Annotated in this window: 54 protein-coding genes (1 of these 54 only partly in view); 30 read left to right on the top strand and 24 right to left on the bottom strand. The window is 37.0% G+C overall.

Annotation, left to right across the window (positions count from 1 at the left end; genetic code table 11):
- Nucleotides 1–666: 666 nt before the first annotated feature.
- The 6 genes from rlmN to lptC form a co-directional block, all read right to left on the bottom strand.
- Nucleotides 667–1,902: a dual-specificity RNA methyltransferase RlmN gene (rlmN, locus tag V5N67_RS01095; protein WP_332059929.1), complete on the bottom strand. Its 1,236-nt coding sequence runs from the start codon at nt 1,900–1,902 to the stop codon at nt 667–669.
- A gap of 34 nt (nt 1,903–1,936) precedes the next feature.
- Complete coding sequence (locus V5N67_RS01100; RefSeq protein WP_332059930.1) at nt 1,937–2,446, bottom strand: invasion associated locus B family protein; 510 nt, start codon at nt 2,444–2,446, stop codon at nt 1,937–1,939.
- 962 nt (nt 2,447–3,408) lie between these two features.
- The gene (ptsN, locus tag V5N67_RS01105; RefSeq protein WP_332059932.1) at nt 3,409–3,873 is read right to left on the bottom strand and encodes a PTS IIA-like nitrogen regulatory protein PtsN; all 465 of its coding nucleotides are present in this window, start codon (nt 3,871–3,873) and stop codon (nt 3,409–3,411) included.
- Between the two features lie 1,131 nt (nt 3,874–5,004).
- Nucleotides 5,005–5,799 carry an LPS export ABC transporter ATP-binding protein gene (gene lptB / locus V5N67_RS01110; protein WP_332059934.1) on the bottom strand — a complete coding sequence of 265 codons (795 nt, stop codon included), beginning with the start codon at nt 5,797–5,799 and terminating at the stop codon, nt 5,005–5,007.
- A 7-nt stretch (nt 5,800–5,806) separates the two neighbouring features.
- Nucleotides 5,807–6,430 (bottom strand): LptA/OstA family protein, encoded by a 624-nt coding sequence (locus V5N67_RS01115; protein WP_332059935.1) that lies wholly within the window; start codon nt 6,428–6,430, stop codon nt 5,807–5,809.
- A gap of 83 nt (nt 6,431–6,513) precedes the next feature.
- Nucleotides 6,514–7,158: an LPS export ABC transporter periplasmic protein LptC gene (lptC, locus tag V5N67_RS01120; RefSeq protein ID WP_332059937.1), complete on the bottom strand. Its 645-nt coding sequence runs from the start codon at nt 7,156–7,158 to the stop codon at nt 6,514–6,516.
- A 191-nt stretch (nt 7,159–7,349) separates the two neighbouring features.
- Between lptC and ihfB the strand changes: the two genes are divergently transcribed.
- The 7 genes from ihfB (at nt 7,350) to V5N67_RS01155 (ending at nt 12,694) form a co-directional block, all read left to right on the top strand.
- The gene (ihfB, locus tag V5N67_RS01125; RefSeq protein WP_220716602.1) at nt 7,350–7,628 is read left to right on the top strand and encodes an integration host factor subunit beta; all 279 of its coding nucleotides are present in this window, start codon (nt 7,350–7,352) and stop codon (nt 7,626–7,628) included.
- An 8-nt stretch (nt 7,629–7,636) separates the two neighbouring features.
- Nucleotides 7,637–7,933: a LapA family protein gene (locus V5N67_RS01130; RefSeq protein WP_332059940.1), complete on the top strand. Its 297-nt coding sequence runs from the start codon at nt 7,637–7,639 to the stop codon at nt 7,931–7,933.
- Between the two features lie 167 nt (nt 7,934–8,100).
- A complete protein-coding gene (locus tag V5N67_RS01135; RefSeq protein ID WP_332059941.1) occupies nt 8,101–9,033 on the top strand; it encodes a class I SAM-dependent methyltransferase in 933 nt (310 codons plus the stop codon).
- Nucleotides 9,034–9,035: 2 nt separating this feature from the next.
- Nucleotides 9,036–9,884 (top strand): TrmH family RNA methyltransferase, encoded by an 849-nt coding sequence (locus tag V5N67_RS01140; protein WP_332059943.1) that lies wholly within the window; start codon nt 9,036–9,038, stop codon nt 9,882–9,884.
- A complete protein-coding gene (gene lspA, locus V5N67_RS01145) occupies nt 9,881–10,384 on the top strand; it encodes a signal peptidase II (RefSeq protein ID WP_332059944.1) in 504 nt (167 codons plus the stop codon). The genes V5N67_RS01140 and lspA overlap by 4 nt, the downstream gene beginning before the upstream one ends.
- 556 nt (nt 10,385–10,940) lie before the next feature.
- Complete coding sequence (locus V5N67_RS01150; protein ID WP_332059945.1) at nt 10,941–11,714, top strand: Bax inhibitor-1/YccA family protein; 774 nt, start codon at nt 10,941–10,943, stop codon at nt 11,712–11,714.
- A gap of 113 nt (nt 11,715–11,827) precedes the next feature.
- A complete protein-coding gene (locus tag V5N67_RS01155; protein ID WP_332059946.1) occupies nt 11,828–12,694 on the top strand; it encodes an endonuclease/exonuclease/phosphatase family protein in 867 nt (288 codons plus the stop codon).
- A gap of 6 nt (nt 12,695–12,700) precedes the next feature.
- On the opposite strand, the gene polA is transcribed toward V5N67_RS01155, so the two are convergent.
- From polA to V5N67_RS01185, 6 genes are all read right to left on the bottom strand, one after another.
- On the bottom strand, nt 12,701–15,607 hold the full coding sequence (polA, locus tag V5N67_RS01160) for a DNA polymerase I (RefSeq protein WP_332059947.1): 2,907 nt from the start codon (nt 15,605–15,607) through the stop codon (nt 12,701–12,703).
- 324 nt (nt 15,608–15,931) lie between these two features.
- Nucleotides 15,932–16,642, bottom strand: coding sequence for a DNA polymerase III subunit epsilon (gene dnaQ, locus V5N67_RS01165; RefSeq protein WP_332060294.1), 711 nt, complete (start codon nt 16,640–16,642; stop codon nt 15,932–15,934).
- Nucleotides 16,643–16,646: 4 nt separating this feature from the next.
- Nucleotides 16,647–17,234, bottom strand: a complete 588-nt coding sequence (gene coaE / locus V5N67_RS01170; RefSeq protein ID WP_332059949.1) for a dephospho-CoA kinase — start codon at nt 17,232–17,234, stop codon at nt 16,647–16,649.
- Entirely contained in the window at nt 17,231–18,112 is an 882-nt protein-coding gene (locus V5N67_RS01175; RefSeq protein ID WP_332059950.1) for a shikimate dehydrogenase, read from the bottom strand. The genes coaE and V5N67_RS01175 overlap by 4 nt, the downstream gene beginning before the upstream one ends.
- Complete coding sequence (locus V5N67_RS01180) at nt 18,105–18,701, bottom strand: Maf family nucleotide pyrophosphatase (RefSeq protein ID WP_332059951.1); 597 nt, start codon at nt 18,699–18,701, stop codon at nt 18,105–18,107. The genes V5N67_RS01175 and V5N67_RS01180 overlap by 8 nt, the downstream gene beginning before the upstream one ends.
- A gap of 12 nt (nt 18,702–18,713) precedes the next feature.
- Nucleotides 18,714–19,538 carry a pyruvate, water dikinase regulatory protein gene (locus V5N67_RS01185; RefSeq protein ID WP_332059953.1) on the bottom strand — a complete coding sequence of 275 codons (825 nt, stop codon included), beginning with the start codon at nt 19,536–19,538 and terminating at the stop codon, nt 18,714–18,716.
- 562 nt (nt 19,539–20,100) lie between these two features.
- On the opposite strand from V5N67_RS01185, the gene rho reads away from it, so the two are divergent.
- The 6 genes from rho to V5N67_RS01215 are packed head-to-tail and all read left to right on the top strand — an operon-like array spanning nt 20,101 to nt 27,032.
- Nucleotides 20,101–21,366: a transcription termination factor Rho gene (gene rho, locus V5N67_RS01190; RefSeq protein WP_332059954.1), complete on the top strand. Its 1,266-nt coding sequence runs from the start codon at nt 20,101–20,103 to the stop codon at nt 21,364–21,366.
- Nucleotides 21,367–21,400: 34 nt separating this feature from the next.
- On the top strand, nt 21,401–22,708 hold the full coding sequence (mnmE, locus tag V5N67_RS01195; protein WP_332059956.1) for a tRNA uridine-5-carboxymethylaminomethyl(34) synthesis GTPase MnmE: 1,308 nt from the start codon (nt 21,401–21,403) through the stop codon (nt 22,706–22,708).
- Nucleotides 22,709–22,753: 45 nt separating this feature from the next.
- Nucleotides 22,754–24,622 (top strand): tRNA uridine-5-carboxymethylaminomethyl(34) synthesis enzyme MnmG, encoded by a 1,869-nt coding sequence (mnmG, locus tag V5N67_RS01200; protein ID WP_332059957.1) that lies wholly within the window; start codon nt 22,754–22,756, stop codon nt 24,620–24,622.
- The gene (gene rsmG, locus V5N67_RS01205; RefSeq protein ID WP_332059958.1) at nt 24,622–25,278 is read left to right on the top strand and encodes a 16S rRNA (guanine(527)-N(7))-methyltransferase RsmG; all 657 of its coding nucleotides are present in this window, start codon (nt 24,622–24,624) and stop codon (nt 25,276–25,278) included. Before mnmG ends, rsmG begins: the two co-directional genes overlap by 1 nt.
- Nucleotides 25,275–26,072, top strand: a complete 798-nt coding sequence (locus tag V5N67_RS01210; RefSeq protein ID WP_332059960.1) for a ParA family protein — start codon at nt 25,275–25,277, stop codon at nt 26,070–26,072. The genes rsmG and V5N67_RS01210 overlap by 4 nt, the downstream gene beginning before the upstream one ends.
- 54 nt (nt 26,073–26,126) lie before the next feature.
- Nucleotides 26,127–27,032, top strand: coding sequence for a ParB/RepB/Spo0J family partition protein (locus tag V5N67_RS01215; protein ID WP_332059961.1), 906 nt, complete (start codon nt 26,127–26,129; stop codon nt 27,030–27,032).
- On the opposite strand, the gene V5N67_RS01220 is transcribed toward V5N67_RS01215, so the two are convergent.
- The 6 genes from V5N67_RS01220 to dapF form a co-directional block, all read right to left on the bottom strand.
- Nucleotides 27,033–27,506: a hypothetical protein gene (locus V5N67_RS01220; protein ID WP_332059963.1), complete on the bottom strand. Its 474-nt coding sequence runs from the start codon at nt 27,504–27,506 to the stop codon at nt 27,033–27,035.
- Between the two features lie 2 nt (nt 27,507–27,508).
- Entirely contained in the window at nt 27,509–28,270 is a 762-nt protein-coding gene (gloB, locus tag V5N67_RS01225; RefSeq protein WP_332059964.1) for a hydroxyacylglutathione hydrolase, read from the bottom strand.
- A 70-nt stretch (nt 28,271–28,340) separates the two neighbouring features.
- On the bottom strand, nt 28,341–29,030 hold the full coding sequence (locus V5N67_RS01230; RefSeq protein WP_332059966.1) for a septation protein A: 690 nt from the start codon (nt 29,028–29,030) through the stop codon (nt 28,341–28,343).
- Nucleotides 29,027–30,262, bottom strand: a complete 1,236-nt coding sequence (gene ftsY, locus V5N67_RS01235; RefSeq protein ID WP_332059968.1) for a signal recognition particle-docking protein FtsY — start codon at nt 30,260–30,262, stop codon at nt 29,027–29,029. The genes V5N67_RS01230 and ftsY overlap by 4 nt, the downstream gene beginning before the upstream one ends.
- Nucleotides 30,263–30,276: 14 nt before the next feature.
- Nucleotides 30,277–31,560 (bottom strand): tRNA (N(6)-L-threonylcarbamoyladenosine(37)-C(2))-methylthiotransferase MtaB, encoded by a 1,284-nt coding sequence (gene mtaB / locus V5N67_RS01240; RefSeq protein WP_332059969.1) that lies wholly within the window; start codon nt 31,558–31,560, stop codon nt 30,277–30,279.
- Entirely contained in the window at nt 31,560–32,411 is an 852-nt protein-coding gene (gene dapF, locus V5N67_RS01245) for a diaminopimelate epimerase (protein ID WP_332059971.1), read from the bottom strand. Before dapF ends, mtaB begins: the two co-directional genes overlap by 1 nt.
- Before the next feature lie 239 nt (nt 32,412–32,650).
- Here dapF and V5N67_RS01250 point away from each other — a divergent pair, with 239 nt between their 5' ends.
- From V5N67_RS01250 to lpdA, 8 genes are all read left to right on the top strand, one after another.
- Nucleotides 32,651–33,199 (top strand): AprI/Inh family metalloprotease inhibitor, encoded by a 549-nt coding sequence (locus V5N67_RS01250; protein WP_332059972.1) that lies wholly within the window; start codon nt 32,651–32,653, stop codon nt 33,197–33,199.
- A 95-nt stretch (nt 33,200–33,294) separates the two neighbouring features.
- Nucleotides 33,295–34,473 (top strand): cell division protein ZapE, encoded by a 1,179-nt coding sequence (gene zapE / locus V5N67_RS01255; RefSeq protein ID WP_332059974.1) that lies wholly within the window; start codon nt 33,295–33,297, stop codon nt 34,471–34,473.
- A 298-nt stretch (nt 34,474–34,771) separates the two neighbouring features.
- Nucleotides 34,772–35,734, top strand: a complete 963-nt coding sequence (mdh, locus tag V5N67_RS01260; RefSeq protein WP_332060295.1) for a malate dehydrogenase — start codon at nt 34,772–34,774, stop codon at nt 35,732–35,734.
- A gap of 95 nt (nt 35,735–35,829) precedes the next feature.
- Nucleotides 35,830–37,026, top strand: a complete 1,197-nt coding sequence (sucC, locus tag V5N67_RS01265; RefSeq protein ID WP_332059975.1) for an ADP-forming succinate--CoA ligase subunit beta — start codon at nt 35,830–35,832, stop codon at nt 37,024–37,026.
- Nucleotides 37,027–37,029: 3 nt separating this feature from the next.
- Nucleotides 37,030–37,932: a succinate--CoA ligase subunit alpha gene (gene sucD, locus V5N67_RS01270; RefSeq protein WP_332059976.1), complete on the top strand. Its 903-nt coding sequence runs from the start codon at nt 37,030–37,032 to the stop codon at nt 37,930–37,932.
- A gap of 164 nt (nt 37,933–38,096) precedes the next feature.
- On the top strand, nt 38,097–41,102 hold the full coding sequence (locus V5N67_RS01275) for a 2-oxoglutarate dehydrogenase E1 component (RefSeq protein ID WP_332059977.1): 3,006 nt from the start codon (nt 38,097–38,099) through the stop codon (nt 41,100–41,102).
- Nucleotides 41,103–41,134: 32 nt separating this feature from the next.
- Nucleotides 41,135–42,343, top strand: coding sequence for a 2-oxoglutarate dehydrogenase complex dihydrolipoyllysine-residue succinyltransferase (gene odhB, locus V5N67_RS01280; protein ID WP_332059978.1), 1,209 nt, complete (start codon nt 41,135–41,137; stop codon nt 42,341–42,343).
- A gap of 32 nt (nt 42,344–42,375) precedes the next feature.
- Entirely contained in the window at nt 42,376–43,782 is a 1,407-nt protein-coding gene (gene lpdA, locus V5N67_RS01285) for a dihydrolipoyl dehydrogenase (RefSeq protein WP_332059980.1), read from the top strand.
- Between the two features lie 177 nt (nt 43,783–43,959).
- Here the strand turns inward: lpdA and V5N67_RS01290 are convergent, their stop codons facing one another.
- Together V5N67_RS01290 and V5N67_RS01295 are read right to left on the bottom strand one after the other, a co-directional pair.
- Nucleotides 43,960–45,198 carry a saccharopine dehydrogenase family protein gene (locus tag V5N67_RS01290; RefSeq protein ID WP_332059981.1) on the bottom strand — a complete coding sequence of 413 codons (1,239 nt, stop codon included), beginning with the start codon at nt 45,196–45,198 and terminating at the stop codon, nt 43,960–43,962.
- 59 nt (nt 45,199–45,257) lie between these two features.
- On the bottom strand, nt 45,258–46,355 hold the full coding sequence (locus V5N67_RS01295) for a carboxynorspermidine decarboxylase (protein WP_332059982.1): 1,098 nt from the start codon (nt 46,353–46,355) through the stop codon (nt 45,258–45,260).
- A gap of 169 nt (nt 46,356–46,524) precedes the next feature.
- On the opposite strand from V5N67_RS01295, the gene V5N67_RS01300 reads away from it, so the two are divergent.
- From V5N67_RS01300 to mnhG, 7 genes are all read left to right on the top strand, one after another.
- Nucleotides 46,525–47,001 (top strand): BA14K family protein, encoded by a 477-nt coding sequence (locus tag V5N67_RS01300; RefSeq protein ID WP_332059983.1) that lies wholly within the window; start codon nt 46,525–46,527, stop codon nt 46,999–47,001.
- Nucleotides 47,002–47,208: 207 nt separating this feature from the next.
- The gene (locus tag V5N67_RS01305; RefSeq protein ID WP_332059985.1) at nt 47,209–50,130 is read left to right on the top strand and encodes a monovalent cation/H+ antiporter subunit A; all 2,922 of its coding nucleotides are present in this window, start codon (nt 47,209–47,211) and stop codon (nt 50,128–50,130) included.
- Nucleotides 50,130–50,471: a Na+/H+ antiporter subunit C gene (locus V5N67_RS01310; RefSeq protein WP_332059986.1), complete on the top strand. Its 342-nt coding sequence runs from the start codon at nt 50,130–50,132 to the stop codon at nt 50,469–50,471. Before V5N67_RS01305 ends, V5N67_RS01310 begins: the two co-directional genes overlap by 1 nt.
- On the top strand, nt 50,471–52,093 hold the full coding sequence (locus V5N67_RS01315) for a monovalent cation/H+ antiporter subunit D (protein ID WP_332059988.1): 1,623 nt from the start codon (nt 50,471–50,473) through the stop codon (nt 52,091–52,093). Before V5N67_RS01310 ends, V5N67_RS01315 begins: the two co-directional genes overlap by 1 nt.
- Nucleotides 52,090–52,572 carry a Na+/H+ antiporter subunit E gene (locus V5N67_RS01320; RefSeq protein WP_332059989.1) on the top strand — a complete coding sequence of 161 codons (483 nt, stop codon included), beginning with the start codon at nt 52,090–52,092 and terminating at the stop codon, nt 52,570–52,572. Before V5N67_RS01315 ends, V5N67_RS01320 begins: the two co-directional genes overlap by 4 nt.
- On the top strand, nt 52,572–52,853 hold the full coding sequence (locus V5N67_RS01325) for a K+/H+ antiporter subunit F (RefSeq protein WP_332059991.1): 282 nt from the start codon (nt 52,572–52,574) through the stop codon (nt 52,851–52,853). Before V5N67_RS01320 ends, V5N67_RS01325 begins: the two co-directional genes overlap by 1 nt.
- On the top strand, nt 52,850–53,260 hold the full coding sequence (gene mnhG, locus V5N67_RS01330; RefSeq protein ID WP_332059993.1) for a monovalent cation/H(+) antiporter subunit G: 411 nt from the start codon (nt 52,850–52,852) through the stop codon (nt 53,258–53,260). The genes V5N67_RS01325 and mnhG overlap by 4 nt, the downstream gene beginning before the upstream one ends.
- A gap of 16 nt (nt 53,261–53,276) precedes the next feature.
- Here the strand turns inward: mnhG and V5N67_RS01335 are convergent, their stop codons facing one another.
- The 4 genes from V5N67_RS01335 to V5N67_RS01350 all read right to left on the bottom strand — a co-directional run bounded on the left by V5N67_RS01335 (nt 53,277) and on the right by V5N67_RS01350 (nt 56,236).
- Nucleotides 53,277–53,669: an MliC family protein gene (locus tag V5N67_RS01335; RefSeq protein ID WP_332059994.1), complete on the bottom strand. Its 393-nt coding sequence runs from the start codon at nt 53,667–53,669 to the stop codon at nt 53,277–53,279.
- A gap of 18 nt (nt 53,670–53,687) precedes the next feature.
- Nucleotides 53,688–54,083 (bottom strand): MliC family protein, encoded by a 396-nt coding sequence (locus V5N67_RS01340; protein ID WP_332059995.1) that lies wholly within the window; start codon nt 54,081–54,083, stop codon nt 53,688–53,690.
- A gap of 427 nt (nt 54,084–54,510) precedes the next feature.
- On the bottom strand, nt 54,511–55,629 hold the full coding sequence (gene aroB / locus V5N67_RS01345; protein WP_332059997.1) for a 3-dehydroquinate synthase: 1,119 nt from the start codon (nt 55,627–55,629) through the stop codon (nt 54,511–54,513).
- Nucleotides 55,604–56,236, bottom strand: coding sequence for a shikimate kinase (locus V5N67_RS01350; RefSeq protein ID WP_332060296.1), 633 nt, complete (start codon nt 56,234–56,236; stop codon nt 55,604–55,606). The genes aroB and V5N67_RS01350 overlap by 26 nt, the downstream gene beginning before the upstream one ends.
- Nucleotides 56,237–56,490: 254 nt before the next feature.
- On the opposite strand from V5N67_RS01350, the gene V5N67_RS01355 reads away from it, so the two are divergent.
- Both V5N67_RS01355 and V5N67_RS01360 read left to right on the top strand, forming a co-directional pair.
- Entirely contained in the window at nt 56,491–57,429 is a 939-nt protein-coding gene (locus V5N67_RS01355) for a site-specific tyrosine recombinase XerD (protein WP_332059998.1), read from the top strand.
- Between the two features lie 81 nt (nt 57,430–57,510).
- Nucleotides 57,511–57,671, top strand: the start of a protein-coding gene (locus tag V5N67_RS01360) for an acetyl-CoA carboxylase carboxyltransferase subunit alpha (protein WP_332059999.1). 796 nt of this gene lie beyond the right edge of the window; the window shows 161 of its 957 coding nt (coding positions 1–161); it begins with the start codon at nt 57,511–57,513; its stop codon lies off the right edge, out of view.

Genomic DNA, 57,671 nt, shown 5'->3' on the forward strand with positions numbered 1-57,671 from the left:
CATTTCTGATTTTAGCGCTTATTCTAGAACCTTATATCACACATGATCGTGGAGTAGTGACTTTGCACAAAGCAAAAAAATTGAAATCGTTATATACCTTTGAAAAGGCAATCAGTTTTTTTATTCGGATTATCACTATAACACTTAGCTTATTGGCACTTATTTTTACTTAGCGACACGCTTTTTTTCTAAGATTACATGTGTCTTTTATCTTCTATAGCGTGCCCTGCAAGCATTGCAAAAATCCCTTATATTTTTCTTCCAAACAAATATCTTTAAAAACACCAAATTCTTAAACGCACCATTATTTTGCTGGCATTGGAATTAATTTGTTAAACTCTAAAATTATTTTTTAACGTAACTTTTTTCCACACCTTATTAATTTTTCATGATCTCATGATCACGTGAAAATTGCTCATTTTAAGGCTTTTTTGTGCTCTCATTTTTATGCAAATTACAATTTCTGTCATTCTTATAAAGAATCAGCTTGCTCAAAAATTTTAAAAAATCCCTTTTACACTCGCTTTCTTGATGGATTCATAACCAACATGTTTTATGAATCTTGCTTGACATCTTGTAGACAAACAGGAGAAAATTTTTCGTGATAACAAGAGAAAATTTATAAATAATATTAAATGGTCATTTGTAGTTTCTTATCAGCCAAGATTAACGTTGCTCGTTATCAACTCCATATTCAAACTGCAAACGTTCAGATTTTCGTAAACGTTCTGAAGCAGATTTGAGCTGACCACACGCAGCTAAAATATCACGCCCGCGCGGTACTCGAATAGGTGAAGCATAACCCGCTTGATTCACCACGTCAGCAAAACGCTCAATTTGTTCCCAATCAGAACACTGATAATTACTCTTCGGCCACGGATTAAAAGGAATTAAGTTGATCTTAGCAGGAATACCTTTAAGTAACTGAACCAATCGTTTTGCATCATCTAAACTATCATTTACATCTTTCAGCATAACATACTCAAATGTAATCCGCCTAGCATTAGAAAGACTAGGATAATTACGGCAAGCATCCATTAACATAGCAAGCGGATATTTTTTATTAATCGGAACAAGCATATCTCGTAGCGCATCATGCACTGCATGAAGTGAAATTGCTAACATAACCCCAATTTCCTCTCCTGTTCGTACAATCCCAGGAACGATTCCACTCGTCGAAAGAGTAATGCGACGTTTTGACAAAGAAAGCCCATCTCCATCAGAAGCAATTAATAAAGCTTTTTTGACTGCTTCAAAATTATAAAGTGGCTCCCCCATCCCCATCATAACAATATTGGTAATTTTGCGTCCTTCAATTGGAACAATTGCACCGTCAGGGGTATCTTTATCAGGAAAATCACCTAAACAATCACGTGCAACCAATAATTGTGCTAAAATTTCTTCCGCTGTTAAATTGCGAACAAGTACTTGTGTTCCCGTATGGCAAAAAGAACAAGTTAATGTACACCCTACCTGAGATGAAAGACATAAAGTGCCACGCCCTTCTTCAGGAATATAGACCGTTTCAACTTCAACAGGCCTTCCAGCCCCACGTGCTGGAAAACGTAAGAGCCATTTACGCGTACCATCTTTTGATATTTGTTCTTCAACAATTTCTGGACGCGCAATGGAAAAATGGCTTTTAAGCATTTCTTGCATTGGCTTAGAAATATTCCGCATCTCATCAAAATTTGAAACACCCCGCACATAAAGCCAATGCCAAAGTTGACGCATACGCATACGCGCTTGGTGTTTTGGCACACCAATTTCTTTTAAAGCCTCCACCATTTCATTATGCGATAAACCAATTAAAGGTAGCTTAGATATCTCCTTCACTACAACATTGCTTGGTTTTAGTGTTGAACATGCACCAATTGATTTGAGGTCATATGAAATGGCCATTGATTTTATCACTATTTTAAAATTACAGGTGTTCTTAATGGCATTTTTGTGCTCGATTTAATGCAGCAGTTATCCCTTTCAAAGAATAAGTATAAGTAGTATGAGTTCCCCGTTTTGAGGTAGCTTTCACTGTCATGTTATTCCCAGAACGCATAGCAGAAACAAGCTGCTTTTCTAACGTTGGAGACTCCAACCAAGCTGATGAATCCTTCGTGAAAAAGTCAAAATCCTTATTTCCAATAGTTACAGTGACTCTTGATCCCTCCTTAAGCATATAACCAGCCATGAATTGTGGTTCAAAAGAAACAGGTGAATGAGAACGTTTAGTAACCAAAAAGAAATTATCACCATGATTAACCGTTGTTGGAAGCGACTCCAAAGGTACCGACAACACATAGCAAATTGTATTTTCCGGTGATTTATAAGAATAGGTTCCCCAAGCATAAAATTGATCCAAACGGCTCGGCGTTTGTGCCCATGCCATCTCAAGAGTAACCAAAACCATTACAAATGCAACAACAAACGTCTTTTCAAATATCTTCATTTAGCTCACTTCTTTATTCTCTAACAAAATTTTCACTGGCAAAGCTCCAACAAAAGCCTGCTTACCGCTTATGTAGCTATCCCAATCTTATCAAGAAATAAAATATTGTCACCCTCATCAGAACAAGTCTTTATGTTTAATTTTGACCCTTTAATTGTTACTAAAACATGAATTTTCTTACTCAATAGTTGGATTTTTTAAAAAACAATATTTTGATCTCACTTTATTAATTCCGCTTTTTGTATAAAAAATTATCCCTTTAAGCAATTGGATTTCAAAATAAATAAAGTATAATACATTACCAATCTGTTAAAAAGCAAACTACCTTGCCGTACCATAAACAATTTGATATAAAAATTTAGAGAAATATCTATCAAAGAACGCGTAAAATTTCATTCCCATTTAAAGATTATCAATCAATTGAATAGACACAACCTGTTTGTAGCAGTAAAAATCGTAAAACACCTTACTTTTCATTCAATGCTATTTGCCAGTATTTAAATACCTTTCTATATTACCGCACAATATTCTCAAACTATTTCAAAGTTATTTTGCAAAAAAGTACCAAACATTACTGGCATATTGGCTCTGAAATATTTTAAAAAACGTCTGCACCAACCAGTACATATAATTTTTAAATTTTCCTACTTTGGTAGATATGAATGCTCACCATTCTTATACGGAGAAAATTATTATATATTTTGATGCTTAAACATTCATTACAAAGAAATGCATCAAACACCCGATTGAGAAACAGAAATTTATGAATGAATAATCCAAGCAAAGATCTAAAATCGCGACAACGAGTGATTCTAGTATGAAAAATAAAAATAACTTAAAGGAAATCAGTAACTTGCTCTATCTTCAATTCTTTAAAGCAAGTACTCTTTTCAAGCGTAGATTATACCATTTTCTATTCCACTGTGAATTTAATGACCGCAATGCACACATATCATAATTTTTTAAGCTGCATTTGACGCTGAATTTTGAATCAGTAACGTATAAAGTACATTAGCATCATGTGTATTACGCAATTTCTGAACAACATCAGAATGACGCAAAACACGCGCAATCTGTGACAAAGCTTTTAAGTGATCTGCACCAGCATTTTCAGGTGCCAAAAGTAAAAAAACGAGATCAATCGGTTCATCATCGAGAGCTTCAAAATCAACTGGAATTTCAAGGCGAGCGAATATACCAATAATTTTATTAATATCAGGTAATTTTCCATGAGGAATAGCAATACCACCACCTAAACCCGTTGATCCTAATTTTTCACGTTGTAAAACAACATCAAAAATTACACGCTCATTAAGACCTGTTAGATCGGCTGCTTTTTCAGCTAAAATTTGCAAAACTTGTTTTTTCGAATTCGCTCTAAGAGCCGGAATAATTGCTTCCGGTGCAATTAACTCACTCAAATTCATACCTTCATTTTCCTTTTGCATACTCAAATGCTCATCCACAAACCAGTAAGTGGTATTGATTACCTTAACTTCACTGTATGTATATCCATTTTTCAATTCACAATAGATGACGATTCAATTCACCTTATATTACTACCAACTCAGCGATAAATAGTATTCAGCTTTTAATTAACAGAATGAAAAAAGGAAATGGAATTATTCACAAAATCTAAGTCCACTATAATATCAGTAATAGCCACTATTCATAAATTCATCGACCTTTCAGTCATAACAATTGGTATACAACTCTTCGTTAGATATTCCCTTTCAAGAATTGGTCTGCGTAATACGAAAAGCATACCTATATAAAAAAACAGTACTTTATTTTGATAATTACTGTGCAACTTAGAACACCAAACTACCATGACTCAAACAGTCTCTAATACATTTAATGGATATCTTAAAAATAGTCCGTAAATCTGGCTTAATATTTACGATAATGCAATAGTTTTTAAATTCATAATGTAATAAAAAGTAGTATGAACACATTTAACAGCTGTAATAAACCACGGAATATCAACAACAGTGTCATCTATATATTGTTTGATTTAATAGAGAGAACTATTTTCACTCTTCATATACCTTCCAGAAATACAGTTTTATTCACAATCTTATTTATTATTTATCATAAAGTGAATCTAGCGATACCTTTTCCATGATACAATTTAAAGAAAATCAAACTGCAAAAGCAATAAAACTACCTTATCTTGTGATGAAGCTTTTTTCTCATCATTCAGCAAAAGCTTAATTTAAAATTGTAGTCATAAAAGAAGTTTTGGCACAAATAAGGAATTTGTTAAAAATAACGCAATGAATGTAATGATCATAAAAAATCTGATTATATATCTGAGCTTACAAATATCCTTACTTTCCCTATTTTTCCAAAATAATCACAAACTTTACCCTGCACCAATAGAATTCCTTATCACACAATGGCAACGCATATCGACAACACCTATTTTGAGGATCAAAATAAAGTTCAATGAGAATTTGCAAAATGAGATTGGTTATTTACTATACAGAAGAATAATGTTTGTACTTACAAATATCAATCTGCTTAAATTTGAATGAAAATTCATAAAAGCTGTAAAATCAGAGAGAAAACTGATTTCCTAAATAAATTTTTCGCACATCAGCATTATTGATGATATCGTTAGGACAGCCATGAATTAACACTTGCCCTGCATGAATAATATAAGCACGGTCGACAAGGCCTAACGTCTCACGCACATTATGATCAGTTATCAAAACACCAATACCACGTTGAGTTAAATGACGAATAAGTTGTTGAATATCACAAATGGCAATAGGGTCAATTCCTGCAAACGGTTCATCAAGCAAAAGAAAATTGGGACGAGAAGCTAAAGCGCGCGCGATTTCAAGGCGCCGACGTTCCCCCCCTGACAAAGAAATAGCAGGTATTTTGCGTAAATGATCAATTTTAAATTCATGTAAAAGCGCATCTAATTCTTCACGTCGTTTATGTCGGTCTTTTTCGATTACCTCCAAAACAGCTTTAATATTATTTTCTACTGAAAGTCCGCGAAAAATAGAGGCTTCCTGCGGAAGATACCCAATACCTAAACGAGCACGCCGATACATCGGTAAATGGGTGATATCAAATCCATCAATTTTTATTGATCCCCCATCAGATTTAACAAGACCTGTAACCATATAAAAACAGGTCGTTTTACCAGCACCATTGGGACCTAAAATACCAACAGCTTCTCCCGTACGAATACCGAAAGAAACACCATTAACAACTTGTCTTTTTCGGTAAACTTTAATCAAATGATGCGCAATCAAAGTTCTTTTTAAAGGCTCTTTTAAAGCTTCATCTGCAAAATCACACCCAGCCGTCTGTTTTTTTCTCTTGATTCCAAACATAAAAATCTTAATGGTCGTTCTTTTGATTTTGTTTTAAAATGATTGAAACGCGACCTTTTTTTTCAGGCGTTTCACAGCCTTCAAGCAAAATTTTTCCAGTTTTCATATCTGCTATCAATTTGCACCCTGTTGCTACATTATCACCATCGATTAATACAACGTTATTACCTATCAAAGTCATCATATTTGATTTTACATCAAAAATACCTTTATCACCCGTAGCGATTTGCGTAGCTATTTTTATATAAACCTTTCCTAAAGCTTCCATCTTTTGAACACCCGTTGAACCGAACCTTATAGGTGATAATATTTTTGTATTGGCTTGATCCTTATCCGTTACTTTATGCGCCTTATCATAGTAAACAACTAATTTCGATGTTCGCAGGAGACGGTTTCCCTGAACCACTGATACATTACCATCAAAGAGAGCCATTCCCTCCTTATCGCGTATTTCTAAAGAATCTGCATAAAGTTCTACTGGCTCTTTTTTGTTTGAGAGATTAATTCCCAAATGCGCTTCTTCAGCATATCCATAAACTGCTCCAAGCCCTAATATTCCCATACTAAAAGCCAAATAACTAAAAGCCAAATATATGACTCTCCATTTTCCGTATGATGTTTTTGGCTTCATTTCACTCAACTCTTAATTCTTTTGTTCACACGTACATATAATTCTCTTTCATAAAGATCATCTAAGTTCGTATTAGTACTCTTTTATTGCTTATCAATGACTAAATGCACACCACCTTGAAAATACATGATTTGTTTTTTTTCCCGAATTTGCAAAGCATTTGCTACAAGATGCAAGCCCGCACTCTGAATATTGACACGTTTATTTGTACTTAATTGCCCATCAGATAAACTAATATCTGCTTCCATAAATTGTGCAACCATTCCATCATTTGTTGTAATCGTGAATGGTTTATCTAATTGTAAACGACCATTAATATTATCATAAATCCCCCCTTGCGCATCAAGGAAAACCCGTCCCTTTTTGCCCACAAACGCCTCAGCTGTAATATTTTGAAGTCCTACAATCCCAGAACGTGTATAATCTTGAAATGCCTTTTCCGCTTTGATCCAATAAGGTTCATGAGAACTTGTATAGCCTTCTAATTTTGGATTAAGCATTGTCAATTTCATTATCCCATCTTCTTCATTATTCAAGATCACAGGATCAGAAATATCTGGAGCAAAAAAAAACGTAAACCAGCAAAAAACCAATGCCGTAGCAAATGCTAAGAGAGGTAAAAAAACCTTTAATATGCTAATGCGGCGTGAATGACGATACGTTTTTTTTAAAATATCACCAAAAGATGATTTTGTTGAAAAGACTTCACAATGATTGTGTGTGACCATAACTACCCTAATATTTTAAATATTTCATGCTTCTCAATCTGTATAGCCTCTATAAAGGGTATTTTCAAATTTTGTTTGTTGCAATTTGTTTTTTCTTGGTTTTATTTTTCTTGCACTCGTTTATATATGTAATGTGTGGACATAAAGTGCACAATTGCAAAAAATCTTTTTTGTATGAAAGAGAGGTCATTTTGGTTAAATCAGAACTTGTACAAATCATTGCTCGGCATAACCCACACCTTTTTCAACGTGATGTGGAAAATATCGTCAATGCTATTTTTGAAGAAATTTCAGCAGCACTCGCTAACGGAAATCGCGTTGAACTTCGTGGTTTTGGAGCTTTTTCTGTCAAAAGCCGCTCAGCACGTAACGGTCGTAATCCACGAACAGGTGAAGCTGTTGCCGTCGAAGAAAAATGGATTCCTTTTTTCAAAACTGGCAAAGACTTGCGTGATAGACTTAATCAATGAGTAAACTTATGACTGCCAAACGTATCCTTTTAGCAATCATTTTGGTGCCCCCCACAGTTCTTTTGATTGCCTTTATCATAGCTAACCGTCAAATAGTTACTTTAACGCTTGATCCTTTTCGAACAAACTCTGAAAGTTTTACTTATCAAGCTCCTTTGTTTATATGGCTTTTTATTTTTTTCGGTCTAGGTATTCTCTTAGGAAGCGTAATCAATTGGTTTGCATGCCATAAATGCAGAAAAGCTCTTAAAGAAAGCAAAGCCGAGCTCGAAAAATTAAAAATATCTATCGCTGATATGATATAATAATGGCGTTTGAGTGGCATCTTGCCTTTAATTGTGTTTTAATCAATATTAAAAGTAATTTTTCTCTCATTTATACATATTTTAATCGATTTCAAATTTTTGTATTATTACGAAAATTTAATCGCCTTTTAATGTAAATTTTTAATGACTGTATAATGAAACTGAATATGCCTGCACAATGCTTTCAACCACGCCACAGCGATATGTATCCGCAGGAAAAATTGCCTCTTATTTTAGAAACAGGTGTGAGTGCAGATTATGCTCTCATAGACTCTGGTAATGGGAAAAAGTTGGAACGTTATGGAGCTTACCGTATTATTCGACCAGAAGGTCAAGCACTATGGAAACCAGCTTTATCACAAAAACATTGGGCTAACGTTGATGCCGTTTTCACAGGCAACCGAGATGAAGAAGGTGTTGGTCGTTGGTATTTTCCTAAAAAGCAACTTAGTGAAACGTGGCCTCTTTCTTGGAACGGACTATCCTTTCTAGGTCGTTTCACTTCTTTTCGTCATGTAGGTGTTTTTCCTGAACAAGATGCGCATTGGCGCTCAATGGAAGAGCAAATTGTTAAAACCACACGTCCAGTCAAATTATTAAATCTTTTTGGTTACACAGGTATTGCCTCTTTGATTGGAGCACGCGCAGGTGCAAATGTTACTCACGTTGATGCTTCTAAAAAAGCTATTGCTTGGGCAAAAATCAATCAAGAAATAGCTGGATTATCAAATCGCTCTATTCGCTGGATTTGCGATGATGCAGTAAAATTTGTCGAACGCGAATTGCGCCGTCAAAAAAGCTATGATATAATTCTTCTTGATCCTCCTGCATATGGGCGGGGACCTCATGGTGAAGTTTGGCAACTTTTTGATCATTTACCAGCAATGATCACGAATTGTCGCAAGCTTTTATCCGACAAGCCTCTCGCTATTATACTCACAGCTTATTCTATTCGTGCCTCCTTTTACACACTTCATACTCTGATGCGTGATGAATTTATAAATTTTGGTGGCACAGTTGAATCAGGAGAACTAATCTTGCGCGAAGAAACTGCTGGACGCGCCCTTTCTACTTCTCTTTTTAGCCGTTGGACTGCCTGAATATGTGTATACCAAAAATCGGTAAGGTCAAAGAAATCACCTCCCTTAGTAACCCCATTATTAAAGATCTTAAAGCACTCAGCCAAAAGAAAAATCGAAATAGAGAAGGTCTTTTTATGGCAGAAGGACTTAAATTGGTGATTGATGCCTTAAATCTGGGTTGGACGATACAAACACTTATTTTTTCCAAAAGCAAAATTGGTAATGCTGCTATCGAAAACACCGCTGCACGCACTGTAGCCAATGGTGGTTTCGTCATTAAAGCCTCACAAAAAGTCATGGAATCTATCACTCGTCGCGATAACCCACAAACAGTTATTGGTATTTTCAAGCAACAATGGCACTCATTTGAAATGATAAAAGAACGGATAGAAGATGTTTATATCGCGCTTGATCGGGTGCGTGATCCAGGAAATCTTGGTACTATTATCCGTACTGCTGATGCCGTTGGAGCTAAAGGTGTTATTTTAATCGGTGAAACAACAGATCCTTTCTCACCTGAAGCAGTACGTGCAACAATGGGATCAATTTTTTCCATACCACTTTATCGTTTTGATGAAAGCGCCTTTTTAGACTGGTCTGCACACTTTAAAGGTACGATCATTGGGACGCATCTCAAAGGAGCTGTCGATTATCGTAAAATCGATTTCAAAAATGGTCCTATTATACTATTAATGGGCAATGAAAAACAAGGTTTACCAGACATTCTTGCAAATCGCTGTGATAAACTCGCACGCATCCCTCAAAGTGGGCGTGCTGATTCGCTTAATCTGGCAGTAGCAACAGCGATTATGCTTTATGAAATTCGCCGCTCTTATCTAACACTAGAAGCATGTGATGACGGAATATGACACACAAATCATTCTCTTTTTTTCTTCTTGGTTTAATTTTTATAGTAGGGATTGATCAAACAGCTAAATATTGGGTGATGCATAATATATTTCTAGAAACAGAGATCCCGCTTCTCCCCTTCCTTTCCCTCTATCACGTGCATAATTCTGGTATTGCATTTTCGTTTTTTTCTTCCTTTTCTCACTGGGGACTCATTGCCCTCACACTTATCATTATTTTTTTTCTTTTATGTCTGTGGAACAACACTAAAGATAGCAGATATTTATCGCGCTTTGGTCTCACCCTTATCATTGGCGGAGCAATCGGCAATCTTATCGATCGTATCCGTTTTCACTATGTTATTGATTTTATACTATTTTATATTGATGATATCTTTTATTTTGCTATTTTCAATCTTGCAGATACTTTTATCACCTTCGGTGTTATTGCTCTTCTTATTGAAGAGATACTTATCTGGATTAAAGAAAAACGTCATTCAAATCGTACATCTTCTAAATAAGTACCTGTTGATTCGCCTTAGATATTCGCACTTCATATAAACATATTTCATACCCATTTTTTTAGAGATTCTTTCTTTACATTTTTCGTAATAATTTTTGTTTAGAAAACAGCATTTCTTCAATTCTCTTAATTCTCAGCATCACTTTTAAAGGTGCTACAGTTATTATGGTGGAATGTTTCTCTACTCATTTTTTTCTCAATTTCATTCTTACCCTTGCCTCAACTTCATTTTTATCCTTCTTTGTGTGTTTTTTTACTTACACGTTAAAAGGAGAGCAAATTTTGCATTTTAATTCTTTATTTCGCACAAATTTTTTCTAAAATAGCTTAACATTTTTGATAAAAATGAATTCTTTCGTTACCAATTTGTAAGCTTTTCTCTTAACAAAAGTCTCTTGTAATTTTTTAATAAATCCCCATAATAAAGAAAAGTATCTGTCAGTCATCGGTACTTTAAGCTGATTTGTATTTGCCAAATAAAAGCTTTCTGTATAAAGATGCAGATCCCTTTTAATCCAATAGCTGACAGAACATATACTAAAGGATTTTATATTATGGCTGATTTTAAAAATTTACGTTCGGCATCTGTTTCTCATGCTGATGCATCAGTTGACCAAGGACTGCGCAGCTATATGCTGGGCGTCTATAATACAATGGCCATTGGTTTGCTTATTACAGCTGCTGCCGCTTATGTAGTTGCGTCATTAGCAACAACAACAGATATGAGCCAAGCAGTCGCTCAAATCAGCAACAGTGTTTACTTAACTTCATTCGGAGTAACATTTTACACATCGCCATTCTCCTATGTCGTTATGTTTGCACCGCTTGTAGCGGTATTATTCCTCAGTTTCAAAATTAATACACTGAGTACAAGTGCAGCTCGCAGTCTCTTTTTTGGTTATGCAACCCTCGTCGGACTTTCGCTGTCCTCGATCATTTTGCGTTATACAACAGAAAGTATTGTGCAAACATTTGTCATTACCTCTGCAGCTTTTGGTGCTCTATCACTTTATGGTTATACGACAAAGCGCGATCTCACAGCTATGGGATCATTCCTTTTCATCGGTTTGATTGGTTTGATGTTTTCTATGATTGTTAATATCTTTCTTGGGTCAAGCGCTTTACAATTTGCTATCTCAATAATCGGTGTTCTTGTTTTTGCTGGTCTGACAGCTTACAACACACAGAATATAAAATTGATGTATTATGAAGGAGACGCAAATGACACTCGGGGTCGTAAGATTATTATGGGTGCATTGAATCTTTATCTTGATTTTATCAATATGTTTGTCTTTTTGTTACAATTTCTTGGCTCAAACCGTGATTGATTGCAACAATCATCGTTTAATTTTAAAACCTTGTTTCCCTCAAGAAACAAGGTTTTTTTATTTTTTAACGCAAGCGTCTCTCTTTTACCCTTTTGGCACACTATATATACTAGATGATCAAGAAACCCTATAAGCAAAAATTTCCTTGGTTAACTGCATTTATCCAGAAAAAAATCCAAAGCCCTCTTTTAAATGCCATACACAAACGTTCCAATCATCAAACAAACATAATCAACCAAAACAATAATTATGATCTTACTGTCGCTTCCTATAATGTCCACAAATGCATAGGTGTTGATAAAATTTTTAATCCTACGCGTATTGTACGTGTTATTACTGAGCTGCAAGTTGATATTCTTGCCATTCAAGAAGCAGACAAGCGTTTTGGTGAACGTGTTGGTTTAATTGATCTTCAATTATTAAAAGCAGAAACGGGTTTAATTCCAATTCCTCTGAATACTATGTCTCCTCATGGTCATGGTTGGCATGGTAACGCTCTTTTTTTGCGGCAAGGACATGTACATGATATATTACAAATTACTCTTCCTGGTATCGAGCCACGTGGCGCAGTGATTGTAGAGTTGAAAATGAAAACTGGCCTTATTCGTGTTGTTGCCACCCATTTTGGTTTATTACGCCATTCTCGTAATCAGCAAATAAAAATGCTTCTTGCGCTTTTACAAAAACGTCCCCTTATGCCCACACTACTTATTGGGGATTTTAATGAATGGCGGAGAGGAAAAGGCTCATCTTTAAATCATTTGTCTCCCTATTTTGATAAAACTCTTGGAACTGTACCAAGCTTCCCCTCTCGCTTCCCCTTTCTTGCTCTTGATAGAATTTTTGCTTTTCCCCATCAGTTGGTAACAAATATCGAAAATCATCATTCACCACTTGCACGCATTGCATCAGACCATTTACCTATTAAAGCTTATCTTGACCTTGCCAATGCAATGACTATTCTTAAAAAAAATAATTGAAACAAACTAATGTGCCTCATCCCAATTTTGAGCAGCCATTACTTTTACTTCAAGTGGTACTGACAAAGAGAGTACCGGCATTGTTGCATTCTCCATAACCTTTTTAACAAGAGCCATAGTTTTCTCACTCTCGTCTTCTGGTACCTCAAAAATCAGTTCATCATGCACCTGTAACAACATTTTTGCTGAAAGTTTTTCTTTTTCCAAAGCATCTTCCATTTGAATCATAGCACGACGAATAATATCCGCTGCTGACCCTTGAATCGGTGCATTGATAGCAGCCCGCTCATTAAAAGCACGAACTTGTAAATTAGCCGCTTTTATCTCTGGATAATGGATACGACGTCCAAAAATAGTCTCTACATAACCATTTTGTCGTGCAAATATTTTTGTTGTTTCCATATAGTCTTTAATTCCTGGAAACCTCTCAAAATAAAGTTGAATATAGCGGCTCGCTTCTTGCCGTGAAAGACCTAATTGATTAGCTAATCCAAAAGCTGAAATACCGTAAATAATGCCAAAATTAATTGCCTTTGCACGTCGTCGTATATCTGAACGCATTTCCTCTATCGCAACTCCAAACATTTGCGATGCAGTTATAGCGTGAATATCCTGACCTTGTGCAAAAGCTTCTTTTAACGCTGTAATATCAGCAATATGCGCAAGAATACGCAATTCAATCTGACTATAATCAGCCGATAGCAGTACATGCCCTTTTGGAGCAATAAAAGCTGTTCGGATTTTACGTCCTTCGGCAGTTCGTACTGGAATATTTTGTAAATTAGGCTCAGATGACGATAACCGCCCTGTTGATGTCGTTGCTAAAGAATAATTCGTGTGAACACGCCCTGTTTTTGACAAAATATAAGAAGGCAAAGCATCTGCATATGTGGATTTTAATTTTGCAAGTTGACGCCAATCAATAATTTTACGCGGCAAAATATGATCTTCAGCAGCCAACTCCTCTAAAGTCTGCACAGAAGTTGACCACTGCCCACTCTTTGTCTTAGTACCTCCCAGCAGTCCCATTTTACCAAAAAGGATATCACCCAATTGCTTTGGTGAAGCAATATTAAATTTCTCACCAGCTAGCTGATAAATTTCTTCTTCTAAAATAGAAGCAGCCTGTGCCAACTCTCCTGAAAGACGCAATAAAATCTGCCTATCAACGAGAACCCCACGTTCTTCCATTCTTGCAAGAACTTCTATCAACGGGCGATCAAGACGTTCATAAACTTTTGTAACCCCTTGAGCTACAAGCTGTGGTTTCAAAACTTGCCACAAGCGTAGCGTTATATCAGCATCCTCCGCAGCATAAAGGGTTGCCTGTTTCAAATCCACTTGTGCAAAAGAAGTAATCTTTTTTCCGTTATATGTTAAATCTTTGTAAGCAATCGGCTTATGTCCAAGCCAACGCTCAGATAAAGCATCCATATTATGTGTTAAAGTTCCAGCATCTAAGCTATACGATAAAAGCATTGTATCATCAAAGGAGCGTATCACAATATCGTATTGCTTCATCACCAACCAATCATATTTTATATTTTGACCAATCTTTAACACTGCTTGATTTTCTAATATCGGCTTTAAAAGTGCCAAAGCCTTTTGTGTCTCAATTTGCCCGACAATGCGTCCCCCTCCTAAAAGATCATCTCCTCCCTCAAGATGTTCTAGTGGTATATAGGCTGCTTTTTCTGGCTGTAATGCCAATGAAAAGCCAACAAGCTTTGCTTGCATAGGATCAAGTGACGTTGTCTCAGTGTCAAAAGCAAAAAAGCCCTGCTCTTCTGCTTCCAACAACCACTTTTTTAAAATTTCTTCATCAAGAATAGTCGTATAAGCATCTCTTGTAATTTTTTGGGTCAGAACTTGATCTCTACGTTTTTGTGCCAATAATTGTGGGGAATTTTCAGAAAAATCATGAGAAGATATTATATCAGCTTTCTTGATATGAGAATCACGCTCATCTATAGATTTTTCCCACTCAACATTTATATCAAGCACATCAATAGCTGCTGCATCACACGCTGTTGCCTCTGCTACACGACGCGTTAGTGTCGTAAATTCCATAGCTTTGAGAAAAGTGATTAAACGTGGACCATCTTGCGGTTTCAAAATAAAATCATCTAAATCATTGTCTACAGGCACATCTTTTTTAAGCCGAACTAATTCACGAGAAATTTTCGCCTGCTCACTATAAGCTTGAATATTTTCGCGTCGTTTTGTTTGCTTGACTTCTGCAACGCGTTGCAACAAAAGATCAAGAGAACCAAATTGCTCCAGCAATTGAGCTGCGATTTTAGGACCAATACCTGGAATACCTGGCACATTATCTGTTGTATCTCCTGTCAGAGCTTGTAAATCAACCATTTTTTCAGGTGTTACACCCCATTTTTCGATAACTTCGGAAATACCGATATATTTGTCTTTCATTCCATCATACAAAGACACATGTGTGTCCACTAACTGCATAAGATCCTTATCAGAAGAAATAATGGTTGTTTTTGCTCCAGCCTTAGTTGCCAATTGTGCATAGGTAGCAATTAAATCATCCGCCTCGAATCCTTTTTTTTCGATACAAGGCAAATTAAAAGCCTTTGTTGCTTGTCTTATTAGGGAAAATTGAGGAATAAGATCTTCAGGAGGATCTGCGCGATTCGCTTTATATTGAGGATAAATTTGCTTACGAAATGTATCAGATGAATAATCAAAAATAACAGCAAAATGTGTTGGAACAGCGCCAGAATCTATATCGCGAGCATCACAGAGCAGTTTCCATAGCATATTGCAAAAACCTGCAACAGCTCCTACAGGAAGCCCATCCTTTTTACGCTTTAAAGGCGGCAAAGCATAATAAGCACGAAAAATATAGCCCGATCCATCAACCAAAAAAAGATGATCTTTTGTTTTCATGAAAATTTCATTTCTCCATTTTAGCCAAAAACAATTTACTCTTATATATTTTTTTTATCTTATTTTTTAAATTTATTTAAACGCCTCTAAAAAGCCATTTTTTTGGTTTTATAAAACAAAATGTCGTTACGCTTTATATTCAGTACCTAGAGCTTTTCTTTGCTGTTACGGGATATAATAGCTTTCATTTTGCTCCTCCTATGATAGCTGAGGTACAATGTAGCGACATGGTCGTTGTGGTGTTCCCCTCCCCACAACGACCATATTTTTTATAAAATCTTTTAAAATTTCTTGAGAATTTTTTTAAGAAAGTAAAAGAATTTTTTATTGTTGATAGATTTTAAAAGAATTCCAGAGGGCTTTTTTACCCATTCTTTTGATGAAATCGGCATGCATAATCTTATCTTGTACACTTATCCTTGAAGATAGAGTTTGTGGGCGAGATTTAGCTGCACAGAGAGCGTTATTATTATTTTGAATATCCACATCAGTGCTATGATCGTTATCAAAACCAAATACGCCCTGCTTTCCACCAATTAACTCAATATAAACATCAGCGAGAATTTCCGCATCAAGCAAGGCTCCATGAAGAACACGATGGCTATTATCAATTCCAAAACGTTTGCATAAAACATCAAGAGAATTAGGACCCATAGGAAACTTTCGCCGTGCCATAGCCAATGTATCAAGAATATTATCAACACTAATAAGTGGCTTATTTGCCCGCTCTAATTCTGCATTAAGAAAACCAATATCAAAACTTGCATTATGTGCAATCATTGTTGCACCATTGATAAATTCTAAAAACGCATCGGCAATATCACTAAAGCTTTTTTCATTCTTTAAACGTTCATTGGTCAATCCATGGATTTTCACAACTTCATCAGGAATAATAACGCCTTGCGGATTCAAATAAACATGGAATCTGCGCCCTGTAAGATAACGATCAACCATTTCTACACAACCGATTTCGATTATACGATCTTTTTCTTTATCCAAACCCGTTGTTTCTGTATCAAAAATAATTTCGCGCATCATTTTAATTCTTTAGCAAATTTTTTATCACGAAAAAAACTTGTTTACGTGTATCTTCTAAGTCTTTTCCCGTATCAATGATAAAATCGGCACGTTTTCGTTTTTCTTTATCGGGCATTTGTTTAGCATTGATAAATAAAAATTTTTTTTCACTCATATTCGGACGAATCATTGCACGCTTTTTTTGTATTGCTGGTGGAGCAGACACAACAACCACGCTATCCACACGACTTTCACCATTTGTTTCAAAAAGGAGTGGAATTTCAAGAACGACTAATTTTTTCCCTTGTTGGCGCGCTGTGTCAATAAATTCTTTTTCTTTTTTCTGAACCAAAGGATGAATCATCTTTTCTAGCGTTTGTAATTTTTCATTATCATTAATCAAAATTTTAGAAAGTTTTAGACGATTAACTTTACCATTTTCAATAACACTAGGAAAAACACATTTTATAAGAGATAAAGCTGGGTCACAATTATAAAGTTTATGTACCGCTTCATCAGCGCTAAAAACAGAAATACCCGCTTGTTTAAAAAAATCAGCAACTGTTGATTTTCCCATAGCGATAGATCCAGTTAGCCCTATGATTTTCATTCCTTATTTTCGCCTATATCCTTTAAAATTTCTTCTCGTAAAGCCTTTGTTACCTGTGGTCTTATTCCAAACCATCGTTCAAAACCAGGAACAGCTTGATGTAAAAGCATACCAAGCCCATCGACCGTCCTTAAGCCGTAAGCTTTTGCTTTTTTTAAAAAAGGAGTTATCAATGGAGTGTAAACAATATCTGTCACTAAAGCTGTCGTCTTTATTTGATGAAAATCTAAAAAGAAAAAATCATTCTTCTTCTCATGTGAATTTATCATACCTACAGAAGTTGTATTGACAATTAAATCAGCCTGACAAACTATTTTACAAGCATTATACCAATCATGTACTTCAATGGGTTTTCCAAAATACTCGGCTAAATTATCCGCCCGCTGTTTTGTACGATTAAGTAAACAAATACGTTCAAAACCACGTTTTTTTAAGGCATAGAGAATAGCACGTGCAGCACCACCTGCACCAAAAACAAGAGCTGTTTCTCCAACCCAATCAGGAGCAGAATCGTCAAGATTAGCACTGAAGCCATAAGCATCACTATTTGTGGCACAAAGTTTGTCCCCTTCATACCATAGTGTATTAGCAGCTCCAATCATTGTTGCCACATCATCTTTATGATCTGCTAAATGAAAAGCTTCTTGTTTATAGGGTAAAGTAACATTCCCTCCACAAAAACCTCTTTTTTGTATAGACGCAAGAAAATTACTAAATTCTTCAGATGTTATTTCCTGTGCCAAATATTCGCCCTGTAAATCGTATTGTTTAAGCCAAAAATTATGAATTTTTGGCGATTTTGAATGATGAATAGGATAGCCTACAACAAAAGCACATGGATAAGTTGCCTTTTTATACTTTATCATCAAATCAATCATTAATGTATCCAAAATGACGTAACTGAATTAATAAAGGTAATAAAGGTAAACCAACAATAGTAAAAAAATCTCCGTCAATTTTTTCAAAAAGACGGATTCCTTCTCCTTCAATTTGATATACCCCTACACTATTGAGAAGATCTGTTCCGGCACGTGCTAAATAACGTTCAATAAACTCTTCTGAGAGAGGACGTACCAACATATGAGCACTGAAAACTTCAACCCAAATTTTTTGACCATTTTGAAATAAAGCTACTGCAGTATGAAGAAAATGGGGTTTTCCCGATAAAACACTTAAACGTTGATGTGCCTCTCTCTTATTTGTGACTTTGTGAAGAATCTCACCTTCTAAATCAAGTACTTGATCACAACCAATGACTAAGGCATCAGAAAAACGATCGGAAACATTTTTTGCTTTTGCACTTGCAAGAAAACAGCTTATTTCTTTAGGATTCTTTGTCTTTACTGTTTTTTCTACTTCTCTTTCATCAAAAGAAGCTCCTTCAATTAAAAAACTTAAGCCTGCTTTTTTCAACAATTGTGCGCGATAAGAACTAAGAGATGCTAATATTAACATATTGGCTGTCATGGGATTCTTCTTTCATTTTCCTTCACGAAATCGTGACAAAAGTTCAAATATTGCTGCAGCAGTTTCTTCAATAGAACGTCTTGTGACATCAATTATAGGCCAGTTAAAACGTTCACAAATACGTTTTGCATAAGTTAACTCTTCAGCTATACTGATACGATCAGTGTAACTTTCAATAGCAAAATCATTTCCCAAATCTCGATTTTGACGAATGTGTGAAATTCTTTCAGCTGAAGCAATCAAACCGATAATCAAAGTATTTTTTGCCTCTAGCAGAGCTTCTGGTAAATCAATCTCTGGGATAAGAGGTACATTAGCAGTTTTGATTCCACGATTTGCTAAATAGATGCTTGTTGGTGTTTTAGAAGTTCTTGAGATGCCCACAAGTATGACATCTGCATCCAATAAACTACTAGGAGATTGCCCATCATCGTGCTCTATTGTAAAATCCAACGCCTCAATACGACGAAAATAATCTGCATTAAGTTCATGTTGTGCACTAGCGCGTAAATTTGTTGGTGTCCCAAGGTAAGACTGAAAAGCATCCAAAACAAGATGTAATATATCAATACAGGGAATTCCTATTTTTTCACATTCTCTCTTAAGAAGAAGTCTGTTTTTTTTATCAATGATTGTATAAAGGACGATACCGGGATCTTGTTGTATCTCATCAAGAGCTCTCTGCAACTGTACTTTATTGCGAATCATTGGATAGATATGTTCCGTCGCCTGATACATCGTGTATTGTGATGTTACAGCTCTTCCAACAGAGATTAATGTTTCCCCCGTTGCATCAGAAAGCATATGCAAGTGAAAGGATTTTTTTTCTCTTGTCACAGAAATTTTAACTCCTTGTTAATAAATGTGTATATACACTGTTCTTTTTTTATAAGGATAAAATTAAAGAGTTTTTTCCCTTTATTTGTGCACAAATTCAATAATTGTATAAAAAACTTTCTCTTATAAGAAAAAATGGGGATAATAACTCTAAGATACAGCTATACTTCATTTTTTTCTTCATCTTTTTGTGGATAAAGTTGAGGATAAATAAAGTATAAATAATAATTCACATTAAACACAGACTTAAATAAGAAAAATCTTAACTTTTCTAAATTTATTAATACAAAAAACTTTGGAAAAACTAAAAAATTAAATGCAATAATTTTTTATTAAATTAGAAGATAATTTTTGTTTTAATGTTTTTTAAAATTGATATATTACGTAAGATTTTTTTATATGATTGTTGAATTATTAGACGAAGATAATTCGTGTGAATGACACTTGCGATTTAAGAAGGTTAAGTGTACAATGTTGCTGTATAGGAATATTCTGCTCTTTTCTTTGTTTTTCCATAGTTTAATCTCAAAAATATTTCCCCATTTAATGAAGAATATATTTCATGCAAGAAATGAAACTACAAGAACTTAAAAGTAAAAATCCCGTTGAACTTGTCTCTTTTGCTGAAACATTGGAAGTCGAAAATGCTTCCCTAATGCGCAAACAAGAATTAATGTTTGCTATCTTAAAGAAGCTTGCTTCGCAAGATGTAGAAATTATCGGAGAGGGAGTTGTTGAAGTTTTACAAGATGGATTCGGTTTTTTACGATCTGCTGATGCTAATTATCTTCCAGGACCTGATGATATTTATCTTTCTCCTGCACAAATTCAATCGTTTTCTTTAAAAACAGGAGATACTATTGAAGGTCCCATACGTAGTCCAAAAGAAGGAGAACGTTATTTTGCTCTTCTGAAAATTAATACAATCAATTTTGAAGATCCTGAAAAAATTCGTTATAAAATTCATTTTGATAATCTTACTCCCCTTTATTCAAATGAACGCTTTCAAATGGAAATACAAAATCCTATGGAAAGAGATATGTCGTCACGGGTGATTGATTTAATATCTCCATTGGGAAAAGGTCAAAGAGGATTAATTGTAGCACCTCCTCGAACGGGGAAAACAGTTTTATTACAGAATATTGCTCATTCTATTACTACTAACCATCCTGAATGTTACCTTATTGTACTTTTAATCGATGAAAGACCAGAAGAGGTAACTGATATGCAGCGTTCTGTAAAAGGAGAGGTGGTTTCTTCTACTTTTGATGAACCAGCAATACGTCATGTGCAAGTTGCTGAAATGGTTATTGAAAAAGCCAAACGCTTGGTTGAATATGGACGTGATGTTGTTATTCTTCTCGATTCTATTACACGTCTTGGACGTGCATATAATACAGTTGTTCCTTCATCAGGTAAAGTTTTGACGGGTGGTGTAGATGCGAATGCTTTACAGCGTCCAAAACGTTTTTTTGGTGCAGCACGTAATATTGAAGAAGGTGGTTCTTTAACTATTATTGCAACAGCCTTAATTGATACGGGTAGCCGTATGGATGAAGTTATTTTTGAAGAATTTAAAGGAACAGGTAATTCAGAAATTGTTCTTGATCGTAAAGTTGCTGATAAGCGTATTTTCCCAGCTATGGACATTTTGAAATCGGGAACGCGTAAAGAGGAGCTTTTAGTAGCACGACAAGATTTGCACAAAATTTTTGTACTTCGTCGTATTTTGGCACCTATGAATGTAACAGATGCAATTGAATTTCTAATTGATAAATTAAAACAAACAAAAAATAATAGTGAATTTTTTGATTCAATGAATACTTAGAGAAACATTAAGGTTTTCAATTAGGGGTAATCCTGTGGATACAATCTTTGCTGTTTCGAGTGGATTGTTGCCTTCAGGGGTTGCAGTTATTCGACTTTCTGGTCCTCATGTTGTGAATATTGTTAAAACGCTTTGTGGTTGTTTACCTAAGGCGCGGTTTATGCACTACGGAAACCTTACTGCTCGTGATGGTAGTTTTTTGGATTCTGCTTTAACTGTTTTTTTTCCTGCTCCTCATAGTTTTACGGGAGAAGATTGTGCAGAATTTCATTTACATGGGGGTAAAGCAGTTGTTAATCGTTTCCTCGATGAATTATCTACATTTACTGGATGTCGTATTGCAGAGGCAGGTGAGTTTTCGCGTCGTGCGTTTAGAGAAGGAAAATTAGATCTTGTCCAAGCAGAAGGTCTTGCTGATTTAATAGAGGCTGAAACGGAGAGTCAGCGACGTTTAGCAGTTATGGGGACAAGTGGGCGTTTAACAACACTTTATCGTGATTGGCGCCGTAAACTTATAAAAGCACGTGCTTTTATCGAAGCAGAGCTTGATTTTTCTGATGAAGCTGATGTTGAAAATTCAGTATCTGATAAAATTTGGAAAGATGTAGAGAAACTTTGGAATTCTCTTCGAGAACATATTGCTGAAGGAGAACGTGCAAATATATTACGTGATGGGTTAAAAGTTGTTATTGTGGGTGCTCCAAATTCTGGAAAATCAAGCATTATGAATCGTTTGGCTGGAAGACCTGTTGCTATTGTGATGGAAGAAGAAGGAACAACACGTGATGCTTTGGAAATTAGGCTTGTTCTCAATGGTTTACCAGTTTTTTTAACAGATACTGCTGGTTTTAGAGAAACAGAAAACAAAGTTGAAAAATTGGGAATAGAAGTCGCAAAACAGCATGTTATGGATGCTGATTTGGTTATTTTAGTTTATGATATGAATAACCCTAAAGAAATTGATTTGCCAAAAACATCAGCTGAAATATGGCATGTAGGTAATAAACTTGATCTTTATGAAGAGAATAAAACACATTGGTTTATACAATTTTCTGCATTAACTGGCTTAAATTTTGATTCTTTTATCAAAGAACTTGAATCTTTTTGTCTTCGTCGTGTTTCTGACATTGGAAATCTTGTCCCAGCACGTAAAAGACAACTTCAGTTATTAAAAGAGGCTGTTAAAGAGATTGAAAATTCTATAAATTATAATTTTCTTGATTTAAGCTTACGGGCGGAACATCTTCGTCGTGCGAGTGATTTTCTTGGGAGAATTACGGGAGATATAGATGTTGAAGATTTACTTGATGTTATTTTTTCAGAATTTTGCATTGGCAAATAATGATTCACGTGAAACATTAGAACGATTTTATATGGAATGAATTAAATGCAATTATATGATGTTGTCGTTATTGGGGGTGGTCATGCTGGTTGCGAAGCTGCTTCAGCTTCAGCGCGTGCTGGGGCACGGACAGCACTTGTTACACATAAAATATCAGCATTAGGGACAATGTCATGCAATCCTGCTATTGGTGGTCTTGGAAAAGGACATCTTGTTCGTGAAATAGATGCCTTAGATGGTCTTATGGGGAGAGCAGCAGATGCTGCCGGAATTCAATTTCGGCTTCTTAATCGACGTAAAGGACCAGCAGTAAGAGGTCCGCGTACGCAAGCAGATCGACAATTATATAAAAAAGCAATTCAAAAATTTTTACAAGAACAAGATAATCTCATTATCATTGAAGATGAAGCTGTCGATCTAATTGTTCAAGATAATTGTGTTTCAGGTGTTCTTTTAAAAAGACAAGGAACTCTTTTTTCTGGTGCTGTTGTTTTAACAACAGGTACATTTTTGAATGGTTTTATTCATATTGGTGATAAAACATGGCCTGCTGGGCGTATGGGGGAACAATCAAGTGTACAACTTGCTAAGCGTCTAAAAAAATATGGTATAGATCTTGGCCGATTAAAAACAGGAACTCCTGCTCGCCTTAGCAAAAAAACGATTCATTGGAGTGCACTTCCAAAACAGCAAGCTGATGAAGATCCTGTTCCTTTTTCTCTCTTGACAGAAAAAATTGAACAGCCTCAAATTGAATGTGCTATTACACGTACAAATGCACAAACACATAAAATTATCCGTGAAAATATTCATCGATCTGCTTTATATTCTGGAAATATTGAAGGATTAGGACCACGATATTGTCCTTCAATCGAGGATAAAATTATTAAATTTGGAGAACGTGATGGACATCAGATTTTTTTAGAACCAGAAGGATTAAATGATGATACGGTTTATCCAAACGGTCTTTCTACTTCCCTTCCTGAAGATGTACAGGTTTCTTTATTAAAAACTATTGAAGGGTTGGAAAATGTTACAATTTTACAACCAGGTTATGCTATTGAATATGATTTTGTTAACCCACAACAACTTACTAAAACTTTAGAGTTACGTTCTTTATCAGGGTTGTTTTTAGCGGGTCAGATTAATGGTACAACAGGATATGAAGAAGCAGCAGCACAGGGACTTTTGGCTGGGTTGAATGCTGCACGTAAAGTGGGTAAATTAGATGAAGTTATTATAAGTCGTTCTACAGCTTATATTGGTGTTATGGTAGATGATTTAATTTCACGTGGAGTTTATGAACCTTATCGAATGTTTACATCACGTGCTGAATTTCGTTTGTCTTTGCGATCTGATAATGCTGATACTCGTTTAACACCTTTGGCACAGCAATGGGGTATTATTAGTAAAGCACGTTGGGATTGTTATCAGAAAAAGCAGCAACGTCTTGATCAAGCACGATCAATGTGCCAAAAACTTTTTTTAACTCCTAATGAAGCATCTGCTCATGGATTGCAAGTGAATCACGATGGGATTCGGCGTTCTGCTTATGATTTTCTTGCTTATCCTAATATAACTATAGAGCGTCTTTCGTATTTTTGGTCAGAATTAAAATCAATAGATTCTAAAACAGTTGAATCTTTAGAAATCGAAGCGCAATACGCAGTCTATTTAGAAAAACAAGCGCAGGACATTGCTGCTCTTCAGCGAGATGAACGTTTAGAAATTCCTTCTTCTCTTGATATTCAGGCAATTTCAGGTCTTTCAAATGAGTTAAAAACAAAAATTCAAAAAATATCGCCACGTTCAATTGCTGATGCACAAAAAATTGATGGTATGACGCCAGCAGCGTTGTCGCTTATTATCACTTATATTCAACGTCAACGTCGTGAAAAGGCTAAAATAGCTTAATGGATATTTCTACAGAAAAAAAATATCAAATGCTTTTAGATATTGTTCCTTCTGTTTCACGTGAAACGGTAGAAAATTTAATACAGTTTGAATCTTTGATAACACAATGGAATAGGCATATTAATTTAATATCTTCCACAACAATATCAGTTTTATGGACACGTCACATTTTAGATTCAGCACAAATTTACCCTTTGCACAGTAATTTTTTACACTGGTGTGATTTTGGGTCAGGAGGAGGATTTCCTGCAATTGTTATTGCTATTCTTATGAAAGAAAAAAAAACAGGGCATATTGATTTGGTTGAAAGTAATGGAAAAAAAATAGCTTTTTTACGAACGGTTATTGCTCAACTTAATCTTCCAGCAACAGTTCATCATTGTAGAATTGAAAATGTATATAAAAAAATAGCTAAGCCAGATGTTATAACAGCGCGAGGATTAGCTTCGCTCGATAAACTTTTGCAGCTTATTTTTCCTTTATTAACAGAAAAAACAATAGCTCTTTTGCAAAAAGGTAGGGATTATTCTACTGAAATAAAAAATGCCTCTGCCAATTGGCGCTTTGATCTGTTAAAACATAAGAGTAAAATTGATGAGAATTCTGTTATTTTGGAAATTTCTCATGTTCATCATGTAAAGGGTAAAGCAAAATGAGCGAAACACGGATTATCGCTATTGCAAACCAAAAAGGTGGAGTTGGAAAAACAACCACGGCAATTAATCTTGCAACAGCTTTAGCAGCCATTGGTGAAAATGTTCTTATTATGGATGTTGATCCACAAGGTAATGCGAGTACAGGATTGGGAATTGATCGTAATAGTCGCCCATTATCATCTTATGACGTTATAGTTTCAGGAACTTCAATTACAAAGGCAGCTTTGACAACAGCTGTGCCTAATTTATATATTGTACCTTCTACGCTTGATCTTTTAGGCGTGGAAATGGAAATCGCTTCATCGGAAGATAGAATCCAACGATTACGTAAAGCTTTCTGTGATGATCCAAAAATGAATAAAAAATTCAATTATATTCTCATTGATTGTCCTCCGTCACTTAATCTTTTAACACTTAATGCTATGGGTGCTGCAGATTCTGTTTTGGTACCTATGCAATGTGAATTTTTAGCACTTGAAGGTTTAAGCCAATTGCTTGAAACAGTAAAACAGGTACAGTCCGTTCTTAATCCATCTTTAGAAATTCAAGGTATTGTCTTAACAATGTATGATGGACGTAATAATCTTTCAAATCAAGTTGTTGAGGATGTACGTTCTTTTATGGGAGATAAAGTTTATCGTACAGTTATTCCACGGAATGTACGCGTGTCTGAAGCTCCATCTTTCGGTAAACCAGTATTGCTTTATGATCTTAAATGTGCTGGTAGCCAAGCCTATTTGCGTTTGGCATCAGAAGTAATCCAACGTGAAAAGCAAGCACGAGCTGCTGCTTAAAAAATGCAAAAAAAACAATTTTTATAAAATAAATTCAAAAAGAAAAGTAAAGTTATGAATGACGATCAATCAAAAAAAAGATTAGGACGTGGATTAGCGGCGTTGATTGGGGATATCAGTTTAAATAACGATCTTGTGCATTCATCAAATGCTGAAAAATCGGTAAAGTCTAGCACAATTTCTCCTTCTTTTGAGCAATTTGTATCTATTGAATCTATTTCGCGTAATCCACGTAATCCACGACGCCATTTTACCGATACAGAATTGGATAATTTAGTTCAATCAATTCGTCAACATGGTATCGTTCAGCCTGTAGTTGTAAGACCTTTACGTGATCATCTTAATAAGTTTGAGTTAATTGCTGGTGAACGACGGTGGCGTGCTGCACAACGAGCTAATTTAAGTCAATTACCAGTTATTATTCGCGATGTAGATGATAAAACAGCTTTGGAATTGGCAATTATTGAAAATGTTCAGCGTGCCGATCTTAATCCCATTGAAGAAGGGATGGGATATGAAATTTTACTTAATGAACATGAATATACTCAAGCAGATTTGGCGCAAGTAATTGGAAAAAGCAGGAGTCATGTTGCAAATACACTTCGTTTGTTAAAACTTCCACCAAAAGTACAACAATTTTTGATTGATGGAAAGCTTTCAGCTGGTCATGCACGCTGTCTTATAACTGTCGAGAATCCACAAGATTTGGCTGAAAGAGTTATTCGTGAAGGACTTTCTGTACGTCAAACAGAAATACTTGCGCATGAGCAGACAAACCCAAAAGTTAAAAAACGAATTTCTGTGGAAAAGGATGCAGAAACAAAATCTTTAGAAAAGTTACTTACAAATGTTATTGGAATGAAGGTAATTATTCAACATGGAAAAAAAGGTGGTGATTTAAAAATACATTATTCTTCACTAGAACAGTTAGATGATATTTGTCGGCGTTTGCAAAACTAATCAATTATCTAAAATAGCACGGATTCTATTGATATTTTTTTGACCAAATTTCAAATTATTTGGAGATACAATGTTTTTCTCATCAAAAAAAAATTTTTTATCTTCAAGAGCTATTATTGCAGCTAATGTTGCCTGAAGTGTCATAAGACCAATAACATAATCTTTAGGTGTGAGATTATTCTCTTTTAAAATATTGCTTAATTTCGATTGATTAGAGACAAAAGCTATAAGCCCTTCAATACTATTATCGTTTCCAGTATCAGGTGCTTCTAGTGCTGAAGGTAAGTTCTCTATTTCTTTTTGAATTTTTTCTATTTTTGAAAGTAAATTTTCTGTTAAGGGATAATTTGCGATAATATTTTGATTGCTGGTAGGTGATAAAACAAAATTATTATTCGTTTCCTTTGCTGTTGTTAATTGAACATATATTACAAAAAGAAAAAGGAAAAAAAAACGCAATGCCAATTTAAACATACTTAAAAATTATCCTTTCTTTTCCGAATTTCAGCAAATACTTTTTCATCTGTTTCTTTTTCCATCGCAAGGTTTTTTTGCAAAGTAGGATCATCCCAGCGAAAAAAAGGATTAGTTGCTTTTTCTTGCTCCAAAGTTACAGGTAAAGTCATGGCGTTTTTTGCGTGTAATAAAAAAACATCTTCTACCCTTTTATGCAGTCTTTTATTATGCGGATCAATAGTTAATGCAAAAAGAGCATTAGTTTTTGTATATTCATGGCCACAATAAAGAAGTGTTTCATCAGGAAGTTGACGGAGTTTTTTTAAAGAGTTTAGCATTTGTGCTGGGGTTCCTTCAAAAAGACGTCCACAACCGAGTGAAAAAAGTGTATCTCCTGCAAAGAGTAAATTTTCTTGAGGAAAGTAATAGGATAATGCGCCTAGTGTATGGCCGGGTGTTGAAAGAGCTAAAATCATGTGTGTACCAAAGAAAAAACTTTCATCAGGTTGAAGTGTTTGGTCAAGATGATGAATTTTCTCTTTCTCTGCCTCTGGTCCAATAACTATAGCATTATAAATTTTTTTTAATTCTTCCAGCGCTTCCACGTGGTCATGATGATAATGAGTCACAAAAATAGTCTGGAGCGTCCAGTTACGACGTTTCAAAGCATTCTGTATAGCTTTGCTTTCAGGTGCATCAATTGCAGCTGTATAGCCACTTTTTTCATCATGAATGAGTATACCAAAATTATCTTCTCGGCAAATAAACTGTTCAATCAACATATATCTTCTCCATGAACAGCATGTATAGTGGTAAATCTACAAAATAATTTAATAATAATATACTTTATATTTAAAAATCAGATTTATCCTCTTTTGTCAAAAGACCCTTTGAATGCTTAATAATAATAGGCATTTGTGTGAACATGAATAGAACTGTGATAGGCATAACGCCAAATACTTTAAAACTGGTCCAGAAATTATCGCTAAAATTTCGCCAAATTATTTCATTCAAAAGTGCAAGGAAAACGAAAAAAAATGCCCAGCGGTAAGTAAGTTTTTGCCATCCTAAATCATCAAGTTTTAAAGTAGAATCAAAAGCGTAACGCAAGAGTGGTTTTTTAAAAAACATGCCGCAAAAGAGAATAAGAGAAAATAAGCTATTAATGATTGTTGGTTTCATTTTTATAAAAGTGTCATTATGAAGCCAAAGAGTTAAAAATCCAAAAAACAAAACAAATATCCCTGAGATAAGGGGCATTATGGGTATTTTTCGTGCAAGAATCCAAGATATGCTTAAAGCAGCAATGATTGCTATCATAAAAAGAGCCGTTGCAGGAAAAATAGGTTTATGAAAATTTTTAAAAATTTCAATATTATTTATCAGCCATTCGCCTTTATAATTGGCAAGAAAAAAGATGACGAGAGGTCCCATTTCTAGAAAAAATTTAAGCGTTGGTGAGAGAGGAGGTCTCTGATTATTATTAATATTCTTTAAATTGGGATTATTGTATGAATTATGTTCAGAAAAAGGTTGCATCATGAGTGTTTTCCTATGATAGTTTCGGAAAAATCAGAAGCAGAAAAAGGTTGAAGATCTTCAATATTTTCTCCTATACCGATAAAATGAACTGGTAATTTATATTTTGCTGCGATGGCAACAAGGATCCCTCCTCGTGCAGTACCATCGAGTTTTGTCATGACTAAGCCATTAACGCCAGCAATATTGCGGAAAATTTCTACTTGGTTGAGAGCATTTTGTCCAGTAGTTGCGTCAAGCGTTTGAAGTATTGTATGTGGTGCGTGGGGTGTATGTTTTCCTAAAACACGAATAATTTTTGCTAATTCGTCCATCAATTCAGTTTTATTTTGTAAGCGTCCAGCTGTATCAATAATCAATACATCACTGCTTTCCTTTTTGGCTTTTTCATAAGCATCAAACGCTAAACTAGCAGCATCTGCACCTAATTTGGTTGAAATAACAGGAGCTCCTGTACGCTCTCCCCAAATATGCAATTGTTCAATAGCTGCAGCACGAAACGTATCACCTGCAGCAAGCATAACTTTTAGTCCTCCTGCGGTTAGTTTAGCCGCGAGTTTTCCGATAGTTGTCGTTTTTCCACTACCATTTACACCTAACAGCAAAATAACATGAGGTTTATGATTAAGATCAAGCTCTAATGGAATTGCAACAGGTTCCAGAACTTTTTTTATTTCATCTGCCACGATGGTATGAATGTCATCTAGAGATAAATTTTTTCCGTAACGGTTAGAAGCTAAGATGTCGATAATACGTGTCGCTGTTTCCACACCAAGATCAGCTTGAATAAGAATATCTTCCAATTCTTGCAATACATCTTCATCAAGTTTTCCTTTAACAAAGATATCATTAATCGATTCGTTTAAGCGCTGTGAAGAAAGGGATAATCCTTTTTTTAATCGCCAAAACCATGCTGTCTTTTTCTGTTCAACAGAGGATATAGGCAAAAATTCTTCAAATTTTTTTTCACTGATTGTGTTCGTGACAATTACTTTTCCAGAATGTAGTTCAAAAGGTCGAATTTTTTCACCAGAGTTTACAGATGCTGTATTTTCTGTACTTTGTATTTCTGTTTTTTCATCTCTTTCAACACATATAGAAGATTGATCATTGTTTGTTGTTTCATGTTTATTTTCTCCTTCCACATCAGCTTCATAAGAGGCAGGAGTTTGTTGTATTTTCTGCTCTTTAGGCTTATTAAAAGAGAATATTTTTTTGATAAAAGATTTCGTCATATGGACTTTCCTGCTCAGGCTGCATTCAATTTTTGAAGGACAGCAATCAATTTATCATCATCGTGATTAATGATGAGAGCTTGAACAATTTCTCCAGCTTTTGCACCTTTTATTTGTGCAAGAGTATAATCTTCTGTTCGTCCGATCTCGTCTCTTTCAACGAGAATTGTTTGCTGAGTGTTTTGTAAACGAGCAAGATGTTTTTGATAAGCTTCGTTACCTGCTTTGCGCAACCTTTCCGCACGCATCTTAACCACCCTACGATTAATTTGTGGCATACGTGCGGCAGGTGTCCCTTCTCTTGGACTAAAAGGAAAAACATGGAGATATGTTAAATGACAGTCATTAATCAAAGCAAGGCTATTTTGGAACATTTCTTCTGTTTCAGTGGGAAAACCAGTAATTAAATCAGCACCATAAACCATTGTAGGACGTTTAGCACGCAAATCTTGGCAAAATTGGATTGCATGTTCACGCAGATGCCGTCGTTTCATTCGCTTTAGAATCATGTTGTCGCCTGCTTGTAAAGATAAATGCAAATGTGGCATTATTCTTTTTTCATAAGCCAAAAGATCGATGAGTTCTTCATCTGCTTCAATAGAATCGATAGATGAAAGACGTAATCGAGGCAAATCAGGAATGTGATGCAAAATTTTTGAAGTTAATTTTCCTAAAGTTGTTTTTCCAGGCAGGTCATGACCATAGCTTGTGAGATCAACACCTGTCAGAACTATTTCTTGAATACCATTGCCTGTTAGCTGTTTAATTTGTTCAATGACGGTACCCATAGGGACTGAGCGTGATGGTCCGCGTCCATAAGGAATGATGCAAAATGTGCAGCGATGATCGCATCCATTTTGCACCTGTACAAAGGCACGCGTACGCTCTTCCATTGCACTGACCATATGTGGGGCAATTTTTTGCACTTCCATGATATTATTTACACGTATTTTTTCATCATGGTTGATACCAAAATCAGGGAGCTGGCGATAGGAATGGGCATGGAGCTTTTCTTCATTTCCTAAAACAAGATCTACCTCTGTCATATCGGCAAAATTTTGTGCTTCTGTTTGTGCAGCACATCCTGTTACAATAATGCGGGCATGAGGATTTTCACGTCTCGCTTTTCGGATAGCTTGTTTTGCTTGTCGCACGGCTTCAGCAGTGACAGCACAAGTATTAAAGACAATAGCACCATCTTTAAGCTGATTTAGTCCAGAAGAAGCACTTTCTTTGCGTATGATTTCCGATTCATAACTATTGAGTCGACAACCAAATGTTACAATTTTTACTGCCATCAAAAGTGATCCTTTTTATAGATCCCTGTTAAAGGGTTTAAAAAACCACTAAATTCATATGTGATTGGACCTGTCATGACAATATGATCGTCTTTTTGATAAAAAATATTAAGTGTTCCCCCTGGTAAATTTACATCAATATGACGTTCTGTTAATCCACGTCGATGGGCAGCTACTGCACTAGCACATGCAGCACTGCCACATGCTTTTGTTAATCCAGCTCCTCGCTCCCATGTTCGTAAATTTAGGCTTTTTTTTGATGTTACATAGGCAATAGAAATATTGCACCGTTCTGGAAAAAGGGGATCATGTTCAAGTTTTGGTCCATATTTTTCTAATGGAATGTGTTGAATGTTGTTCTCAACGAAAAAAATAGCGTGGAAATTGCCAATAGATACAAGGCAAGCATCCTTCAAGGGACCAGCAGTAATTTCTACATGATTCGTATCGGCTATTTCACGTGAAACAGGCATATTTTTTGCATTAAAATGTGGGCGCCCCATATCAACAGAGATGAGATTATTGGTTTGGCGTTTACCTTTAATGATTCCAGCGGGTGTTTCCAACAGAAAGCTTTTACCGAGATTGTGGTCTGTAAGCCATGCAATTACACAGCGGGTACCATTTCCACAAGCTTTAGCCATTGAACCGTCAGCATTCCATATTTCAATGCGGAAGTCAGTTTCGTTTTTAACTGGTGGATGGATAGTCATAAGTTGATCAAAATGTGTTTCAGGGTCTGTCATTAAGGCAGAGATTGCTTGCGTTGTGAAAGTATGTGTACTTTCACGCATATCAGCAACAATGATTTGATTTCCAAGACCGTTCATTTTACTGAATGGTATTTTCATGCAACTTCTCTATTTCTAGTAAATGATTATCCGTAAAAAATATATGACTGAAAATCTTACAAATTTCTAGTGTTTTATGAATATAAAACTTGTGGCAAAAATTATTATCATTTGAATGAGAGAATTTTTATTCTGTTTTTCTTAATTTGTTAATTTATCTTTGTAATATGCCATATATAAATATTTACCTATTTCTTCTTTGAGTGAGCTTATTTATTGTCGTGGGAAAGAGTATAGATATGACATTTTCAAAAACTTCATTTTTCGTTGCAATACTGGCTGTAATTATCTTAAATGGTTGTTCAACATCATGGTTTGAGAATAATAATCAAGACAACTCGTTAAAAGCTTTTTATCCTATTCAGCAAATGTCAACATTTGAAATGATGTCTGATCCAGAAACATTTTATTCGTCAGAATCTGAAACAGCAGATGCTTCGGTATATGAGAAAGAAGATTCTCGTAGGGGTGAACAAATGGCGAATCTTGAATTACCTAATAATGCCATTGATTTGTTTCCCGCGAGTATTGCTGGGGTGTGGAATCTTTCTATTGGTGGTAAGTTTTGCCGAATTGCAACGCCACAGACAAAATTTGGTCAAGGATATCGTGCTGCTCCTTTACACTGCCCAAGGATCATTTCTCGGATAAACTCTTGGGCTATTAAAGGAAAAAAATTATATTTTTATGATAATTCAGGTCGTGTTGCTGTTGCTCTTTATTCTTCCAATATTAATCGTTTTGAGGGGCGTACATTTGATAATCAGCTAGTTGTTCTAAGCCGTTAGATCATTTTTATTTTTTTACGAAAAAAAGATAATATGTACAGATTTGCAAGAAAGTTTAATTTTCACTAAGGAAGGTTTGAAAAAAGGTTGTTTGGATGATTTTAGTTTCAACACGCTATAAAGAGCTGGTATCCAAAGGAGAAATCAGTTTGGATCCAGCTCAATTAGCTTTAATAGAGCAGCATTTTGATCGTTTATTACAAAATATTTCAAAAAAAAATGTTTCTCGATCTTGGGCATTTTGGCCTTTCTTTAAGAGGAAAAAACAAACCCATGCTTGTCTTTCAAAACAGGGTTGTGCTGATAACTTGTTTCAGGGCTTGTATATTTATGGTGAAGTAGGACGAGGCAAAACCATGCTGATGGATTTGTTCTTTTCTTGTTTGCCGCAAGGTCGTAAAAAACGTGCACATTTTAATGATTTTATGGCTGATGTGCACGAGCGCATTAATATTTATCGTCAAAAATCAAAAAATGCTGAACAAGATAATCCTATTTTGGCAGTTGCAAAAGATCTTGCACGAGAAGCACAAGTGCTTTGTTTTGATGAATTTAGTGTAACAGATATTGCTGATGCTATGGTGTTAGGGCGTCTTGTATCTGCTTTATTTGATGAAGGAGTTCTTTTAATTGCGACATCAAATGTTGCTCCCGATGATCTTTATTATAATGGTTTGAATCGAGAGCTTTTTTTACCTTTTATTCAAATTTTAAAAACACATGTTCATGTTGTCAATCTTGATGCAAAAACGGATTATCGCCTTGAAAAATCAAATCCGCAACATGTATACATAACACCGTTGGGGTTGGAGGCAAATGAACGTATGGATCAGGTGTGGGCACTTGTGTTACAAGATCAACAGGAGAAGCCTGATGAACTTTCCATAAGAGGGCGTCTTTTTCATATTCCACGCTCTGGAGCAGGTTGTGCACGCTTTGATTATAAAGATTTATGTGCAAACCCTTTGGCTGCAGCTGAATATTTAACGTTAGGGGAGCATTATCATACAATTTTTGTTGATAATGTACCTGTGATGGATGATACGTGTCGCAATGAAGTGAAGCGGTTTATTTTATTCATCGATGTTCTCTATGAACGTCACATAAGATTATTTATGTCGGCAGCAGCAAAACTTGAGGATTTATATAAGGGGCATGCACAAACAACAGAAACATTTGAATTTCAAAGAACACAATCGCGTCTTTTTGAAATGCAAAGTCAGGATTATTTAAATATTTGGGCGGAGCGATTTCCTTTAGAAAGAAAAGGATGATTATTACTTTACCTTTTTTATGTAAACAGTAAAGAAGGTAACTCTTTGGAATTTAAATATAGTGTAATAATTCTGTTGTAATTTTTTCAAATTCATTTTATCGATACACTGCATGGCAAGTTTCTAATGGTCGTTTCCTTGGGGGATTTTTTCTTCTGTAAGGAGAAGAATTTGATGGGTTTTATGCCATCTTCCTTTTGGTGACATTGTTGAAAATATGGCTAAGGTTAAGGAAAATATTCAGTATGCTGATGTGAGTGGTTGTGTGCTGAATTATCTAACGTTAGGAAAAAATGAAATGGCACGAAAAAAAATAGCTCTTATTGGTTCGGGTATGATTGGTGGCACTTTAGCACATATCATTGGATTAAAAGAGCTCGGTGACGTTGTTTTATTTGATATTGCGGAAGGAATGCCACAGGGTAAAGCCCTTGATATTGCTGAATCTTCACCTGTTGATGGTTTTGATGTTGGTTTGATAGGTGCTAACGCCTACGAGGCAATTGAAGGTGCTGATGTTGTTATTGTAACAGCAGGAGTTGCGCGCAAACCTGGTATGAGCCGTGATGACCTTTTGGGTATTAATTTGAAGGTGATGGAACAGGTTGGTGCTGGGATTAAAAAATACGCGTCTTCAGCGTTCGTTATTTGTATTACGAATCCTCTTGATGCGATGGTATGGGCACTGCAAAAATTTTCAGGTCTTCCAACACAAAAAGTTGTCGGTATGGCAGGTGTTCTTGATTCGGCACGATTTCGTTATTTTTTGTCTGAAGAGCTTAAAGTTTCTGTTAAAGATGTAACAGCATTTGTTTTAGGAGGGCACGGTGATTCAATGGTGCCTTTAGTACGTTATTCAACGGTTGGTGGTATTTCTTTGCCTGATCTTGTAAAAATGGGTTGGACGACACAGGAAAAGATTGATCAAATCATTCAGCGTACCCGTGATGGCGGTGCAGAAATCGTTAGTTTATTAAAAACAGGTTCAGCTTTCTATGCACCAGCAGCTTCTGCTATTGCTATGGCTGAAGCTTATTTGAGGGATACTAAACGTGTTGTTCCTGTTGCAGCTTATCTTTCAGGTGAATATGGGGTTCAAGATATGTATGTTGGCGTTCCCGTTGTTATTGGTGCGGGTGGCGTTGAGAAGATTATTGAAATCGATCTTGATAAAGAGGAAAGAGCTGCTTTTGAACAATCTGTGAATGCGGTACAAAAACTTTGTGAAACTTGTGTTACTATTGCACCTAGTCTCAGATGAATTGAGTAAGATTCTGTTTATTAAAACAGAGTATTTTAATTATTGTGAAGATTCTAGGGTCAATAATATGATCCGTAAAAGAAAAGGACAAATGAATGAATATCCATGAATATCAGGCTAAACGTCTGCTTCATGAGTATGGAGCGCCGATTGCAAATGGTGTTGCTGTTTATTCTGTAGAGCAAGCTGAACAATGGGCAAAAAAGTTACTTGGACCACTCTATGTGGTTAAAAGTCAGATTCACGCTGGTGGTCGTGGTAAAGGAAAATTTAAAGAACTTGGCTCTGATTCAAAGGGTGGTGTTCGTCTCGCAAAATCCGTTGAAGAAGTTGTTGCAAATGTGAAAGAAATGCTTGGTAAAACTTTGGTAACCAAACAAACTGGTCCAGAGGGTAAGCAGGTTAATCGCCTTTATATTGAAGATGGTGCCGATATTGAGCGAGAGCTTTATCTTTCACTTTTGGTTGATCGCACGGTTGGTCAGGTTGCTTTCGTTGTTTCAACGGAAGGGGGAATGGATATTGAAGCGGTTGCTGAAGAAACTCCAGAGAAAATATTAACCCTTCCCATTAATCCTGCACAGGGTGTTACCTCTGCTGATTGTACAAAGCTTTGTGATGTATTGGAATTGCGCGATGGCGCACGAGAAGATGGTGAAAAACTTTTTCCAATTCTCTATAAAGCATTTTGTGAAAAAGATATGAGCCTTCTTGAAATCAATCCGCTTATTGTGATGAAAAATGGTCATTTGCGCGTTCTTGATGCAAAAGTTTCTTTTGATAATAATGCTTTGTTTCGTCATCCAGACATCGTAGAATTGCGTGATGTTTCAGAAGAAGATTCAAAAGAGATCGAAGCGTCAAAGCATGATCTTGCTTATGTTGCTCTTGAGGGCACGATTGGTTGCATGGTAAATGGTGCAGGTCTTGCTATGGCAACAATGGATATTATAAAACTCTATGGCGCTGAGCCTGCAAATTTTCTTGATGTTGGTGGTGGTGCTTCAAAAGAAAAAGTGGCTGCTGCTTTTAAGATTATCACTGCTGATCCGAGTGTTAAAGGCATTTTGGTCAATATCTTTGGTGGCATTATGCGTTGCGATATCATTGCTGAAGGTGTCGTTTCTGCTGTAAGGGAGGTTGGTTTAAAGGTTCCTTTAGTTGTTCGACTTGAAGGCACGAATGTTGAACAGGGTAAAGCGATTATCAGTGAAAGTGGTTTGAATGTTATTTCTGCTGATGATTTAGATGATGCTGCGCAGAAAATTATTGCAGCAGTGAAAGGAGCTTAAACCATGTCGATTCTTATTCATCAGGATACAAAAGTGCTGGTTCAAGGGCTTACGGGGAAGACAGGAACTTTTCACACGGAGCAAGCGCTGGCTTATCATGGTACGAAAATGGTTGGCGGCATTAACCCTAAAAAAGGCGGTGAAATATGGAAGGGATCAAAGGGTGAAACTCTTCCTATTTTTGCAAGTGTTGCTGAAGGTAAAGAAAAAACAGGGGCTGATGCTTCTGTTATTTATGTTCCTCCTGCAGGAGCTGCGGAAGCCATTATAGAAGCTATTGAAGCGGAGATCGGTTTAATTGTCTGTATTACAGAGGGTATACCGGTTATGGATATGGTTAAGGTTAAGGCTAAATTAGGTCAGTCAAAGTCGCGTTTAATTGGTCCTAACTGTCCAGGAATTCTCACACCGCATGAATGTAAGATAGGTATTATGCCTGGCTCTATTTTTAAAAAGGGATCTGTTGGGGTTGTTTCGCGGTCAGGTACCTTAACTTATGAAGCTGTATTTCAAACGAGTCAGGAAGGGTTGGGACAGACAACTGCTATTGGTATTGGTGGTGATCCTGTTAAGGGTACTGAATTTGTTGATGTGTTGGAGATGTTTTTGGCTGATGATGAAACCGAATCTATTGTTATGATTGGTGAAATTGGTGGCTCCGCTGAAGAAGAAGCAGCACAGTTTATCAAAGATGAAGCAAAAAAAGGTCGTAAAAAGCCGATGGCTGGTTTTATTGCTGGTCGTACAGCTCCTGCGGGACGTACAATGGGTCATGCTGGTGCAGTTATTTCTGGTGGTAAAGGTGGGGCAGAAGATAAAATTGCTGCAATGGAATCTGCAGGGATTCGCGTTTCTCCTTCACCATCGCAGATAGGCAAAACCTTGATATCGGTTTTAAAAGGGTAAGAAAAAACTTTGTCTGGATAAGAGTGTATCCTTATTCAGATGAAGCATTGGGTTATAAAAAGTAAAAGCTTTTTTGCAGTTTTTCGACCCTCATTTGCCTTGCAAGCATTTAAAGGTCGAAAAAGTATATTAAGGAGACGGAAGAGATATTCCGGAGAAGATGTATGGCAAGGCAAGATGATATGAATGGTCTTTTTGCACAAACGTCATTTCTGTATGGTGGAAATGCAGATTACATAGACCAGCTTTATGCCGAATATGAAAAAAATCCCACTAATGTTGATTCACAATGGCGTGCTTTTTTTGAAACTCTTCAAGATAATAAAGAAGATGTTTTCAAAAATGCTGAAGGGGCTACATGGCAACGTGATAACTGGCCGTTAAAAGAAAACGGAGAGTTAGTGTCTGCTCTCGATGGCGACTGGTCTGTTCTTGAGAAACATATTGGTGATAAATTAAAAGACAAAGCAAAAGCAGCTGTTGGTGTTGCGCAAAAGAGAGAAGATTCTCATGAACAAGACATCGTTCAAGCAACACGTGATTCTATGCATGCTTTTAGGATGATTCGTGCTTTCCGAGCACGTGGACATCTTCATGCGCAGCTTGATCCTCTTCGGTTGGCAGAAAAGAGAGAAGATTATAAGGAATTATCTCCAGAAGCTTACGGTTTTACTTCTGCTGATTATGAACGTCCAATTTTTCTTGATAATGTTTTAGGACTAGAATATGCGACTATTTCGCAAATTCTTGAAATTCTTAATCGTGCTTATTGTTCAACAATCGGTGTAGAATATATGCATATTTCTGATCCTGCTCAAAAAGCATGGCTTCAAGAACGGATTGAAAAACAAAATAAGCAAACTGTCCTTACGCAGAAAGATAAGAAGGCTATTCTCGATAAACTTATTGAAGCGGAAGGGTTTGAACAGTTTTTAGATACAAAATATAAAGGAACAAAGCGTTTTGGCCTTGATGGTGGTGAAGCGCTGATCCCTGCTCTTGAACAGATTATTAAGTGCGGTAGTGCTCTGGGCGTGCAAGAAGTTGTTTTGGGAATGGCGCATCGTGGTCGCTTAAATGTTCTTTCACAAGTTTTGGCTAAACCGCATCGCGCTATTTTTCATGAGTTCAAAGGAGGATCTTATAAGCCTGATGATGTAGAGGGATCTGGTGATGTGAAATACCACTTGGGAACTTCAGCTGATCTTGAATTTGATGGCAAACAGGTTCACTTATCGCTTGTGCCCAACCCATCTCACCTTGAGATTGTCGATCCAGTTGTTATTGGCAAGGCACGTGCTAAACAGGATCAACTTGTAGGCCCTACACGCACTGACGTTATTCCATTAAGTGAGCGTTCAAAAGTTTTACCATTGCTTATTCATGGTGATGCTGCTTTTGCAGGACAAGGTGTAATTCAAGAAACTTTTGGTCTTTCAGGTCTAAAAGGTTACCGTGTTGCGGGTTCTATTCACGTGATTATCAACAATCAGATTGGATTTACAACTGATCCGCGCTTTTCGCGTTCTTCACCCTATCCATCAGATGTCGCAAAAATGATCGATGCACCAATTTTTCATGTGAATGGTGATGATCCTGAGGCTGTTTTCTTTATTGCAAAAATAGCGGCAGAGTTTCGTCAAATTTTCTATAAGCCAGTGGTCATTGATATGTTTTGTTATCGCCGTTTTGGACATAATGAAGGTGATGAACCTTCTTTTACACAGCCTCTTATGTATAAGGCGATCCGTAACCATAAAACGACTCTTCAACTGTACAGCGAAAAGTTGGTGACAGAGGGCGTAGTTTCTTCAGAAGAAATTGAGCAGAAAAAAAGTCTGTGGCGCAATAAGCTTGAAACGGAGTTTGAAGCGAGTGCTTCTTATAAACCTAATAAAGCAGATTGGCTTGATGGATGTTGGACGGGGCTTAAATCTTCTAGTGATGTTGACGATCAACAGTGTGTAACGACGGGTGTTGAGTTAAAAATTTTAAAGGAAATTGGTCAGAAACTCATCAAGATTCCATCAGATTTTCATGTTCATAAAACAATTCAGCGTTTTTTGAATAATCGCGCTAAAATTTTTGAAACTGGTGAAGGTGTTGATTGGGCAACGGCTGAAGCTTTAGCTTTTGGTTCACTTTGCTTAGAGGGGTCACCGGTTCGTCTTTCTGGTGAGGATGTTGAACGCGGAACTTTTTCGCAACGTCATTCAGTTCTTTATGATCAGGAAAATGGAGCGCGTTATATCCCTTTAAACAATTTGAAAAAAGGACAGGCAATTTATGAAGTTGTAAATTCCATGCTTTCAGAGGAAGCGGTCCTTGGTTTTGAATATGGATATTCATTTACTGAACCGCATGGTTTGACACTTTGGGAAGCGCAATTTGGTGACTTTGCCAATGGTGCACAGGTTATTTTTGATCAGTTTATTTCATCTGCAGAGCGTAAGTGGCTGCGTATGTCGGGTCTTGTATGCTTATTGCCCCATGGTTTTGAAGGTCAGGGTCCAGAACATTCTTCAGCGCGGTTAGAGCGTTATCTGCAACTTTGTGCGGAAGATAATATGCAGGTTGCTAACTGTACAACTCCTGCAAATTATTTTCACATTTTGCGTCGGCAAATTAAACGCGACTTCCGTAAACCGTTAATTTTGATGACACCAAAGTCACTTTTGCGTCATAAACGTGCTGTTTCTTCTTTAAGTGAGATGGAACGAGAAACTCGTTTTCATCGCTTGTTGCTTGATGATGCAGAGTGTTTAAAAAATTCTGTTATTAAATTGCAGAAAGATAATAAGATTCGCCGTGTCGTTCTTTGTACAGGAAAAGTTTATTATGATCTTTATGAAGAGCGTGAGAAAAGAGGAATTGATGATATTTATTTGCTGCGTATTGAGCAGCTTTATCCTTTTCCTGCAAACAATTTGGTGAATGTATTATCACGCTTTTTGCAGGCAGAAATTGTTTGGTGCCAAGAAGAACCAAAAAACATGGGGGCGTGGTCGTTTATTGAACCTTATTTGGAATGGGTTTTGACTCGCATTAATGCGCAGTCTTCACGTGCACGCTATGTTGGGCGGCCTGCAAGTGCATCACCAGCTACTGGGTTGATGGTACAACATCTTGAACAACTTGCCGCGTTTCTTGAAGACGCGTTAAGTTCTTAATTTATTACTACTCTGACGTATGGAAAAATATTATGGCTACTGAAATTCGTGTTCCTACTTTGGGCGAATCGGTTACTGAGGCAACAGTTGGCAAATGGTTTAAAAAAATTGGTGAAGCTGTAGTTGTGGATGAACCTTTGGTTGAATTAGAAACTGATAAGGTAACAGTTGAGGTTCCTTCACCTGTTGCAGGAAAATTATCTGAGATCATCGCAAAGGAAGGTGATACAGTTGAAGTAAATGCTCTCTTAGGGTCTTTGGAAGCTGGAGCTGTTGGTGTTTCTCAATCACTTTCTACTTCTGCTACGCCTGTTCCAACTGCGGGATCTGGATTAGAGCACTCTTCGTCGAGCAGTACAATGCCTCCTGCACCTTCAGCAGCAAAATTGATGGCTGAGAATAATATCGAAAAAAGTGATGTTTCAGGTTCTGGAAAGCGTGGGCAAATTCTCAAGGAAGATGTCCTTGGTATATTGGCACAAGGAACAAAAGCTTCTGTTGATTCTGCTTCTTCTGTCTCTTCGGCAGCGTCTGTTCGTGAAATGCGTGAAGAGCGGGTTCGTATGACGAAATTGCGTCAAACAATTGCTCGCCGTCTTAAAGATGCACAAAATACAGCGGCAATGTTAACTACATTTAATGAAGTTGATATGTCTGCAGTGATGGATTTACGCAAGCGCTATAAGGATCTTTTTGAAAAAAAACACGGTGTTAAGCTTGGTTTTATGGGATTTTTTACTAAGGCTGTTTGCCATGCATTAAAAGAGCTTCCTGCTGTTAATGCAGAAATTGACGGAACAGATATTATTTACAAAAATTATGTCAATGCTGGAATTGCTGTTGGAACCGATAAGGGTCTTGTTGTTCCTGTGGTTCGTAGTGCAGATCAGATGTCACTTGCGGAAATTGAAAAGGAAATTGGTCGTTTAGGGCGTCTTGCTCGTGATGGGAAATTAGCAGTTTCTGATATGCAAGGTGGAACTTTCACTATTACCAATGGGGGTGTTTATGGGTCACTGATGTCGACACCAATTTTAAATGCACCACAATCTGGTATCTTGGGAATGCATGCGATTAAAGAACGAGCAATGGTTGTTGGAGGACAAATTGTAATCCGCCCCATGATGTATTTGGCACTTTCTTATGATCACCGTATTGTAGATGGACAGGAAGCTGTGACTTTCCTTGTGCGTGTTAAGGAAAGTTTAGAAGATCCAGAACGTCTTGTTCTTGACTTGTAAAAGCGCAGTTTTCAGGATGAAAGGAAAAGTGGATGTCTTATGATGTGGTTGTGATTGGGGCAGGTCCAGGTGGATATGTAGCAGCAATTAAAGCAGCACAATTGGGGCTTAAAACAGCGATCATTGAAAAGCGTATGACATTGGGTGGTACATGCCTTAATGTCGGCTGCATTCCCTCTAAAGCATTATTACATGCTTCAGAGGTATTTGCTGAAACACAGCACGGTTTTGAAACACTTGGAATTTCTATTTCAAAGCCTAAACTTAACCTTGAGCAAATGATGATGCATAAAAAAACTGTTGTAACAGCGAATACAAGTGGCATCTCTTTTTTGATGAAAAAGAATAAAGTTGACACTTTTTTTGGTACAGCAAAAATTTTAAGTGCAGGTCAAATTGAAATTACCCTCAAAGATGGTAGTCAGCAAACGGTTGCAACCAAAAATATTGTTATTGCTACGGGTTCAGAGAGTTCGGGTATTCCAGGTGTCAATGTTGCAATTGATGAAAAGGTTATTGTGTCGTCTACAGGAGCACTGGCACTTGAAAAAGTACCAACGCGCATGATTGTTGTGGGTGCTGGTGTTATTGGTTCAGAGCTTGGTTCAGTTTGGAGTCGTTTAGGTGCTAAAGTAACTGTTATTGAATATCTCGATAAAGTTTTAGGATCAATGGATGGTGAAATTTCACGGCAATTTCAAAAATTAATGGAAAAACAGGGCATCGAATATAAAATGGGTGCAAAGGTGACAGCTGTAACGCAATCTGGTTCAACTGCGCAGGTGACTTTTGAAACTGTCAAGGGTGGTGTGTCTGAAACTTTAGAGGCTGATATTGTATTAATTGCTACTGGACGCGCTCCGTATACGGAGGGGCTCGGCTTGATAGAAGCTGGTGTCCAATTGGATGAGCGTGGCTTTATTGCAATCAATACGCATTGGCAGACAAATATTTCAGGAATTTATGCGATCGGTGATGTCGTTAAAGGACCAATGTTAGCACATAAGGCTGAGGAAGAAGGTGTTGCTGTGGCTGAGATTTTGGCAGGCCAAAAAGGACATGTTAACTTTGATGTTATTCCTAGTGTCGTTTATACACAGCCAGAAATTGCCAGTGTTGGCAAGACAGAAGAAGAGCTTAAAGCCGCTGGAATTGATTATAATGTTGGAAAATTTCCTTTTATGGCCAATGGTCGTGCACGTGCAATGCAAAAAAGTGATGGGCTTGTTAAAATTCTTGCTGATAAAAAGACAGATCGAGTTTTGGGCGGGCATATTCTTGGGTTTGGTGCCGGTGAAATGATTCATGAAATTGCAGTTTTAATGGAATTTGGTGGCTCATCAGAAGATTTGGGGCGCTGTTGTCATGCACATCCTACTTTATCAGAAGCAGTGCGAGAGGCTGCTTTAGCAACATTTGCTAAACCGCTTCATATCTAGAAAAGCTTTTAAAAGGCATCTGACACTTTTGAAAAAGCATCAAATGCCTTTTATTTTTGCAGTTTAATGTTAATGGATTACGTATCTTTGAAAAAAACCGCCCTTTTGATAGGCGGTTTTTTTATATCCCTTATTGAGGTGATCTTTCTATATTTTTCATCTTATATAAAGAAAAATTTAAAATTGTAATTTTTTATCTTCTTGCTGTTCTCTGATACAGGTAGAAAGACCCATATGATCAAGATATTGAAGGAAGGGGCGCGGTGGTAATTCTTCTACATTAACCATGGTTTTAATATCCCATTTTCCAGTAGCAATAAGGATGGCTGCTGCTGCTGCTGGGATACCAGCTGTATAAGAAATGCCTTGTGCGCCAGTCTCATTAAAGGCTTGTTTGTGGTCAGCTATATTGTAAATAAATATTTCTCTTGGTTTGCCATCTTTTTCGCCTTTAATAAGATCTCCAATACAGGTTTTTCCTGTATAGTTAGGCGCTAAAGAAGCTGGATCAGGCAATACGGCTTTCACAACCTTCAAAGGGACAACTTCTTGACCTTCTGCTGTTTTAATGGGCTGTTCGGATAAAAGTCCAAGGTTTTTTAGTACGGTGAAAACAGTAATATAACGTTCACCAAATCCCATCCAAAAGCGAATATTTTGAACATCAAGATTTTTAGATAATGAATGGATTTCATCATGTCCTGTCATATAAGCTTTTTGTTTTCCAACCACGGGTAGATCCCATTCATGGCTAATTTCAAACATTTGATTGGAAGTCCATTTTTTATTTTGCCAAGACCACACCTGCCCTGTAAATTCTCGAAAATTAATTTCTGGATCAAAATTGGTAGCAAACCAACGACCGTGATTTCCAGCATTAATATCAATGATATCAATGTCAGTGATTGTATCGAAATAATCATCGCGTGCTAATGCGGCATAAGCATTAACAACACCAGGATCAAAGCCTGCTCCTAAAATGGCAGTTATACCAGCCTTTTCACATTCTTGACGTCGGAGCCATTCATAATTGCCATACCAAGGGGGTGTTTCACAAATTTTTAAAGGGTCTTCATGAATAGCGGTATCGATATAAGCACACTTAGTTTCAATACAAGCTGAAAGAACAGACATATTAAGAAAAGGAGAACCAACATTGATAACAATTTCGCATTTTGTTTGTTGGATAAGCTTTACAGTTTCTGCAACATTCATTGCATTGAGTGCATGGCTTTGAAGACCCCCCTTTACTTTCATTGTTTTTTTGTCGTTAATAGATGCAAGAATTGCTTCACACTTTTGGAGTGTCCGTGAAGCGATATGAATATCACCCAAAATATCGTTGTTTTGGGCGCATTTGTGCGCAACAACCTGTGCAACACCTCCAGCACCAATAATGAGAACATTTTTCTTCATTTTGAGGTTATCTCCCTATTAATATTGCCGTATGATGATTTTTTTGTGTACCATTTGAGTTATGAAAGGCTCTTTTGATAATCATCATAGTTAAATTGACGCTGAATTGTTAGAGCTCCACTACATTCTTTTATGACAATGGCAGGCATTGCAACGCCATTAAACCAGTTTTTTTTAACCATTGTATAGCCTCCAGCATCTTGGAAAGATAATCTATCCCCTATTTTCAAGGGAGTAGGAAATTGAAATGTTCCAAAAATATCACCAGCAAGACAAGATTTTCCACAAACCATAATTTCATGAGAGCCTTGGTTGGGTTCTAATTTGGCATTTTCGCGATAAATTAAAAGGTCAAGCATATGCGCTTCTATTGAGCTGTCAACAATGGCAAGTTTTTTTTCATTATATAACGTATCAAGAACACTTACTTCTAGCGTGGTACTGTTGGTGATGGCGGCTTCCCCTGGTTCTAGGAAAATAGTGACGCCATGGGTTTTTGAAAAATGTTTTAAACGTTTTGCAAAAGTTTCTAAAGGATAATTTTCAGCCGTAAAATGGATACCGCCACCAAGGCTTATCCAGTCAACTGCAGCGAAAAGCTCTGAAAATTGCTCTTCCATGTGATTGAGCATTTGATTAAAAAGATTAAAATCAGCATTTTCACAATTATTGTGGATCATTAAACCATTGATGAGAGGCAAAACTTCTTTAATAGCGCTTTTATTGGTTTCACCCAAGCGGCTAAAAGGACGAGAAGGATTTGCGAGATCAAAATTCGATGCACTGATCCTTGGATTTAACCTTAAGCCTCGTTGAATGGTTTTTGTAGTGTGGGAAAAACGCTGAAGCTGCTGGATTGAATTAAAAATAATTTTATCTGCATAACTACAGGCTTCATCAATTTCATCATCTGCCCAAGCAACGGAATAAGCATGGGTTTCTTTGCCAAATTTTTCTCTTCCCAAACGCAGTTCATAAAGGGATGATGATGTGGTTCCATCCATATATTCAGACATAAAATCAAAAAGACTCCATGTGGCAAAGCATTTCAAAGCCAGCAAAATTTTTGCTCCCGACATTTCTCGTAGGCGAGCGATGATTTCCATATTCCTTATGAGCTTAGATTTATCGATAAGATAATAGGGAGTTTTAATCATTGTTTATCCATTCTTTTTTGAAGGATCTTATTTTTAAGATTAACGTTTAGTACATGGAGTAACAGCTTGTCTCAAGCGAAAAAATCCTAAAGGAGAATCTATTTTCGTTTGATGAGGGGAGAGACTGTTTGTAATTTAATTGTAATTCAGTTGTTGTGAGATTTGTGTTATGCTTGTGACGAAGAATTTGTATTATGTTTTGGTTATTTTGCTTATTGGAAATGTCTTCATGATGATAACCAATATTACTGGTTTCGCAAAAAAAAATGATACTGAAGTTAAGGTATCTCATCAATCTTCTATCCAAGAAAATTTGCTTCCTTTGACTGTTACGGGGCGTAGAGAGCTTAATGGTTTTAAAGGGTATCGTCATTATCGTCGTGGTTATCGTAGATATAGTGATGATTGGTGGTATCCTGAAGTGGCATTTGTTACATCTCCACATTCAGATGCAAAGCATGTGTCGCGAAAAGCGGCAGCAATTTCTAAAAAAAGAATATTTTCAGAGGAAAGAAAGCCATGGATGCTTAAACAACATATTAAATCTTGTATGGCACGTTATCGGTCTTACAATAAAAATGACAATAGCTATCAGCCTTTTCATGGTCCTCGCAAACAGTGTTTTTCTAGTGTTTTTAAAGGGTAAAAAATTTTGAAGATAAAAATCTTTCAGGCACTTTATGTGATATAAGTTTTTCCTCATACAATGGTTGTGGTATGAGAATTTTACATATTTTTAAGTTTTATTAAATCTTATTATGGTACATAAAAGACTGGGAAAATGGTAATGGTGAGAGTATAGGATTTTTATTTTGTTGATGGCAAAATACTAAGACAGGGCGGAGTTTAAAGAATGGCAACATGGGAAGCAATGTTGATATTGCTGGTTTTGCTTCCCTTTTGTGGAAGTATTGTTGTTGGTTTTTTTCGTTCGACAGCAAAAAATAATGAAGCGTGGTTTGCGGGGATTGTTGCCCTTGTCAGTTTTCTTTTCACAATAATGCTTTACCCAGCAGTTCGCGGAAATCGTGTGCTGCGTTTGGATATTGCTTGGCTTCCAGAGTGGGGAAGTAATTTGATCCTCCGTATGGATGGTTTGTCGTGGCTTTTTTGTCTTTTAATTACAGGGATTGGATTGCTTGTTGTTGTCTATGCACGTTACTATATGGATCCAGCGGATTCTGTCCCGCGTTTTTTTTCCTTTTTTCTTGCCTTTATGGGATCGATGACAGGAATAGTCTTGTCAGGTAATCTTGTCTTTTTAGTTATTTTCTGGGAACTCACCAGTATTTTTTCTTTTTTGTTGATTGGCTATTGGTATCATAATGCAAGTGCGCGTGAGGGTGCACGTATGGCGTTAACGATTACAGGCTTTGGCGGTTTTGCTCTTTTTATTGGGGTTTTGTTGATTGGCCATATTGTTGGTAGTTTTGATTTAGACAAGGTATTGCAGTCTGGGGATCTGATCCGATCAAGTTCTCTTTATAATCCTGTTCTTATTTGTATTTTGTTGGGGGGATTAACAAAAAGCGCCCAATTCCCTTTCCATTTTTGGTTACCCAACGCAATGGCTGCTCCAACACCTGTATCATCTTATTTACATTCGGCAACAATGGTGAAAGCAGGATTGTTCTTACTTGTTCGCTTATGGCCAGTTTTATCTGGGACAGAATCTTGGTTTTGGTTGGTTGGTTTTTCTGGTCTCTCGACACTCCTTCTTGGCGCTTATTTTTCCATGTTTCAGCAAGACTTGAAAGGGTTGCTTGCGTATTCAACCATTAGTCATCTTGGGTTAGTTACGACGCTTTTGAGTCTTGGTAGCCCATCTGCGTGTGTTGCGGCAATTTTTCATATGGCTAATCACGCTACTTTTAAGGCTTCTTTATTTATGGCTGCTGGTATCATTGACCATGAAACAGGGACACGCGATATGCGTAAGTTAACGGGACTTTTTCGCTTTATGCCTATTACAGGAACTTTAGCCTTAGTGGCAAGTGCAGCAATGGCTGGCGTCCCTTTGCTGAATGGTTTTTTGTCAAAAGAAATGTTTTTTGCTGAAGCGGTTGAAACGCATATGGAGTCGTGGCTAGATTGGGTTGCACCTTACGTGGCAACGCTGGCGAGCTTGTTTAGTGTGACCTATTCTGTACGCTTTATTCATGGTGTCTTTTTAGGTCCAAAACCTGTAAATTTACCTAAAATGCCACATGAGCCACCACATTTTATGCGTCTTCCAATAGAGCTTTTAGTGTTTATTTGTTTGGCAGTTGGTATTTTACCCAATTTAACAATAGGAACCATTTTGGATAATGCAGTTGTGTCTGTTTTAGGACCAATGACGTCTTCTTATAGTTTGGCTGTTTGGCATGGCATTAATACTCCATTAATTATGAGTTTTATTGCTTTATCAGGAGGTGTATTGCTCTATGTTGTAGCGCATCGTTATTTTTTATCATGTGATGATGGAGCCCCCTTTTTTCGTCACTTGAAGGGGTCACGTATTTTTGAACAAATTCTTGTAATTATTTCTTGGAAATGGGCACGTGCGGTGGAATCTTTTCTATCAACACGCCATCTGCAAACACAATTGCATTGTGTTTTTTGGGTATGTTTTGCATTTGTTAGTCTTTTACTTTGGTATGATGGTTTAATTTCAGCAGGTTCATCTCCGCTTTTTCCGCTTGATATTCCTTTTCTTACTTTATGGTTGGTTGGTGGGGTGTGTGCGCTTTTAGTCGCTTGGCAAGCAAAATTTCACCGTTTTGCGTCATTAATGCTGTTGGGGGGGGCTGGTTTGATGACTTGCGCGACCTTCTTATGGCTTTCTGCACCTGATTTGGCTATAACACAATTGGTTGTTGAAGTTGTGACGACAGTCTTATTACTCCTTGGATTGCGGTGGTTGCCTAAGCGTTTGTATGATTCCACTTCAAAGCCTGTCCATTTTTTAGTACGTTTGCGTCGTGCTCGTGATTTCGTTATAGCGCTCGTAGGGGGAACGAGCATAGCATGGCTCTCTTTTGCTGTGATGACACGCCCTCAAGGTAAAACAATTTCTGAATTCTTTCTAACGCATGCTTACTCTGATGCTGGTGGTCGCAATGTTGTAAATGTGCTGTTAGTTGATTTTCGTGGTTTTGATACAATGGGAGAGGTTGTAGTTTTAGGTGGTGTTTCTCTCACTGTTTTTGCTCTTTTGCGGCGGTTTCGTCCTGCTCCAGAGAGTATTGATGCGCCTTTTCAACAACGGATTCAGGCAATCTTTGATACAACAAGACCTGATCGAAATGTAGGGGATACAGTGCTGGATTATTTAGCTGTTCCTGCTGTTATTATGTGTTGGCTTTTTCCAGTTATTATCGCTTTTGCTGTTTATTTATTTATGCGGGGACATGACCTTCCAGGAGGTGGATTTGCTGGTGGTGTGACTTTAGCGATAGGATTCATTTTGCAATATCTTGCACGCGATATTCGGTGGGTGGAGAATCATCTGAGAGTTTTGCCTTTGCGTTGGATAGGCTTTGGTTTATTGTTATCAGTAATAACGGGAGTAGGATCTTGGTTTTTTGAGTATCCTTTTTTAACATCCTTTTTTCAATATATTAACATTCCATTCATTGGAAATATGCCTATAGCATCTGCTTTTCTATTTGATTTTGGTGTGTTTTCTTTAGTTTTGGGAGCAACTGTTCTTATTTTAATAGCACTTGCACACCAATCAATTCGTAGTTATCGAATCGGTAAAAGACCGAATGCAAAAGAGAAGGAAAATTAATGGAGATTATTCTCTCGCTGGGTATCGGTGTTCTTGTTGGATCAGGTATTTGGTTACTTTTGCGTCCACGAACTTTTCAAGTTATTCTCGGTTTGTCTTTGATTTCTTACGGGGTCAATCTTTTTATATTTGCAATGGGTAGACCGCGCAGTAATGCCGCACCGATTGTTAATCCTTCTACTGTGATCAATCCAGCTAATTACGTTGATCCTCTCCCACAAGCATTGGTTTTGACAGCGATTGTGATTAGCTTTGCAACGACAGCTTTGTTTTTGGTCATCCTTTTGGTTTCACGCGGTTTAACTGGCTCAGATCACGTTGATGGACGCGAGGTGCAGTAATGGAAATTGGGGTGCATCATCTCCTCGTTTTGCCTATTCTTGTGCCATTAATTACTGGAGCAATCCTTCTTTTTTATGATGAACGTCGTTCAAAATTAAAATCATTGATAAGTCTTTTTTCGGCAGGATTGTCGGTTGTTATTGCTATTTTATTGATTATGCGCGCGCTTGAAGTCGCGCCATCTTCCGATGTTTATCGGCTTGGCAATTGGTTTCCTCCCTTTGGAATTGTTTTGGTTCTTGATCGCTTAAGCGCTATGATGCTTTTACTTTCTAGCTTGTTGATTACTGCTGCGCTGGTTTTTTCGCGGGCGCATTGGTACAAAGCTGGTTCACATTTTCAATCATTAATGCAATTTTTCATGGTGGGAATAAATGGCGCTTTTTTAACAGGTGATTTATTCAATTTATTTGTGTTTTTTGAAGTGATGTTAACAGCTTCTTATGGGCTTGCTTTGCATGGTTTAGGTCAATTACGTGTGCGTGCAGGGTTGCACTATGTAGCGGTTAATCTTGTTGCTTCACTATTTTTTTTAATCGGTACGGCTCTTATTTACGGAATTGTTGGCACCCTTAATATGGCTGATTTAGCGATTAAAATAAAACACATAGCTTCTGCAGATATTGTCTTATTTGAAATAGGTATTGCACTTTTAGGTGTTGCTTTCTTACTCAAAGCAGGTATGTGGCCGCTTAATTTTTGGTTGATGCCGACTTATAGCGCAGCTGTCGCACCCGTTGGAGCTGTGTTTGCGCTTTTGAGCAAGGTGGGCATTTATATTATTTTACGTTTAACATTGTTATGGTTTGGTTCTGAAAGCGGGTCTTTTAACAATTTTGGTCATACAATTTTATTTTATGGTGGACTTGCCACTATGACCTTTGGTTTCATTGGAGTCTTAGCTAGTCAAGTTTTGGTGCGCCTAGCAGCTTATAGCGTTCTTGTATCTTCTGGCACATTGTTAACAGCGATTGGAATGGGTAATGCAACATTGATAGCAGGTGTACTCTTTTATATTGTTTCTTCAACTTTAGCATTAGGTGCTTTTTTTCTTTTAGTAGAGTTGGTTGAACGCAGTCAAGATGTGGCTGCAAATGTTTTGGCTGTCACAATGGAAGTGTATGGTGATGATGAAGAGGAGGAGGAAGATGAAGTTGGTACCTATTTTCCCGTGACTTTAGCGATTCTTGGAGCCTGTTTTTGTATGTGTGCCATTTTAATTATTGGATTGCCTCCTTTTTCTGGTTTTGTTGCTAAATTTATGATGTTCATGGCAGTTTTTAATCACAGTAAAGGGGAGCTCTCTGCTTCTATACCTATGTTCCGTGATTGGCTTTTTGTGATTTTTGTTACCATATCTGGTTTTGCAGCTCTGATTGCTATGACACGAACTGGTATTCGAACTTTTTGGATTTCACTTGAAGAGAAGGTTCCGCGTGTGCAAGTGATAGAATTTGTGCCTATTGCTGCTCTTCTTGCTTTATGTTTTTTTATGACAATTATCGCTGATCCTATTAGCCATTATATGTCTGAGACTTCTAGGGCTTTGCATGAGCCTCAGAATTATATTGGGAGTGTTTTAACAGATTTTTCTCCAGAAAATATGGAGATGGATCGATGAGTCATTTTTTTCCTTATCCTTTTTTAAGTGGTGCAATTGTCTTTATGTGGCTAATTTTAAACGGCTTTAGTTTAGGGCAATTGCTTTTAGGGGTTATAATTGCTTCATTTGGTGGTTTGATGATGCGGCTTCTTGAGCCAGAAACGGTTACTATTAAAAACTGGAGTGCAGTTTTTCGTCTCATTTTTCGGGTGTTTATAGATTCTATAGTCTCAAATATTTCAGTAGCTTGGCTTGTGTTAACAAAGGGGTCTCGAGGGCAGCAGTCTGGTTTTATTGTGGTGCCGCTTTTGCTTAAGAGTCGCACTGCTTTGGCTGTTTTAGCGTGTATTCTCTCGGTAACTCCAGGAACTGTTTGGGTTGCTTATAGTCGCAAAAATGGTGAACTTTTGATTCATGTACTAAATTTTAAAAATGGATATGATTATCAACGGCTGATTAAACAGCGATACGAGCAATTACTTTTGGAGATTTTTTAATGAGTATGGTGATTCTTTATTGGGGGCTTTTTTTCTCACAGGTTTTTTTAAGCTTGGCAATGTTTCTCGCTTTGTTTCGGTTGATTCGTGGTCCACGGGCGCAAGATCGGATTATTGGTTTGGATGCTCTTTATATTATTACGATTCTTCTGTTTCTTACGTTCGATATTCGTTCAGGAACAACTATTTATTTTGTAGCAGCTCTCATTATCGGGCTTTTGGGTTCTGTTTCAAGTATCGCTTTAGCAAAATTTTTAATGCGTGGGGAAATTATTGAATGAAGGATGATGTATCGCTTGCGGCTGCTATTATTGTTACTGTTTTTTTAATATTGGGTTCAGGTCTCACATTGATTGGAACAATAGGATTGGTGCGCCTTTCCAATTTTTATGAGCGTTTGCATATGCCTTCAGTGAGTACAAGTTGGGGCACTGGCAGTATCCTCATTGCGTCATTTCTTTATTCAATGTTCGTGGATCAACGTTTTGTTTTTCATGAAATATTGTTGATGATTTTTTTATTTGTAACAGCACCGGTAGCTTCTATGCTTTTGTCACAGGCGGCAGCTTATCGACATCATACAGAAGAACACTCAGAAAAACCGCTGGCTCTTTTATTACATAAGAAGGAAGAAAAGTTGTCCATTTCAGAAGAAACGTCATGCAATGAAAGCCAGAACGGTTTTTGATGTACAATAACCTTTTTTATTTTGTGTTTTCTTCTTCTACACAGTGGATTGGCTTTTCCTCTTTTGGATCATTAATGAGATCATAAATGAGAACTTCATTTTTTGTTGTCCACCAAATATACTGGGCTCCCACATATTTTGCTCCCGAAGCAGCAATTACATTAGAACCAATGATTCGCTGACCGTTCCATTTAAAATCAACTAACGCAACATTGCCAGCATTGAGGTAGATTGCCTCAACACGCTGTGTACTTTTTCCAGTGTTGCACTCATAGGCAACAGTTTGAGTCGTTGGCTCTAAGTCGTCTGGTACCTCGATGACTAAAGTGCTAGCAAAGGCACTGATTGAACCAAAGAGTGATAGACTTAAAGCAGCAAAAAATTGTAAAATACGAGAAGTCTTTTTCATAATATTTCCTTGAGTTATTTAGAATAATAACGTTGATTCTTCTTTACAGAGGAGTGGGTTCTTTTCTTCTGGATCATGCATAAGATCATAAAGTATTGCTTCTGTGTTGGTTTTCCACAAAATATATTGTGCTCCTGCATATTTTATTCCTGTGGGGGTGGTTACATGGGCAGCTATGATGCGATCACCTTTCCATTTGAAATCGGCTAATGAGATATCACCCGCATTGAAATAGATGATTTCAATGCGCTCTTTGTTTGTTTTTGCATCGCATTGATAAGCAAGAGTTTGTGTTATTGGTTCTGGATTATCTGGTACCTCAAGGATTAAAGAGCCAGCAAAGGTACTGGTTAAGTTGAAGAATAATAGATTTAAAGTGGCAAAAAATCCTAAAATATGTAGAGCTTTTTTCATAATGCTTCCCTATTAAGCAAATTAAGCAAAAGAATGACGTGACCGATATGATGGTGTCTACGGCAGGATTCGAACCTGCGACCCCAGGATTCATACCACTTCGATTTTCACCGCCAGCTTTATAGACTGTTTGTGGTCTGGACTGTCTCTTCACCTTGAAGCTTGTACTTTTTAGGCGCTGCCCGTTCAGTCTCTACACCTTCCTCTCGTTTGAAGAGAGGCTTGGCTCGGGATTGGCATATAGTTTCCCATGAAGCTTTCCCCGAATTTGAGCAGATTCACTTTGAGGATTTCTCCTTAAGGCGCCCAATTTCTTTAGGAATCCTGTGCTCTATCCTACTGAGCTACGCAGACACAATCGCACCTACCTTTAGCGGAAGTATAGGAACGAATCAATTATATTCAATATGAATTAACCAATTTTCGCTTATTTTTGTTTTAGAAAAGTCAAAACTGCATCTGATGAGACATTTTTTGCGATAAATGATTGACCAAGTCCATGTGTTAAGATGAAAGTCAAACTGTTTTGCGAAACTTTCTTATCTTGAGCAATAAAGGCCATTAATGTTTCAGCATCTGGTAGAGTGCCGGGAATATCTTGAAGTTGTGTAGGCAATCCCACAGCTTTGAGGTGTGTTTCGACACGTTCTGAGAGTGTGGAACTTGTTAAGTTCAATTGCGCAGAGAATTGATGTGCTAAAACCATTCCGATTGCTACAGCTTCACCATGGATTAAACGGTTTGAATCATAAGCAGTTGCTGCTTCAAGCATATGTCCAAATGTGTGTCCAAGGTTTAATAATGCACGTTCGCCTTTTTCATATTCATCGCGTGCGACAATATCGGCTTTAAATTGGCATGAGCGGACAATGGCTTCGGTTCGTATTGCGCTACTAGAAAAGACTTCTTGCCAATTTTTTTCAAGCCATTCAAAAAAATCAGGTTGGTTAATGAGACCGTATTTGACTATTTCTGCATAGCCAGCGCGAAATTCACGTAATGGTAATGTATCAAGGATGCAAGTATCAGAAATAACGCATTGTGGCTGATGAAAAGTGCCAATAAGATTTTTACCATATTGACTATTGATTCCAGTTTTTCCACCAACAGAAGAGTCAATTTGCGCAAGAAGCGTTGTGGGTATCTGAATGAAGTTCATGCCTCTGCGTATGATACTTGCGGCAAATCCTCCGAGATCTCCAACGACACCACCACCAAAAGCAATAACACAGTCACTTCTCTCTAAACGTGCAGCTAAAATTTTATCAATAACAGTTTGCAGGGTTGAAAATGATTTTGATTGTTCCCCTGCTTCTACCACAATTGTAACAGTTTGGATTTCATTTTTTGTTAATTCTTCTTGTAGTGTATCCAGATGGAGAGACGCAACATTTGTATCTGTAACAATAGCCACACGCATTTGATGAAGAGCTTTTTGGTTAAGAGAGCACTTTATTTGTGAAGCAACTTGTGTAATCAGACCTGAGCCAATGATGATATCGTAACAGTGTTTGTCTAGTTTAACAGTGACGGTTTTGGCTTGCATACTTGTTGTTCCTATCGTTTTTTTCTGTGTACAAATATTGTTGTACAGACCGTATGACATTTTGAGCTACGGTATGACGGTTTTTTTTATGACTGTTAATTGTTAAGTTTGCTTTTGCATAGATAGGATAGCGCTGTTCCATAAGTTTTTGCATGGTTTCTTTAGGGTTTTCTGTTTGAAGGAGTGGGCGCGTTTGGTTCCGTGAAACACGTTTCATGAGGGTGTTAAGATCTACTTTGAGCCATATGGATATACCATTTTCATGAATAGTTTTTCGAATCTCTTCGTTTATGTAGGCACCGCCACCTGTGGCTAAAACAAGGGGACTTTTTTGTATGAGATTTAGAATAATACGCTGTTCAAAAGCACGGAACTCTGATTCACCGTGAATTTTAAATAATTCAGAAATTGTCATTTGTGCAGCTTTTTCAATTTCCTGATCAGAATCATAAAAGGGCAAATTGAGCATGGTAGAGACACGTTTTCCGATCACTGATTTGCCAGCTCCCATAAGACCAACAAATACAAGTGCTCGTTTTTCAAGGGACGATAAGATTTGATTTTTTATTTGCGTCATTGGGATATGTTGAAGTGGTTTGCTTTTCATCATTTTATTTCGGTATTTATCTGCGTTAAAGTCAATTCCTGTTAATCTTTATAAGGCATGATAGGAGAGTATATTTAGAGGATAGTGTATTGTTTTATGCCAACATTGACCAGATTTTTGATGATTTTTTTCATTTTGCTTGTTGTTCTTTTCAGTATAATGGTTTCTCTCGTGGTTTGGGTTGAGCCAACAGTAGTGGATATGTATATCGACATTCCCTTGGATTCATTGAGTTTTTCTTCGGAAGTCAATCAATGAAAAGTGATATGGTGATAGATCGTTTTCTTGAAATGATGAGTGCTGAACGAGGGGCTGCTGCCCATACGCTTGCAGCTTATCAGCGTGATTTGCAGTGGGCGCAAGATAATTTGTCTTCGCATTCTGTTTCGCTTTTTTCAGCACAAAAAGAAGATTTAATTGATCTTTTGTCGCTCATGCATACTCTTGGTTTTACTGCGTCTTCGCAGGCACGCCGTCTATCGACTTTGCGTCAATTTTATCAATTTTTGTATGCAGAAGGGTTGAGAGTAGATGATCCCTCTCATGGTGTTGATGCACCTCGTCAAGGGCGCCCTTTACCGAAAATCATAAGTGAGAATGCAGTAGCAAAATTGCTTGATTTGGCGCAGTTGGAAGTCAATCAAGCAGATTATGGGTCTAAGGACTATTTCCATGCATTGCGTCTTCAGCTGTTGATTGAAATGCTTTATGCAACAGGATTACGCATTAGTGAGCTGGTGAGTCTCCCAGTGCAGGCTGTTCGAGGAAAGGAGTCTTGTATTTTGGTTCGCGGTAAGGGTAAAAAAGAACGGATGGTGCTTTTATCAAAAAAGGCACGCCAAGTCCTTTCGCAGTGGTTAATATTGCGCGATCAGGGCAAAGATGCGGAAAGCCTTTATCTTTTTCCTGCTCGTTCTCAGACAGGATATGTTGCGCGTCAGGTTGTTGCGCAAGCGTTGAAAAGTCTTGCTAGAAGAGCTGGGATAAACAGTGATAGCTTTTCTCCCCATGTATTGCGTCATGCTTTTGCTAGCCACCTTTTGCAAAATGGTGCTGATTTGCGTGCAGTTCAGCATTTGTTAGGGCATTCTGATATTTCTACTACTCAAATTTACACGCATGTGTTGGAATCAGGACTTTATCGTTTGGTTAATGAGCATCATCCACTTGCTGATGAGCGAGAGGCTGAGTAAAAGAGGGTGATATTTTGGAAAATGTTTTATAAAGCAAATTAATTATTGAGTATGTAAGTTATACCAAATAAGTTGGGTGCAATGTATAATTATCTTGATTTTGAAAAACCAGTTGCTGACCTTGAGGGGCAGATTCTTGAATTAAAAAAGATTTCTCAAGAAGAAAACAGTCTTGATATGAGTGATGAGATCGCGCGTCTTGAAATGCGTGCTCAAACGGCGTTACGTGATCTTTATAAAAA

Origin of the sequence: Bartonella rhinolophi (assembly GCF_036576165.1) — a bacterium.
Lineage (GTDB): Bacteria > Pseudomonadota > Alphaproteobacteria > Rhizobiales > Rhizobiaceae > Bartonella.

Bases quoted from the DNA above. Each gene is read 5' to 3' on its own strand.
- coaE (WP_332059949.1), bottom strand. From the start codon at position 17,234: ATGAAAATCATAGGGCTAACTGGATCTATCGCTATGGGAAAATCAACA.
- V5N67_RS01150 (WP_332059945.1), top strand. From the start codon at position 10,941: ATGGCTGATTTTAAAAATTTACGTTCGGCATCTGTTTCTCATGCTGAT.
- lptC (WP_332059937.1), bottom strand. From the start codon at position 7,158: ATGGTCACACACAATCATTGTGAAGTCTTTTCAACAAAATCATCTTTT.
- aroB (WP_332059997.1), bottom strand. From the start codon at position 55,629: ATGCAAGCCAAAACCGTCACTGTTAAACTAGACAAACACTGTTACGAT.
- dnaQ (WP_332060294.1), bottom strand. From the start codon at position 16,642: ATGCGCGAAATTATTTTTGATACAGAAACAACGGGTTTGGATAAAGAA.
- V5N67_RS01325 (WP_332059991.1), top strand. From the start codon at position 52,572: ATGAGTATGGTGATTCTTTATTGGGGGCTTTTTTTCTCACAGGTTTTT.
- V5N67_RS01350 (WP_332060296.1), bottom strand. From the start codon at position 56,236: ATGAAAAGCAAACCACTTCAACATATCCCAATGACGCAAATAAAAAAT.
- ptsN (WP_332059932.1), bottom strand. From the start codon at position 3,873: ATGAATTTGAGTGAGTTAATTGCACCGGAAGCAATTATTCCGGCTCTT.
- lspA (WP_332059944.1), top strand. From the start codon at position 9,881: ATGACACACAAATCATTCTCTTTTTTTCTTCTTGGTTTAATTTTTATA.
- dapF (WP_332059971.1), bottom strand. From the start codon at position 32,411: ATGAAAATACCATTCAGTAAAATGAACGGTCTTGGAAATCAAATCATT.
- V5N67_RS01135 (WP_332059941.1), top strand. From the start codon at position 8,101: ATGCCTGCACAATGCTTTCAACCACGCCACAGCGATATGTATCCGCAG.
- V5N67_RS01340 (WP_332059995.1), bottom strand. From the start codon at position 54,083: ATGAAAAAAGCTCTACATATTTTAGGATTTTTTGCCACTTTAAATCTA.
- V5N67_RS01320 (WP_332059989.1), top strand. From the start codon at position 52,090: ATGAGTCATTTTTTTCCTTATCCTTTTTTAAGTGGTGCAATTGTCTTT.
- V5N67_RS01355 (WP_332059998.1), top strand. From the start codon at position 56,491: ATGAAAAGTGATATGGTGATAGATCGTTTTCTTGAAATGATGAGTGCT.
- odhB (WP_332059978.1), top strand. From the start codon at position 41,135: ATGGCTACTGAAATTCGTGTTCCTACTTTGGGCGAATCGGTTACTGAG.
- polA (WP_332059947.1), bottom strand. From the start codon at position 15,607: ATGAAAACAAAAGATCATCTTTTTTTGGTTGATGGATCGGGCTATATT.
- mtaB (WP_332059969.1), bottom strand. From the start codon at position 31,560: ATGGCAGTAAAAATTGTAACATTTGGTTGTCGACTCAATAGTTATGAA.
- V5N67_RS01335 (WP_332059994.1), bottom strand. From the start codon at position 53,669: ATGAAAAAGACTTCTCGTATTTTACAATTTTTTGCTGCTTTAAGTCTA.
- V5N67_RS01290 (WP_332059981.1), bottom strand. From the start codon at position 45,198: ATGAAGAAAAATGTTCTCATTATTGGTGCTGGAGGTGTTGCACAGGTT.
- V5N67_RS01130 (WP_332059940.1), top strand. From the start codon at position 7,637: ATGACTGCCAAACGTATCCTTTTAGCAATCATTTTGGTGCCCCCCACA.
- V5N67_RS01305 (WP_332059985.1), top strand. From the start codon at position 47,209: ATGGCAACATGGGAAGCAATGTTGATATTGCTGGTTTTGCTTCCCTTT.
- V5N67_RS01180 (WP_332059951.1), bottom strand. From the start codon at position 18,701: ATGACAGCCAATATGTTAATATTAGCATCTCTTAGTTCTTATCGCGCA.
- V5N67_RS01315 (WP_332059988.1), top strand. From the start codon at position 50,471: ATGGAAATTGGGGTGCATCATCTCCTCGTTTTGCCTATTCTTGTGCCA.
- V5N67_RS01220 (WP_332059963.1), bottom strand. From the start codon at position 27,506: ATGTTTAAATTGGCATTGCGTTTTTTTTTCCTTTTTCTTTTTGTAATA.
- V5N67_RS01100 (WP_332059930.1), bottom strand. From the start codon at position 2,446: ATGAAGATATTTGAAAAGACGTTTGTTGTTGCATTTGTAATGGTTTTG.
- lptB (WP_332059934.1), bottom strand. From the start codon at position 5,799: ATGTTTGGAATCAAGAGAAAAAAACAGACGGCTGGGTGTGATTTTGCA.
- rho (WP_332059954.1), top strand. From the start codon at position 20,101: ATGCAAGAAATGAAACTACAAGAACTTAAAAGTAAAAATCCCGTTGAA.
- mnmG (WP_332059957.1), top strand. From the start codon at position 22,754: ATGCAATTATATGATGTTGTCGTTATTGGGGGTGGTCATGCTGGTTGC.
- V5N67_RS01250 (WP_332059972.1), top strand. From the start codon at position 32,651: ATGACATTTTCAAAAACTTCATTTTTCGTTGCAATACTGGCTGTAATT.
- zapE (WP_332059974.1), top strand. From the start codon at position 33,295: ATGATTTTAGTTTCAACACGCTATAAAGAGCTGGTATCCAAAGGAGAA.
- V5N67_RS01140 (WP_332059943.1), top strand. From the start codon at position 9,036: ATGTGTATACCAAAAATCGGTAAGGTCAAAGAAATCACCTCCCTTAGT.
- sucD (WP_332059976.1), top strand. From the start codon at position 37,030: ATGTCGATTCTTATTCATCAGGATACAAAAGTGCTGGTTCAAGGGCTT.
- V5N67_RS01230 (WP_332059966.1), bottom strand. From the start codon at position 29,030: ATGATGCAACCTTTTTCTGAACATAATTCATACAATAATCCCAATTTA.
- gloB (WP_332059964.1), bottom strand. From the start codon at position 28,270: ATGTTGATTGAACAGTTTATTTGCCGAGAAGATAATTTTGGTATACTC.
- V5N67_RS01215 (WP_332059961.1), top strand. From the start codon at position 26,127: ATGAATGACGATCAATCAAAAAAAAGATTAGGACGTGGATTAGCGGCG.
- V5N67_RS01210 (WP_332059960.1), top strand. From the start codon at position 25,275: ATGAGCGAAACACGGATTATCGCTATTGCAAACCAAAAAGGTGGAGTT.
- mdh (WP_332060295.1), top strand. From the start codon at position 34,772: ATGGCACGAAAAAAAATAGCTCTTATTGGTTCGGGTATGATTGGTGGC.
- rsmG (WP_332059958.1), top strand. From the start codon at position 24,622: ATGGATATTTCTACAGAAAAAAAATATCAAATGCTTTTAGATATTGTT.
- V5N67_RS01115 (WP_332059935.1), bottom strand. From the start codon at position 6,430: ATGAAGCCAAAAACATCATACGGAAAATGGAGAGTCATATATTTGGCT.
- V5N67_RS01155 (WP_332059946.1), top strand. From the start codon at position 11,828: ATGATCAAGAAACCCTATAAGCAAAAATTTCCTTGGTTAACTGCATTT.
- rlmN (WP_332059929.1), bottom strand. From the start codon at position 1,902: ATGGCCATTTCATATGACCTCAAATCAATTGGTGCATGTTCAACACTA.
- V5N67_RS01300 (WP_332059983.1), top strand. From the start codon at position 46,525: ATGCTTGTGACGAAGAATTTGTATTATGTTTTGGTTATTTTGCTTATT.
- sucC (WP_332059975.1), top strand. From the start codon at position 35,830: ATGAATATCCATGAATATCAGGCTAAACGTCTGCTTCATGAGTATGGA.
- mnhG (WP_332059993.1), top strand. From the start codon at position 52,850: ATGAAGGATGATGTATCGCTTGCGGCTGCTATTATTGTTACTGTTTTT.
- ftsY (WP_332059968.1), bottom strand. From the start codon at position 30,262: ATGACGAAATCTTTTATCAAAAAAATATTCTCTTTTAATAAGCCTAAA.
- lpdA (WP_332059980.1), top strand. From the start codon at position 42,376: ATGTCTTATGATGTGGTTGTGATTGGGGCAGGTCCAGGTGGATATGTA.
- V5N67_RS01295 (WP_332059982.1), bottom strand. From the start codon at position 46,355: ATGATTAAAACTCCCTATTATCTTATCGATAAATCTAAGCTCATAAGG.
- V5N67_RS01310 (WP_332059986.1), top strand. From the start codon at position 50,130: ATGGAGATTATTCTCTCGCTGGGTATCGGTGTTCTTGTTGGATCAGGT.
- V5N67_RS01275 (WP_332059977.1), top strand. From the start codon at position 38,097: ATGGCAAGGCAAGATGATATGAATGGTCTTTTTGCACAAACGTCATTT.
- V5N67_RS01175 (WP_332059950.1), bottom strand. From the start codon at position 18,112: ATGATTGATTTGATGATAAAGTATAAAAAGGCAACTTATCCATGTGCT.